The 47645-nt window shown below is 42.1% G+C and carries 41 protein-coding genes and 1 pseudogene; 17 read left to right on the top strand and 25 right to left on the bottom strand.

The window, feature by feature from the left end:
* Window positions 1–302: 302 nt before the first annotated feature.
* Window positions 303–1184 carry an alpha/beta fold hydrolase gene (locus V7K48_RS16165; protein ID WP_335074098.1) on the top strand — a complete coding sequence of 294 codons (882 nt, stop codon included), beginning with the start codon at window positions 303–305 and terminating at the stop codon, window positions 1182–1184.
* A gap of 293 nt (window positions 1185–1477) precedes the next feature.
* Window positions 1478–1933 carry a pentapeptide repeat-containing protein gene (locus V7K48_RS16160; RefSeq protein ID WP_334969180.1) on the top strand — a complete coding sequence of 152 codons (456 nt, stop codon included), beginning with the start codon at window positions 1478–1480 and terminating at the stop codon, window positions 1931–1933.
* A gap of 485 nt (window positions 1934–2418) precedes the next feature.
* Here V7K48_RS16160 and V7K48_RS16155 read toward each other — a convergent pair whose 3' ends face one another.
* Window positions 2419–4530, bottom strand: a complete 2112-nt coding sequence (locus V7K48_RS16155; protein WP_335074096.1) for a M3 family metallopeptidase — start codon at window positions 4528–4530, stop codon at window positions 2419–2421.
* A gap of 197 nt (window positions 4531–4727) precedes the next feature.
* On the opposite strand from V7K48_RS16155, the pseudogene V7K48_RS16150 reads away from it, so the two are divergent.
* Window positions 4728–4910: pseudogene (locus tag V7K48_RS16150) on the top strand (Uma2 family endonuclease); the annotation flags it as partial.
* 327 nt (window positions 4911–5237) lie between these two features.
* On the top strand, window positions 5238–6194 hold the full coding sequence (locus tag V7K48_RS16145; protein ID WP_335074094.1) for a hypothetical protein: 957 nt from the start codon (window positions 5238–5240) through the stop codon (window positions 6192–6194).
* A gap of 61 nt (window positions 6195–6255) precedes the next feature.
* Here V7K48_RS16145 and V7K48_RS16140 read toward each other — a convergent pair whose 3' ends face one another.
* From V7K48_RS16140 to V7K48_RS16110, 7 genes are all read right to left on the bottom strand, one after another.
* The gene (locus tag V7K48_RS16140) at window positions 6256–6903 is read right to left on the bottom strand and encodes a flagellar motor protein (RefSeq protein WP_335074093.1); all 648 of its coding nucleotides are present in this window, start codon (window positions 6901–6903) and stop codon (window positions 6256–6258) included.
* Window positions 6904–6944: 41 nt separating this feature from the next.
* Window positions 6945–8594: a hypothetical protein gene (locus V7K48_RS16135; protein ID WP_335074091.1), complete on the bottom strand. Its 1650-nt coding sequence runs from the start codon at window positions 8592–8594 to the stop codon at window positions 6945–6947.
* A 66-nt stretch (window positions 8595–8660) separates the two neighbouring features.
* Window positions 8661–9215, bottom strand: a complete 555-nt coding sequence (locus tag V7K48_RS16130; protein ID WP_335074088.1) for a hypothetical protein — start codon at window positions 9213–9215, stop codon at window positions 8661–8663.
* 3 nt (window positions 9216–9218) lie between these two features.
* Window positions 9219–11906 carry a tubulin-like doman-containing protein gene (locus V7K48_RS16125; protein WP_335074086.1) on the bottom strand — a complete coding sequence of 896 codons (2688 nt, stop codon included), beginning with the start codon at window positions 11904–11906 and terminating at the stop codon, window positions 9219–9221.
* A gap of 19 nt (window positions 11907–11925) precedes the next feature.
* Window positions 11926–13068 (bottom strand): VWA domain-containing protein, encoded by a 1143-nt coding sequence (locus V7K48_RS16120; RefSeq protein ID WP_335074084.1) that lies wholly within the window; start codon window positions 13066–13068, stop codon window positions 11926–11928.
* Window positions 13069–13695: 627 nt separating this feature from the next.
* A complete protein-coding gene (locus tag V7K48_RS16115) occupies window positions 13696–15516 on the bottom strand; it encodes an ABC transporter ATP-binding protein (RefSeq protein ID WP_335074082.1) in 1821 nt (606 codons plus the stop codon).
* Between the two features lie 96 nt (window positions 15517–15612).
* A complete protein-coding gene (locus V7K48_RS16110) occupies window positions 15613–16401 on the bottom strand; it encodes a DUF6816 family protein (RefSeq protein WP_442949442.1) in 789 nt (262 codons plus the stop codon).
* A gap of 314 nt (window positions 16402–16715) precedes the next feature.
* Between V7K48_RS16110 and V7K48_RS16105 the strand changes: the two genes are divergently transcribed.
* Window positions 16716–17054 carry a carbon dioxide-concentrating mechanism protein CcmK gene (locus V7K48_RS16105; protein WP_335074080.1) on the top strand — a complete coding sequence of 113 codons (339 nt, stop codon included), beginning with the start codon at window positions 16716–16718 and terminating at the stop codon, window positions 17052–17054.
* Between the two features lie 5 nt (window positions 17055–17059).
* On the opposite strand, the gene V7K48_RS16100 is transcribed toward V7K48_RS16105, so the two are convergent.
* The 8 genes from V7K48_RS16100 to V7K48_RS16065 form a co-directional block, all read right to left on the bottom strand.
* Window positions 17060–17464 (bottom strand): ChuX/HutX family heme-like substrate-binding protein, encoded by a 405-nt coding sequence (locus V7K48_RS16100; RefSeq protein ID WP_335074078.1) that lies wholly within the window; start codon window positions 17462–17464, stop codon window positions 17060–17062.
* 68 nt (window positions 17465–17532) lie between these two features.
* Entirely contained in the window at window positions 17533–18486 is a 954-nt protein-coding gene (locus tag V7K48_RS16095; RefSeq protein ID WP_335074076.1) for a PhoH family protein, read from the bottom strand.
* 967 nt (window positions 18487–19453) lie between these two features.
* Window positions 19454–19888: a KH domain-containing protein gene (locus V7K48_RS16090; RefSeq protein ID WP_335074074.1), complete on the bottom strand. Its 435-nt coding sequence runs from the start codon at window positions 19886–19888 to the stop codon at window positions 19454–19456.
* Complete coding sequence (rpsP, locus tag V7K48_RS16085) at window positions 19851–20111, bottom strand: 30S ribosomal protein S16 (protein ID WP_012409382.1); 261 nt, start codon at window positions 20109–20111, stop codon at window positions 19851–19853. The genes V7K48_RS16090 and rpsP overlap by 38 nt, the downstream gene beginning before the upstream one ends.
* Before the next feature lie 187 nt (window positions 20112–20298).
* A complete protein-coding gene (gene ffh, locus V7K48_RS16080; protein ID WP_335074072.1) occupies window positions 20299–21765 on the bottom strand; it encodes a signal recognition particle protein in 1467 nt (488 codons plus the stop codon).
* A gap of 465 nt (window positions 21766–22230) precedes the next feature.
* Window positions 22231–22716, bottom strand: a complete 486-nt coding sequence (locus V7K48_RS16075) for a hypothetical protein (RefSeq protein ID WP_335074070.1) — start codon at window positions 22714–22716, stop codon at window positions 22231–22233.
* Window positions 22717–22869: 153 nt separating this feature from the next.
* On the bottom strand, window positions 22870–24252 hold the full coding sequence (locus V7K48_RS16070) for an aminopeptidase P family protein (protein ID WP_335074068.1): 1383 nt from the start codon (window positions 24250–24252) through the stop codon (window positions 22870–22872).
* A 47-nt stretch (window positions 24253–24299) separates the two neighbouring features.
* Window positions 24300–24560, bottom strand: coding sequence for a hypothetical protein (locus V7K48_RS16065; protein ID WP_335074066.1), 261 nt, complete (start codon window positions 24558–24560; stop codon window positions 24300–24302).
* A gap of 192 nt (window positions 24561–24752) precedes the next feature.
* Here V7K48_RS16065 and V7K48_RS16060 point away from each other — a divergent pair, with 192 nt between their 5' ends.
* The 3 genes from V7K48_RS16060 to V7K48_RS16050 all read left to right on the top strand — a co-directional run bounded on the left by V7K48_RS16060 (window position 24753) and on the right by V7K48_RS16050 (window position 26990).
* Window positions 24753–25550: a PhzF family phenazine biosynthesis protein gene (locus tag V7K48_RS16060; protein ID WP_335074064.1), complete on the top strand. Its 798-nt coding sequence runs from the start codon at window positions 24753–24755 to the stop codon at window positions 25548–25550.
* A gap of 135 nt (window positions 25551–25685) precedes the next feature.
* On the top strand, window positions 25686–26048 hold the full coding sequence (locus V7K48_RS16055; protein ID WP_335074063.1) for a hypothetical protein: 363 nt from the start codon (window positions 25686–25688) through the stop codon (window positions 26046–26048).
* Between the two features lie 501 nt (window positions 26049–26549).
* On the top strand, window positions 26550–26990 hold the full coding sequence (locus V7K48_RS16050; RefSeq protein WP_335074061.1) for a DUF4332 domain-containing protein: 441 nt from the start codon (window positions 26550–26552) through the stop codon (window positions 26988–26990).
* 62 nt (window positions 26991–27052) lie between these two features.
* Here the strand turns inward: V7K48_RS16050 and V7K48_RS16045 are convergent, their stop codons facing one another.
* Entirely contained in the window at window positions 27053–27667 is a 615-nt protein-coding gene (locus V7K48_RS16045) for a TetR/AcrR family transcriptional regulator (protein ID WP_335074059.1), read from the bottom strand.
* Between the two features lie 149 nt (window positions 27668–27816).
* Here V7K48_RS16045 and V7K48_RS16040 point away from each other — a divergent pair, with 149 nt between their 5' ends.
* From V7K48_RS16040 to V7K48_RS16015, 6 genes are all read left to right on the top strand, one after another.
* A complete protein-coding gene (locus V7K48_RS16040) occupies window positions 27817–29460 on the top strand; it encodes a M16 family metallopeptidase (RefSeq protein ID WP_335074057.1) in 1644 nt (547 codons plus the stop codon).
* 38 nt (window positions 29461–29498) lie between these two features.
* Entirely contained in the window at window positions 29499–31037 is a 1539-nt protein-coding gene (locus tag V7K48_RS16035; protein WP_335074055.1) for a M16 family metallopeptidase, read from the top strand.
* 433 nt (window positions 31038–31470) lie between these two features.
* Window positions 31471–31854: a hypothetical protein gene (locus V7K48_RS16030; protein ID WP_335074053.1), complete on the top strand. Its 384-nt coding sequence runs from the start codon at window positions 31471–31473 to the stop codon at window positions 31852–31854.
* A gap of 4 nt (window positions 31855–31858) precedes the next feature.
* A complete protein-coding gene (locus tag V7K48_RS16025) occupies window positions 31859–32257 on the top strand; it encodes a hypothetical protein (RefSeq protein WP_335074051.1) in 399 nt (132 codons plus the stop codon).
* 508 nt (window positions 32258–32765) lie between these two features.
* Window positions 32766–33407, top strand: coding sequence for a Uma2 family endonuclease (locus tag V7K48_RS16020; protein ID WP_335074100.1), 642 nt, complete (start codon window positions 32766–32768; stop codon window positions 33405–33407).
* Window positions 33408–33651: 244 nt separating this feature from the next.
* Window positions 33652–33933, top strand: coding sequence for a hypothetical protein (locus V7K48_RS16015; RefSeq protein WP_335074049.1), 282 nt, complete (start codon window positions 33652–33654; stop codon window positions 33931–33933).
* 165 nt (window positions 33934–34098) lie between these two features.
* On the opposite strand, the gene rpmB is transcribed toward V7K48_RS16015, so the two are convergent.
* The 3 genes from rpmB to V7K48_RS16000 form a co-directional block, all read right to left on the bottom strand.
* On the bottom strand, window positions 34099–34335 hold the full coding sequence (gene rpmB, locus V7K48_RS16010; protein WP_335074047.1) for a 50S ribosomal protein L28: 237 nt from the start codon (window positions 34333–34335) through the stop codon (window positions 34099–34101).
* Window positions 34336–34536: 201 nt separating this feature from the next.
* Window positions 34537–36528, bottom strand: coding sequence for a molecular chaperone HtpG (gene htpG / locus V7K48_RS16005; protein ID WP_335074045.1), 1992 nt, complete (start codon window positions 36526–36528; stop codon window positions 34537–34539).
* 253 nt (window positions 36529–36781) lie between these two features.
* Window positions 36782–36904, bottom strand: a complete 123-nt coding sequence (locus V7K48_RS16000; RefSeq protein ID WP_335074043.1) for a hypothetical protein — start codon at window positions 36902–36904, stop codon at window positions 36782–36784.
* Window positions 36905–36924: 20 nt separating this feature from the next.
* Here V7K48_RS16000 and V7K48_RS35035 point away from each other — a divergent pair, with 20 nt between their 5' ends.
* Window positions 36925–37029: a TPR end-of-group domain-containing protein gene (locus V7K48_RS35035; protein WP_442949443.1), complete on the top strand. Its 105-nt coding sequence runs from the start codon at window positions 36925–36927 to the stop codon at window positions 37027–37029.
* Between the two features lie 137 nt (window positions 37030–37166).
* Here the strand turns inward: V7K48_RS35035 and V7K48_RS15995 are convergent, their stop codons facing one another.
* The 3 genes from V7K48_RS15995 to gloA form a co-directional block, all read right to left on the bottom strand.
* The gene (locus V7K48_RS15995; protein ID WP_335074041.1) at window positions 37167–37313 is read right to left on the bottom strand and encodes a hypothetical protein; all 147 of its coding nucleotides are present in this window, start codon (window positions 37311–37313) and stop codon (window positions 37167–37169) included.
* Window positions 37314–37656: 343 nt separating this feature from the next.
* Window positions 37657–40299 (bottom strand): ATP-dependent chaperone ClpB, encoded by a 2643-nt coding sequence (gene clpB, locus V7K48_RS15990; protein ID WP_335074039.1) that lies wholly within the window; start codon window positions 40297–40299, stop codon window positions 37657–37659.
* Window positions 40300–40998: 699 nt separating this feature from the next.
* Window positions 40999–41433 carry a lactoylglutathione lyase gene (gloA, locus tag V7K48_RS15985; RefSeq protein WP_335074037.1) on the bottom strand — a complete coding sequence of 145 codons (435 nt, stop codon included), beginning with the start codon at window positions 41431–41433 and terminating at the stop codon, window positions 40999–41001.
* 329 nt (window positions 41434–41762) lie between these two features.
* On the opposite strand from gloA, the gene eno reads away from it, so the two are divergent.
* Window positions 41763–43052, top strand: a complete 1290-nt coding sequence (gene eno / locus V7K48_RS15980; RefSeq protein WP_335074035.1) for a phosphopyruvate hydratase — start codon at window positions 41763–41765, stop codon at window positions 43050–43052.
* Window positions 43053–43246: 194 nt separating this feature from the next.
* Here the strand turns inward: eno and argC are convergent, their stop codons facing one another.
* Window positions 43247–44305 (bottom strand): N-acetyl-gamma-glutamyl-phosphate reductase, encoded by a 1059-nt coding sequence (gene argC, locus V7K48_RS15975; protein ID WP_335074033.1) that lies wholly within the window; start codon window positions 44303–44305, stop codon window positions 43247–43249.
* Between the two features lie 362 nt (window positions 44306–44667).
* Between argC and ribBA the strand changes: the two genes are divergently transcribed.
* Window positions 44668–46341, top strand: coding sequence for a bifunctional 3,4-dihydroxy-2-butanone-4-phosphate synthase/GTP cyclohydrolase II (gene ribBA, locus V7K48_RS15970; protein ID WP_335074031.1), 1674 nt, complete (start codon window positions 44668–44670; stop codon window positions 46339–46341).
* 146 nt (window positions 46342–46487) lie between these two features.
* Here the strand turns inward: ribBA and V7K48_RS15965 are convergent, their stop codons facing one another.
* Window positions 46488–47366: a peptidoglycan recognition protein family protein gene (locus V7K48_RS15965; RefSeq protein WP_335074029.1), complete on the bottom strand. Its 879-nt coding sequence runs from the start codon at window positions 47364–47366 to the stop codon at window positions 46488–46490.
* Window positions 47367–47645 lie beyond the last annotated feature (279 nt).

Below are 47645 nucleotides of genomic sequence, written 5' to 3'. Positions count from 1 at the left end.
TCGAAGAAACTTCCAAATATAATAAAGAATAGCAATTGGTTCGCGATAGACTATCGCGAACCACTCTTTCTTTTCCACATCCCGTGAAAAGTAAGGACTGAAGAAACTGCTAATAAATTTCATGAAGGGTATTTTGTTAATCCAGGTTGATATATTCTAGTACTTGTATGAAATATACAACTCTGCTGATTTATTACTAATATCTATCCAAAGGGGAATTGCAATTTCAAAACTATCTTTTAACAAATATTTTTACAAAAAACATTAAACATAATAACTATCACCAACAAAAAATACTACATATGTCTGTAATAGAACTGACTTGGAAACACGATTATATAACTACTAATGGGGTGAAACTACACTATGTTACCCAAGGAGAAGGCCCGTTAATGTTGATGTTGCATGGGTTTCCTGAGTTTTGGTACTCTTGGCGGCATCAAATACCAGAATTTGCCCAAGATTTTAAAGTCGTCGCCCTTGACTTACGTGGCTACAACGATAGTGATAAACCAAATGAGCAATCAGCTTATGTAATGAATAAGTTTATCAAAGATATTGAGGGAGTAATTAAGGGATTAGGATACCAAAAGTGTGTTTTAATTGGACATGATTGGGGTGGAGCGATCGCTTGGAATTTTGCCTATGCTTACCCCCAAATGCTAGAACGATTAATTATCCTTAACCTGCCTCATCCTGCTAAATTTGCCCAAGGTTTACGCACTCCCCAACAGTTGCTACGTAGTTACTACGTGTTTGTCTTTCAACTACCGTGGTTACCAGAATTACTTTTACAATCTTTAAACTACCAAGCAATTGAAACAGTTTTTAAAGGTACAGCAGTTAACAAGAGTGCTTTCACCAAAGCGGATATTGGCGCTTATAAAGATGCTGCTGCAAAACGTGGTGCCGTCACAGCAATGTTGAACTACTACCGCAATATTTTTCAGCAGAGAATGCTAAATCCAAATTGGGGCGTTCTGGAAGTGCCAACACTGATGATTTGGGGAGAAAATGACACTGCACTCGGTAAGGAACTAACCTACGACACCGTAGCCTATGTTAGGGACTTTCAAATCAAGTACATTCCCAATTCTGGCCATTGGGTACAGCAAGAACAGCCTGAGTTGGTCAATCAGTATATACGAGAATTTCTGAGGACTAAACTTAAGAGTCTTTGCTAATTTGTGATGAAATCAATTAATCAAGTATGAATACTTATCAAAGTAGCCAAATTATGGCAAGTTGTACAAACTTTTAAAAAGATTTAACATTGATTTAATACTGGCAGTTTTTTAGGGTTTATCGGGTAAAAATTGCCAAAAATCAGAATTAATTGGATTTGTGACATCACTTTTATCCCTGTTTCATATCACAACCAACTAGTGAGGGCATAGATTGACCTCACAAAGTTTAGTGAGATAATAGAGTTGTGAGGGACAGAACGGACGCAACTTGATTATTAAGGGGGAAAATTATGAAACTCCAGCTATTAGCGGCCATGGCCTTGGCAACTCCCCTATTTTTCGCTAGCTCTGTTAGAGCTGAGAATCCGCAGGACTTACAAAAGCTGCTTTCAACTGGGGAATGTATCCAGTGTGATCTATCGGGAGCTAACCTCAGTGGCGCTCATTTAATTGGTGCTGACTTGAGAGGCTCAAAGTTGCAAGGAGCCAACCTTGTAGGGGCTAATCTCGAAGGTGCTGACTTAACGGGTGCAAACTTGGCAGGTGCTAACCTAACATCAGCTTATGTAACCAATGTGAATTTGAAGCAAACCAATCTCAACAGAGTAAATTTTACTCGCGCTACAATTCACGATTCTAATGTGTATAAAGCATCAATGAATGATCTCAATCTTACTGATGCTGAAATATTTAACACTGGAATCGGGATTGGTGGAGAAGATGCTGAGATTCCTGATTGGAAATAGACCCAACTAAGTAGGCAGGTTAAAATAAACACAACATAGGTTTTTGCAGGCTTTAAATCAGAGAAACTGGTTTTTACCAGCATTATCCTTGAAATCTGCCTATACAAAAATAAAAAATGAACCCCCTCTGTCTTGTAATCACTTTACTATGACGAAAGCAGAGGGGGTTTCTTATTGAGATTGAGCCGCTATCCACGCAAAAACGATCCTCCCTAACCCTTCTTAAAAAGGAGGGAACTAGAGCAAGCTTTTTTAACACCTTGTCATTACCATTTGTCACAAGTTAAGGTTGTAAGACAGTTGTCAAGGGGATTTTAGAAGGTGCTTGAAAGAAAAATTGTACCATAACCCCGATCTCTCAAACTGGCTTTCATCTGCTACGGCATCATCTAATCATGTCCAAAACCATGTCCAGCTAAGGATTGTTTGCAAAAATTTGATGCGAGTAGGGACGTTGCAATGCAACGTCCCTACAGAGGTGTTGTTTAGTTTACACCAGCACTGACTAAACCATTGTGCCTAAGTAAAGCGATCGTACTTGGTTCACGACCCCGGAAAGTTTTAAACACCTCCATTGGATGCTGACCACCACCGAGTGCCAGCACCGTATCCCGATAACGCCGACCTGTAGCTTTTATAGCTTCTTCATCTTCTAGCCCAGCTTCTTCAAAAGCGGCAAAAGCATCGGCACTCAGTACCTCGGCCCACTTGTAACTGTAGTAGCCTGCTGCATAACCACCCTCAAAAATATGTCCAAAAGCACATAAAATTGAATCTTCTGGAAGTGGTGGTAAAACGGTAGTAGTCTTGGCTATGCGATGACGCACATCTGACGGAGTTTCATTACTACCAGAGTGATAGCGGTAGTGTAGTTCTAAATCAAGACTGCTCAGGTGGATCTGCCGCAACATGGCAGTACCACTCATATAATTACGTGCTGCTAGCAGCTTTTGATAATAATGCTCCGGTAGGGCTTCACCAGTTTCGTAATGCTTTGCCATGCCAAACAAAGTGGGTCGCTCATAGCACCAGTTTTCCATAAACTGACTAGGTAGTTCCACTGCATCCCACTCCACATTATTGATGCCTGCGGCTCCAGAATAGTCAACCTTGGTGAGCATATGGTGCAATCCATGACCAAACTCGTGGAATAAAGTCTCTACTTCATAGAAGGTCATCAAACTAGGTTTACCATCTACGGGAGGACTTTGATTACACACCAAATAAGCTACAGGTAAGCGGATGGCAGTAACACCATTTTCAGTGATTTTGCCCCGATTGATGCACACATCCATCCAAGCACCACCGCGTTTCTCCGCTGGACGGCTGTAGGGGTCTAAGTAGAAGTAGGCAATGGGAGAACCAGTTTCGTCAGCAATTTGGAAATAACGGACATCCTCATGCCATACTGGCGCTTGACCATCGGCAGAGGTGACAGTGACGCCAAACAGCCGCTTGACTAGTCCAAATAAGCCGTCTAACACTTGGGGAAGGGGGAAGTAGGGACGCAATTCTTCAGCGGTAAAGGCAAATTTTGCTTCTCGTTGGCGTTCTGCCCAAAAGCTGATATCCCAGTGTTTTAAATCCGTAGCTTCTGCTGCTAAGAGTGCCGCTGCAAAAGCTTTGAGTTCTGCCAAGTCTTTGACAGCAGCATCATAACTAGCGCGGCGTAGTTCTTCTAACAGGGCGTTGACTGCCTCAACGTTGGGAGCCATTTTACTAGCCAGGCTCAATTGGGCAAAACTTTTAAAGCCTAGTATATCTGCGAGTTCTTGGCGCAACTTCAAAATGCGCTCAATTAACGGGTTGTTATCCAAATCTCCACCAGAAGCACGGGTGATATGAGCTTTGTAGAGCTTTTGGCGCAAATCTCGACGGGTACTGTGCTGCATGAAAGGGCCATAGCTGGGGAAGTCCAAAGTAATCCGCCAGGGGCCATTTTCTGGTGTGGCGTTGCTTTCCCCAGCTGCACGAGCACCTTGGGCTGCTAAACTCACTAAGCTTGGTGGTAAACCGTCAATTTCCGCTTGTGTTGTTAGAGTTAAGCTGAAGGCTTTAGTGGCATCAAGTACATGGTTAGAGAATTTGGTAGAAAGTTCTGCTAACTCCATTTGTATGGCGTTGAAACGCTCTCTTACTTCTCCTTCTAAACCAACACCAGAAAGTTCTGCATCTCGAATGGCGGCTTCTACAATGCGCTGTTGGGCTAGTTCTAAAGTTGCCCAACGATCGCTAGCGCAAAGTGCCTTAAAGGCATTGTAGATCGGTTTGCTTTGACCGAGCTTGTTGATAAACTGTACGACTAGTGGCTGTACGATTTCATGAGCTTCGCGCAGTTCTGGGCTATTTTTAACACCCATTAAATGATTTACCGCCCCCCAACTCCAGGTAAGCTGTTCAGTCAGCTTTTCTAAGGGTTCTACTAAACCACTCCAAGTAGGCTCTACATTAGCCTCTAAGGTGGCAAGCTGCTGGTCAAGTTCTGCCAGCAACTGATTGAAGGCTGGTACTACTCGTTCTGGTTTAATCTCTGCAAAGGGAGGTAAACCAACACCTTGGAGTAGGGGATTGTCGGAAATAATAGTACTTGCACTCATGGTTTTGTGTGAACTGCGAATGAATAAAAATCATTGTTGATTTTTATTTATATATCTTCTAATGTAGCGATCGCTGTGCTAATTAGTCTTGTGATTCTGGCAAAAAGGCAAAATAAGCGAGAGTTACTCACAAAATTATCCTCATAAGCTATTTTGTTTGGTTTGTGAACGATACCTGACAGGCAACAGTTCCAGAATTGCAAATAGAGGGGCAACTGATTGGTTTTTATCGAGAAGACACTGGGGAAAAGTTGCTGATTCCAGAGGAGTTGGCAAAGGCGCTGAAACAGGAAAGATTAGCGAGGGAACAAGTACAGTTACAGGTGGAAAGGTTGAAAGAACATTTGCGCTCGCTTGGTGTTGACCCTGATACTATTTAGCCATAGATTTACGATCGCTCTTGGCGGGTGCTTCAGATCATCGCCGAAGCAAAGGCGAGCGCTAAAAGACATCATCATGTACTATGTCAAACAGGTAGCTCGTCTGCCAGCATGGGCGTTACCCTGAAAGTGCAATTTCAGCCCAAGAATCCCACGCTTTCAAGGCGTGAGAGTGTCCAATTAACGTCCAATTAACTTAGCGTCAGCGAACGTCCTTGCCGAACCGAGAGGGGAGGCTCTACTTTTATGATTTTATTTGGCAACTCATCTTTTTACTCGTAAAATCGAAGACAAGATCAAGGTCAGTAGAAAAGAGTCCCTAAATTAATGAGTACGTTAATCAGTCAGGGTGGAAGAGCTATCACTAAATTTCAGATGATAGACCGGATAAACGATATCGCTTGGCAAGCTCACCAAGGTAGCGTTGCTGCGATTATTCAGTTATTGAACGAAAAGCTAGCCAAGTCTGGTGTCAGAACTAGAGCCATTTTTTCTGATGGTGTCTTACAACTTCTGTGCGAGGCGGCTAGGGTAGAGCAACTTGAGCAATCTCCCCTCGTAGAACAAATCCAGCAAATTCTTGAGTTTATCGCTCCGCGTTACATTCGCCGAGTCAATATCAACAGTCGGATTGTTCGGGAACAACAATTACTGTGGTTAAAGGAAATAGATAGCGATCGCGAAAACCAATTGCTTTGGTCACAGGAAATTACATTAATTCAGCCTAATATTGTAAAGCAATTAATTAAAGATTTCACAGAAGCTCAAGCTGAACTAGGAAAGCCAAATTTTCCTAGAACTCAAGTCTCTCGTCCCTTAGTACTTATTAACAAAGAAAAACACAAAAATAAACCTCAAACAAAGATATTAGCAGCAGCTGGTTTCTGCTCACTGTTGTTGCTTAGTTGGCTTATTTATGCCCAGTTAGGTAATAAACTGAAAAATCCAATGCAACTAGAAACTTCTAAATCTTCAACTACAGAAAATACTAACGGTAAAAAAGCCCAAATACCATCCCGCGCTGCTAAAAATAGCCTTTCTGAGCCATCTGATGAGCCATTTGCAATATCTGTGCGAATTGCTAACCAAGCTTCTGCATCTGGAAAAACAGCCATAACCTCAACTCAGTGGTTAGAGATCGCTGCTAAGTGGCAACGGGCTTCAGATTTAATGAGTACGGTGCCACAAAAGCACAGCCGTTATCGGGAAGCTAAAATTCGGACTCAACTATATAAGAAATATAGTGAGGCGGCGCAGAAAGAAGCAGATAAGAATAAATCTTAGTTTTTTCTTATTGGAAGACTTCGATTACTGATTAGTATTCTAGCAGCGGTGAATGGATTATTTATTTTACTTCTCGCACTTCACCCAAGCGCGTAAAACGAATTTCAATGCGTCGCCGCTTCGATTCTGGCTGACGCTTTTCTTGGGGAATGGGAGCAAATTCCCCACTTGGTAATATTAATTGTGCCGCCGAATAGGCGCGAAATTGAACTCTTGGCATCTTATTTTGTTGCTGGATTTTCAGCAGTTCTTTAACCACTGCAAGGGAACGCATCAATCCTAAATCAGCATTAGAACCTGCTTTAAGTGTACTAACTGAACCCCCTTGACTAGCTGCTGCCTCTAAATTAAAGTCTAGATTACTGCTGATAATGCTAACAGGTTGTTCATCAGTATGCCCAATGATTTCAACTGTATTAATGTTATAAGATTTTGTGGTGTTTTCTATATCAGGTACGAGTTTATTTTTGATATAATCCAACATTGTTTTTGGAATTACTGCACTACCTGGGTCAAATCTGGAATTTTCATCTTTTATCAATAAAATTGGCGGCGTTCTTGGATTAGATATTTGCGATATGGTATAGTTGGTGCTGGCTATTAATAATAATAGCAGCAGAATCATAAAGGCATTGGACATTAAATCTGTAAAAGCAGGCCAAATATTTAAGTCTTCTTTGTAGTCATTATGCCGTGAACGACGAGCCATAATTGAATATTTGAATTTCAAATTAATATCAATATAATCAGCTAGAGTTTTTCCACTTGCTTTTCCATTCCCTGCCTCAGCCTAGAAATTTCATCTTTTATATTGTTCACATCTTTATTAAAATCTTGAACATTATTGATTAACATTTGTAATCCTTGTTTATTTATTTCTGTTTGCTGAATAATTCCTTTAACAATAAGAGCGCTGACACTTTTATATTCAGAAGTAAAATTTTCATTATTATTTTGCATTAAACCCATAAAATCTGATTTAGATATATCAAATTTAATGCCTAACTGATTAGTATATTCTTCAAAATTGGCAATGACAGCCTTAACTTGTTGGTTGTTAGAACCAATTTGTTGAGATAAGTTTAAAATCAAGCGATCGCCTAAAGCCTCGATTGCCAAATTAACTTGTTCTGTATAACTTTTAACAACTTCTAATAACTCTGTCAAACTATCAGCTTTATTCGCAATCCGTTGTTCTAATTTCTCAAGTTTGTTAATACTTTTTGAAAAACTAGTAGCTCCTTGCTTGAGTTGAGGAATAATTTCACCAAGGGAGTTTGGATTATTTTGATGTAACTCTAAAACTTGAATTGAAGTTTGATTAGCTTTTTTAATATCTCTTGCCAAATTAGCTAATTCTTGACTACAATGCTGAACTTCTATCAATGCTGTTTCAATAAATTTGGTTGTCTGGGCCAAACTTGCTGTAGATTGTGAAAATCTCTCTTGCATGGTAGTCAAATTGGCTGTAGCTGCTGATAATTTCTGAGGAAACTGACTATTAGCAAATATTTCAGCAGACTGTTTAAATATATGAGATTTTGTATTCAGTTCAGCAATAGCATGTTCAAAATCATTAGCAGCACCAGATATAGTACCAGCAGCTTGATAAAAGCCCTGATAAACTTGCTTGGCTAAATCAGCAGCTTCTTTATTCCCTTCAGCAATTTGTTTTGCCACACTTCCTATAGATTTCTCCACTGCATCCCGTACGGTATCACCAAAGCGAGTTAAAAACTCATCCTGCTGGGATACCATTTTATTCACGATTTTATCGAGGCGAGTATCACCCTGTATCTGGGGATGATAAATATTATCTAGGTAATCTTCAAGAGAACAAATAAGTCTGTATTTGGCAAAACTGGTATTTTTAAACCAGTTAAATAGTGTTAAAAAAGTACTAAAGAAAAGTCCTGTTAAACTGGTAGTGAAGGCAATACTCATCCCTTCTAGTGGTTTCTTTAATTCAGCGACTAAATTACTAACATTGCTGGTATTGGTTTGATTGATTGTTTGACTAAGTGTGGCTAAATTAAGCGTGATACCTAAAAAAGTACCAAGTAAGCCAAAGGCTAAGAGTAAATTAGGAAGAATCCGACAAAAGTAATCGATTTGTTCACAGGTAAATCCCCAAACTTTTTCTTGGCTGTAAACTTGGTCGATTAACGCTGTTGTATCAACCTGATCTAGATTTCTACTAGCCTCTCTAAACCTTCGTTCTAATTCTTCTAGGATTTTTGGCTGTTGTCCAGGTGATTGTCTATTAATTAACCTTCGTACTTTCTCTTCTAACAATAATATATGTTGATAGAGAGCCAAGCGGAGAAAAATCGTAGCTATAGATGGTAAAACGACGAGGACAAGAGTAATAAATATTAAATAACCTGGTATTGGTGGCATTAAAACACCTTGATAGTATGAAAACTTTTCCAAAAAAGGTAGATATTAACTAACCTGAAAAAGAGATTATAGCGGGTATTGAGCAAAGATTTTTTGTTTCTCGCGATCATACTCTTCTTGACTTATCAATTCGTCAGCTAAATCTTGTTTTAGTCGCTCCAATTCTAAGCGTCGTTTGGCTCGATTATCAGTAAAAACTATAGGAGAGTCAACAACTATTTCACCAACAATAGCTTTGTTATTTCCTAGATTTGTGATTTGAATTTGGGAATTTTTAAACTGCTCAGTCATCTTTCGGCGAAAGCGATTGATAATTCCCTCTTTAGCTATAGGATCAGTACTTGTAGGAGTTCCAACTACTGCTGCTTTGTAGGGATAATTAGCACTATCTTCTGGTAATTCATCCACTTCTTTGACAAATTGCCGCAGTTTAACTAGATAGTTATTATCCCAAAGTTCAGGTTGTCTTTCTATTACAGCAATCTCATTATCTAAAAGCTGTTGCAAAGCTTCAGTCATATCCTTACGATTAGCAAGTTCCTCCAAAGCTTGACTCCACTCTGTATTTAAAGAAGCAGTGGTATAACTATCACGTAATGGGTCATAATATTTAAATTCCAACTGTTAATTTTCTTGATTTTTTTCTAATAAACCCAATGCTAGGCAAGGATAAAAAACATCCTCTAATTCTTCCATTTTTCTAGCATCAGGCGGAATAATGTCAGGGAATGAAGCATTGTAGTCGTTATGAAGAAAAGATGTCGGAGAATGCTGTTCACGGAGGTAGGGGTTTCTCATTCTTGCTAGACTACTAATTAGTCTGAGAGGAAAACCAGCATACTCATTCACAATTAAAATTTCGTCTTCAGCTTGTGTTGCTTTTAAGACATTTGGTTCCACTCCTATATCCTGTGTAAGCAAAGTTTTAAACTGTCGTACTTCTAATTCATCTGTATCTTTAAAACCGACTAATTTACTACTTTTAGCAGGGTCTTCACGGAAATAGGGGTCGGTTAAATTCAAACGCAGCAGAGGTTCAGCTTCCTGTATAACTTGTGCTAAACGAGTTGAACGTACTGCTAAAGAGTAATTTTGCATAAAACGTTTAATCACAGAGTTGACAATATTAATACTCCGAGAAGCAAATAATTTATCAACTTTCAGATCAATTTCTTTTTGTAACTGGTCTGGAGTAGTGCGTTCTTTGTCTATAAAACTTACCAAAGATTGTCCTCTGCCAGTTTGTTCTGTAATTGTCGAACTGACTAACACAAACTGGCGACGTAAATCATCTTCTGGCAAAATATTTTGATAACAGCGGTCAATATCCTCACTATCAAATATTGCTTCACCGCTCATTTCATCAAAATTCAATTGTCTCAAGTCTCTATCTTGCTTTTCATAGAAACTTTGTAAATCTTCTACTAAGCTACTAAAGGCAGTAACTTGAGTTGTTCTCTCTTGAACATGCTTTTGCAGGTTATTAACAATTTTTAGCGACTCTTGAACGACGGTGACATCAAAGTTATGCTGAATAATTTTGCAGACTTCCTGTACTGATTTTTTGATTTCATCTTGGAATTGACTATTTTTATTATTCAGAAGGGGAATACTAGGTTTATGTTCAATATCCTCGATGGATTGTTCAGTGTCTCGCCATTTTCTTTCTAAATCTTCCAAGATTTTTATTCCACCGTTATCAGTGATTTTTTCTTGCAAGTTTAGTTGATAGTTATGCAATTCATGTTGCAAAGCATCTAGCCAGTCACGGACACTTTTAACGGAAAAAGTAGAATCCGTTGGCGTGAGTAACTGACTCAGATAATCATCAATATTAGTTTTTAGTTCCTTGGTAGTATTTGGAGAAATTTGTAGCAGTCTTGTCAGCCAAATTCCTCTAGTACTCTCTGTTTCACCAGGCTGAACTTTGCGAAATTGCTCTCTAAATTCCCTTGGTAACTGTCCGCGAATATCATTGCGATTCTCGCGTTTTTGACACTCAGAAATTTGCCGCTCTAATTTATTCCTCCAAGCGCTGATAGTGTTCCGAAAAGTCTTGTTATTCTCTTGAACCAATTCTGCTAACTTGGTAGTGAAATTATCCTTATTTTCTGGGTTGTTATGCCAATGATACTGAATGAGGAATTGCTCAATCAATTTTAGAGGATCTGGACTTTGACCTTTGCCATTTAACCAAAATTTTACTAGCTCTAAACTGATACGGTTTAAGGCAATTTGTACAATAGTATCGCGGGGAAAATAGATAGCCGCCAATCCAAATGTTAAATAACGCTGGCTATTGGGACGTGGGTGCTTATCACATTGGATCATGTGTTGCAGAAAATTGTCTCTACTGCCTTTAATTGCTGGTGCTAATTCACTAGAAAAATCCAGGGCAATCTTATGAGCAATAACATTACATAACTTACCTTGAACAAGAATTGAATATTCACCTCCTGTTTGACTTGATACTAAATAGGTGTAGTCAAATGGTGGACGCTGTTCTTGGATAAAAACTAAATTTTGAAGATCATAAAATGCTTCAAATTTTGTGCCTGGTGTGCTGTAATAATTTAATTCTTTGAGAGCAGCATAAGTATTAGCACTCATACTAGGAGCATTGCCATACAATTCTGGACTAATCACTAAATAACCAAAAATTTTGGCGCTTTGGTCTCCATAAAGATGCCTGAGACTATAAGCTATGTCCAGAAACATCCCGCTACCTGTACCGCCACAAAGAGAACCAACAACAAAAATACTTAGTCCTGGTTCAACTCTTAAACCAGCTTTCAGCAATAAAGAATCATGTCCTCTTGTGCGCCTTTCTGCGCTTTCAATTGCTGTTTTAACTTTTTGATAATTATGGAAAAAAGCTAGCATACCTACAGGTCTAATACCTTTTGCACCTTCTTCAACTGCTTTAATATTTCGCAATAATTGTGGTGGAAACCATCTGGCAATATGGTCATATGGGCCATGACGAGTGTATTCTGAACGCCGCTCCAATCCTTCGACAAACATGGTAACTTCGTTGGAGGACATTGTAGCGCTGACTTTTTCTGCCTCTTTAAAACTGAGGTCAACCCCATGATAGGTACTTCCTGTACAAATACCAGTGACTTGTGTCGCAGCTTTATCTGTATCGATGTGAACAAAACTCACAATTGGGAGATTGTTTAAATCTGCATAACGGTCAACAATTAACCGCCGGATTCGCATTAAAACATCATGTCCAGTACCACCTAAACCTATACAAATTGTGCGGTTGATTCCCCGATATTGAAGTTCATTTGTAGTTGATTGACTCATTCTATGCACCCTAGAGATACTACTTTTTTAGTTGAATAATGATCTCGTAGTCGCGGTTGCGAAAATCTGGGCAATTAAGCCGAAACTTAGATTTATCTATGAGAGTACGTGACGTAATTTCTTGATCATTATAATAAATTGGTGTCAAATTAGTTGGTACTAAATAAAGCTTTTCCCCTTTGCGTTCTAAATATGCCCTTACTTCTATACCTGGACAGTCAATAGAATCTACACAAGTAGAGTCATATTCACCAATTGCAATCCGTTTATTGTTTGGTAAGCTGCATTTTTGGTCTTCTGGTTTTGCTGTTGCTTCAAAATCAACTATCAACTCCCATTTTTTTTGCAGACGATATAATTTTAGTCCACCTAAAAATAGCCCTACTAATATTAATATTGAAATTAATCCAGGTATCCACAATTTTTTGATTAAATAAGGTGTGACTAAACAAGTTTCTTGATTACCTGGTGCTGGTGTACAAAATTCTTGTACTGTAGGAGCAACATCTACTACAGTGAGTTTATATTGTTGATTATTCAGCGTTTTAATTGACAGCGATCGCTTCTGAATCGGGAAATCTTTAATCCAAGCTTGTCGCTGTTGACTTTCTGGAGATTCGGCTATCCGAAAAGGGCTGCCAGCAGGCGTTTCTATCCAAATTTTGGAGGGAATTCCTGGTTGGGTAAATAGGGGCGCATCTGTAACCCAAACTACTGATTGTGGTTTTATATATTGGTTTTCTTGCAGGCGATTTTGATTAATCTGAGCCAGACCTTGATAAATAGTAAATTCAGCTTGCTGAATATCTGTACCAGAGAATTTTGGGTCTGGCGAAGGTATTTTTGCTAAAATTCTGTCAATATTTTCTTGATTATTACGAATAAAGTAAATGGGTGTTCCCAACGGATTCACATCCGATTTTACTTCACTTAAAACTATATCTTGAGCAAAAGGAATAATGTATACAGAATCTCCAGGTTTTAGGCTATCTTGAATGATCTGATGTAAGCGGATACGACCTTCATTATTCAATCCCACGCTTTCTGTCAGATCAATAGCCAAAACAACATCTCGTCCGCCACCCAAAACGGCAACTAAATCTAAGCCAACTTTTTGTGTATAAGTAAGTGTTTGTCCAGGAGTAATTTTGGTTATAGTCACAAATTATAAAGCTGAGTTAAATAATAGACATCTCCGGAAAAATATTTAGTTACCTTAAATTTACATCCAAATATTACGTAAATTAAGCCTCTCTCAGCTTCCGGGAGAGGTTTTGAGAGGGGTCTTAATTGATTTCCGGAGATGTCTAGTGGATGAGACTTCTTGCATAGATACCTAACGAATGTAATTTCTGCCAACCTGCTTTTCATTCTCACGTAAAAATAGCAATAATAAAGCTTCCACCTATATGCTTAGGCACATGTAAATTGCAAGTCTTGCTTCTTGCATTCCCCAGGCGGACAGAGTTCAGTACACCATAACTTTTACCTGAAATCTATATCACATATTGTATATATTATGACTGGTGGCTCCGAATTTCTATTATTGTACAAATATAGTGTTGGGGACAATTAGAAAAAAATCGACCTTATTGTCAATAAAGTCGATTTTATCAAGCGGATTGATTTGTGGGGTCAATCTAAAATTTAAAATCAGTCTTGGAAAGTTGAGCCACTCTGTTGGGCGGCTCTACCGACTTGAAGGAAGTGGCGTCTGTACGCCGGAAATCGGCCCACCCTGCGGGATATTGCTACAGACTTTCCGCAAAATCCAAAATGTTTATGTCCCCTAATTCAGCAGTTCTCCTGTTTTTTGCAGGGAGTGCAAGCGGCGGTAAATGCCCTCGTGACGCAAGAGTTCATTGTGGCTACCCACTTCTACAATCTTTCCTTGCTCCAGAACTACAATTTTATCAGCTTCCCGTACTGTACTTAAACGGTGAGCAATCACGATGGTGGTGCAAGTGCCCTGAATCGATCGCATCGCTAGCTGAATTGAACGCTCAGACTCATAATCTAAGCTAGAGGTGGCTTCGTCAAAAACTAGTACGTCTGGTTCCACTAGCAACGCCCTGGCAATTCCCAAGCGTTGTCTTTGTCCTCCAGATAACCTGACGCCTCGTTCCCCCACGACGGTGTAATAACCTTGGGGTAAGTGCTGCACTACTTCATCGACTCTGGCAATTTTACAGGCTTCTTGAACCTGCTCCAAGCTGGCATCCGGTCTACCGTAAGTGAGATTATCCAATATAGTACCGTTAAAAACGTCTACTTCTTGGTGAACAATCGCTAGCCTTCGTCTATACTTACCCACATCCAAAGTGCGAATATCTTGACCATCAATCAGAATTTGACCTTCTTGAGGTTCAAAATATCGCAACAGCAATTTCACTAAAGTAGACTTACCAGAACCGGAACGCCCCACTAATGCCACTGTTTGATATGGCTCAATCAACAAGTTGATATCTTGCAAAACTTGACGGTTAGCATCATATCCAAAACTGAGGTGTGATAACTCAACTTTTCCAGTAAATTTATAAGGTGATTCTGCCTGCTGGCTCTCTTCTAAAAGACCATCTGAATCAAATCCAGTTGGCTCTTGGAGAAATTCGTGAAACCGCAGCATGGAAGAGTAACGACGGGCGAAAACTTCTGCCAAGTTAGTAATCGGTTCTAATTCGGCATATGCCATGCTGGAAAGAGTTAAGGTCATCACAAAGTGACCAAGAGAAATTCTCCCATTTATTGTTGCTGCTAAAGTCAAACCCAGGATAGTAAACACGCATAACTGAATTATGGTTCTTTGCCAAGTAGCCAGTTTCACATAACCTTTGTGGATGCGATAATCAAGGATCATTAATTCACGATCTAAACGCTGCTTTTGCCGTTTCAGTTCTCTAGCTTCTGTAGCAAATGCTTTCACCGTTTTGATATTGGTGATCAGTTCAGAATTGCGGCTTTCGGTATTCTCTGCATATTTATTCAGACGACTTTCGTACCTAATCAATTGCTGTAAATCCTTCAAGCTGAAGCTGAGAATAATTACAAAGGAAATTAGATATAAAATCGCAATTCGCCACTCAATCACCAAAATAAACACAAAAATTCCCAGTACACGAACCAGTTTAGGAATCAACTGTCCAGCGATTTCGGGATACGCCCAAGTGTGGTTCTCAACACCTCTAGCTACTCTTCCAGCAATGCGTCCGGGGTTATTTTCATCATAAAATTCCAGTGGGAGAGTAAGAATTTTGGCGATGGCTGCTTCGGTTTTCTTTCGACGCGACCTAAAACTTATATCCCAGTGAAACCAATTAGTCAACCAGGACTGTGTTGGCGCTCTCACTACGGTGACAACGAAAATTAAACCCAGTAATACACCCAAAGATAGAAGTTTATTAACTGGGTAATTGGTGATGTCTGAGATAATTGCGATCGCACTTTGAAGTGGTTTATCCAAAGGTTGACCAGACAAAACATTTAAAATCTGTCCGATCGCATAAGGGACAACCAAATCAATGATTTCGTAAGTGCCGGATGTCGCAATACTAAAAAGACCCAGCTTCCAGTCAGAGCGAAAGTAATTGAGAATATCTCTAAATTTTGCCATGATGCACACTGCCCAAGGATGCGATTGGAAGCTTGGAACTTATATATTACAAGCGTAATACAGGATAGTCAAGAGTTAGGTTATAGGTTTAAATCACTACTTTGGAGTAGTAGGCATTTGTGCGGGGACAAATTCTAGGCGATAACGATAGAGAGCAACTGGTTGAGAACCAGCTTTAAAGTAATCTGGATCTTGGGGTGAAAGATAGACAGCAGTGACTTGATTTGCCTCAATCGCCGGATTAGCTGTTGGAAGTTTATGATAAGCAGTGGTAGATTCTACAGAGTTTAAATAGGGGCGTGAACCGCCTTTGAATAGCTGTTGAAACACTTCTGTGGTGATGAACTTGCCATCATGAGTAGTTTCTGTGGCTCGTGCAGTCACAATGGAAATTAGTTGGTGACTGCTACGCAAGAACGTAATCTGACGATTAGGTGAATCTGGATCTACTTTAACTAATAACACTGCTTCATCCCCTAAATAAGCTCGTGCCAAATTTAAGCTATTAAACGCTCTATCTGCTATTAAAATTGGGGACTTATTATCTATCTGAGGAAATATTTTTAACCCGGCAACATGTGGTTGCTCTTTCACAAATCTTACTACAAAACTCATAGGCTGATTTAATTGTCGGCGATTACCTTCAAACCCTGGTGTTACGATACCTGGTGCTAAAGGCGCAACTAAATCTACCAACGTACTCGTAACTTGCCAAGAACCAGCCATCCATTTAGGGTAAACCAAATCACCCGAAGCCGGTTGTACTGAAGTTAATTTTTCCCATTGGGGAAAATTTGCTAACCGTTCAGACAACTCTCCTGCAAGAGCTTCGCCACTCCACAATAGGAAAAAAACCAGTAAGCAAAAATTCCAAATTACCTTCATTATACGTATTAGCAGTTTTGTATTTATCAATTAAAAATTAAGTAAGTTTTTGTAAAAAATTAAAAGTTTATAGTAAATGGTTTAACACTCAAGCGCTTAGTACAAGTTAATCACAAAGTTTTACTTTTTTTTGTATAGTTCAGTTGATTTGCGCTAATTTACTTAATCTATGGGATAATAATTCACTTAAGCTATTGCGGATTGTTCTGCTAGCTATTCACCCACAGAATATTGTTTAGTCACTAATTTACCATCACAAAGAGCCGACATAGTTAAAGATACTTAACCCCACAATCCCAAATTATGGTAACAGCATGACATTGGCATTAGGTATGATTGAAGTTTATGGCGTTCCTACAGCAGTGGAAGTGGGAGATGCCATGTGTAAAGCTGCTCGTGTCACCCTTGTTGGTTATGAAAATACTGATTTGGGACGAATTACCGTGTTAATTCGGGGGGTTATAGGGGAGGTGAATGTGGCGGTGACAGCAGGATTAAAGGCGGTGCTGCGAGTTAAAGGTGGCGAGGTGCTTTCTTCTCATATTATTCCCCGCCCCCACGAAAATTTAGAATATGTTTTACCGATTCATCACAGTGTTAATGTAGAGCAGTTCAGTGCAGATATCCGATTTGCTCCACCCCTATCAGTTTAGCTGTATTAAATTTCTGCTGGTAAAGGTTGCCAAATATCCCCATACTGTTCTCGGAGAAACTGCCAAGCTTCCACCTGTCCTGGTTCATATTCTCCCGGTTTCCCCCATTGTAAAAATAGGCTTAAAACAGGCTCTTGTTTCTCATCTAAAAACCGGATGGCATAAGTTGTAAAATTACCCCTCTTCGCTTCACCTGTTTCAAATTTCACCTGAATAATTTTGTCCATATTCAAATGAAACTCAAAGCCTTCAGTGTGCATATTCGCGTACTTACCTTTGGGCAGTTCTGCATAAAATAACTTTTCTAGCTTACCCCTTGCTTCTAATACAGCAGCACTGCTAGTAACAATTAGACGCAAAGTTCCAAGAGTCTCGCAAGCTGCTAAAAATTCTTTCAAAGTAGTACTCATAAATTGTTATCCTTTGTTATTTATTAATGCCCAATACTTCGGCTTCGCTCAGTACAAGTGCCCAATGCTTATTTTTCGTATTGTTCATAAGCAGCAACAATCCGCTGAACTAAAGGATGGCGCACGACATCTTTTTGGGAAAATTCGCAAAAGGCAATGCCTTCAACGTGTTTTAAAATTTGTAAAGCCACTCCTAAACCTGATTGTTGGTGAAGTGGTAAATCTGTTTGTGTCATATCGCCTGTAATTACCATCCGAGAACGGAAGCCCAAACGAGTCAAAACCATTTTCATCTGAGCGGGTGTAGTATTTTGAGCTTCATCCACAATTACAAAGGCGTTATTCAGAGTGCGTCCCCGCATATAGGCGAGTGGTGCGACTTCAATCACACCACGTTCCATTAAACTGGGTACTTTTTCTGGATCGATGAATTCATAAATAGCATCATAAAGTGGGCGAAGATAAGGATTGACTTTCTGCTGTAAATCTCCAGGCAAAAAACCGAGTTTTTCACCGGCTTCGACAGCGGGGCGAGTTAAAATTAGCTTTTCAAACTGGTTAGCAAGGAGTGCTTGCACAGCGACAACAACAGCAAGATAAGTCTTGCCGGTACCAGCAGGCCCAATGCCAAAGGTGAGGTCATGCCTACGGAGTGCGTCGATATATTGACCTTGGCGAAAGGTTTTAGCACGGACTTCTTCACCCCGACGACTTTTGGCGAGGACATCTCGCTGTAAATCTTGCAGTTCCCCTTGCCGATCGCTATCTATGGCTTGACGGGCTGTTAAAATATCAGGACTGGAAATAGTATTGCCTTTAATCCAAAGGTCTTCAAGCGATCGCACTAATCGAGAAGCCAGATCAATTTGCCCTTGGGTACCAGAAATCAGTAATTCCTGCCCACGTAGCACTAAAGTGGCTCCTGTTTGTCGAGATAGGATTTTGAGATTTTCTTCTCCATCTCCGGCTAGAGCGATCGCACTGGGAATATTCGGCAGCTGAATTGTTAAGGCACCTGCCATAGTATTTCTTAATTGGTGAGGATCTGTTTTTGACAAAGGTTAATTTTTTATCACTAACGGTGAAATTACACTTTTATTACTTACATTTTGGAAAAATCTTTGCAACAAATAAATCGGCTGTAGGGGCGTACATCTGTACATTGGTGTCAACTTAGGCTTAAACACTCAATTTATCCTCGTTTTAGATCCCCCAACCCCCTTTTTAAGGGGGCACTCGATTCTAGTTCCCCCCTTTTTAAGGGGGGTTAGGGGGGATCTAAAATCTAGGTGGTACATCGAAAAACTTTCACTCTTTTTATCAAACTAGGTTTTCACGTTAAGTTGACACCAATGACATCTGTACGCGCCTACTATCAGCAGTATGGTACTGGTGAATCAATTTTGAATTTTGGACTTTGGCTACGCTCAGGCGAACGATTTTGGATTTTAGATTGACCCCATGCATGAATCCTCTTTCTCCCCTACCGGACGCTGCGTGAACGATTAAGAATTTTGGATTTTAGATTTTTTCCACGTAGCTTGCTTCTTGCAAAGCGAGTATAAATTCGGGGGCAACTCTACCAGACGCGCAAGGGATAGATATCTCTTACAAAGTTTAGAGACGCCCTGTACCAGACGCTACGCGTAGCTTGCTTCGACCTAGGAGTACGCGGACTCACTTTGTGTGGCATTAACGGCGGGAGCCGCCGCTCAACGCCAGTCGCCTGCAACGGGAAACCCGTCTACAGCGCTGGCTCGACTTTGCGCTTTTTAAATTTTGCGGAAAGTTGCTCTTGCGCTCTGCCGACTTGAGCAAACCTTCCAAGACGGATTTTGAATTATTCAATTCCATTTTTCAAAATTTAAAATCTAAAATTCGGTGAAGAGTTCAAAAAAAGATCCAAAAATCTTTTTGCTACTTCCCATCTTTACAAAAATTCTGAGCGGAGGTAACCACAACCGCTCAGACTTGCTCTCTAGTTTTAACCTAGCGCAGGCGAGGTTTAACAATGGGTTTAGGCCCATCATTTCCACGCGGTTCTCTTCTAGTCGGCGGTGGCGATCGCTCTTCTGTGTCTTCATCAAAAGACATACCCTCCCGGCCCGGCGTGGTGCTGCCGTAGATATCCAGATATACTGATTGCCCAACTGCGGCGGCGGCTGCGGCAATTACTGTACGAATCGCCTGAATATTGCGTCCCCCTCGACCAAACACTTTTCCTTTATCTGTGCTTTCAAAGGCGATGCGAACCCAAACCCGGTTGAGGACCTGGGAAATTTCACAATCGATGCTTAAAGTCTCTGGAGATTCCAAAAATGGCTGCACCAAAAACTGAACCAGCCCAACATAGTTGGGACTAGCTGTTGGGGATATTGTTCCGGAATTATGATGCGGCTGTGGCACTGACCTGTTCAAAAACATTGGCTTTTACTAAAATGCGACGGACGGTGTCAGTGGGTTGAGCGCCTTGTTGTAGTCGCTTGACGATGCCGGGAACGTCTAGTCGCACTTCATCAGTTCTAGGGTTATAAAATCCCAACTCTTCTAGGGGACGGCCATCGCGGCGAGCGAGGTTGTTAATGGCGACAATGCGGTAACTTGCTTCCCGCTTTTTACCGAATCGTTTCAAGCGCAGTTTGATCATGGTTGAAGAATCATTCTCCTGTTGTTAGATATTAATTAGCAACTAGTTGGTGAGGAAGTAACCTAAATCTGGCTGTTGCCGAGAAATTGAGGGTTAGTTTCCTCTGTTCATAAATTGTGAGGTCGAAATGCTAATTTTAGCACTGCCTAGCATTTGCTGCTATTAGTCCTTAATTAATGACCAATGACTAAAGATTGCCAAAGCCTTTTTTCTTTTTCTCTTTCTTTTTCTTTTTGGTGGCTGGAGCGTCACCACCATAACCCCGCCATCCGGGGGCTGCGGGACGATTGCCTGCACCTGCGAAGGCATTACCCATACCGCCACCACCGCCGAACATTCCCGGCATTCCAGGGAAGCCACCTTGACCCATTTGCTGCATGAGCGATCGCATTTTTTGGAAATCACCCACCAGTTTAGTCACATCTGACTCTCTATAGCCTGAGCCAGAAGCAATCCGTCGCCGCCGACTGGGAGAACTGGCTAATAGATCGGGGTCGTGGCGTTCTTGGCGAGTCATGGAGTTAATCATCGCCTCACAGCGCTTCAGTTGCGTTTCTCCCTGCTTGAGCTGATCATCTGAGAGCTTGTTCATCCCTGGAATCATCTTGATCAAGCCTCCCAGAGATCCCATGTTCTTCAGCATCCGCAATTGCTTGAGAAAGTCAGTAAAGTCAAACTTCGCTGACAAGATTTTCTCCTGCATTTTCTCAGCATCTGCTAAATCGAACTCTTCCTGGGCTTTTTCTACCAAGGTGAGAACATCGCCCATTCCCAGAATCCGCGATGCCATGCGATCGGGATAAAACGGTTGCAGTGCCTCGACTTTCTCACCCACGCCCACAAATTTAATTGGCGCTCCCGAAATCTTTCGCACGGAAAGCGCTGCACCACCACGGCTATCACCATCCAACTTAGTGAGAATCGCCCCAGTAATTCCTATCTGCTCATGGAAGGTACGGGTAAGATTAGCTGCCTCTTGACCAGTCATTGCGTCCACCACCAACAGAGTTTCATCGGGTTGGACAGTTGCTTTGATCCGGGCTAATTCCGCCATCATTTCTTCGTCAATTTGCAGGCGTCCAGCAGTATCAATAATTACTGTGTTTACACCTTCTGCCCTGCCGCGTTCTACACCCTGTCGGGCAATTTCTACTGGGTCTGCGTCGCTTCCTAGTTCAAATACTGGTACGTCAATTTGCTTACCCAACGTCACCAACTGGTCGATCGCTGCTGGGCGATATACGTCTGTCGCCACCAACAAACAGCTACGATCTAATTTTCTCAGATGTAAGGCTAACTTAGCGGTAGCCGTGGTTTTACCAGTACCTTGCAACCCAGCCATTAACACAATAGTAGGCTGTTCCTTAGCTTCTGCGATGGGAACATTCTCTTCTCCCATCACCTGCACCAGTTCATCGTGAACAATTTTGATGAACTGTTGGTCAGGTCGCACGCCGGTAATCACCTCGGCTCCCTGTGCTTTGGCTTCGACTTCGCTAATAAAATCTTTGACTACCTGGAGATTGACATCTGCTTCCAACAAGGCGCGGCGCACTTCGCGCAATGCATCTTGAATGTTGGATTGAGAAATTTTGTCCTGTCCCCGCAGTTTTTTCCAGGCGGATTCTAAACGGTCAGATAGAGCATCAAACATAATGTAATTACAGGTAGTTCGCCAATGGGGAATTCTAAACTGCCGATGAATGCGATTTGGAATTTCCGTTAAAGTTTAAACGTGCTATCTACCAGCTTAGTATTTTTCACCGCGACTGTAGCAACCAGATACTTACCTTTATTGGGCATGGGGACTCCCATACTTGAATACTTACTACTGCTACTGGCTCGCTGCAATCGGTAATTCGTAATATTATAAGTTAGGTAGCTACGGGAGCTAAGATGTCACAGCGAATCAAAGTGTACTCGTATTCGATATACCACTCGGCAAATTCATATATTGGTATTGCTCTTGCCGAAAAATCATTGCGGGGATTACCTATTGATGTTGAACTACACCTATCTACATACCGAACCAGCAGAGAACTTGGCCAGTACTCTCTATTCTCTGGTTCTTATACTTTGCACAAGAACAAGGAATTTAAAAACTGCTGTAATCGCACTCTTATAATTGAGTTGCTGCTGGTTTTGCACGCTGTTGTTGGTAAAAGCGGACAACTTTTTGCACATACTCAGCAGTGAAGCCTTTGTCACAACCTGTATAGTTACCAGTCATCCACCAACAAGCTGCACCACGCACAGATGCAATTTCATTATTGTTGGTGACACCCAACTGATTGCTTAACTCCCGGCGCGTGATACATGATACAACTTGGCGGGCGATCGCAGGGCTATTTTCAAACTGCGTCGGTGTTAGTTCTCGTTTGAGACAAGTTTTTGACCAACCTTTGAGGGTTTCTGGTTTAACTTGCCATTCACTGTCAAGTCCATCGTTGGGATTTTTTGTCTGCGGTGCAGCCTGTCGCAACGCCTCTAACATTGCTGCAACTTGGGTATCAGAAACTGGCTGCTGTGCTTGAGCTAATAATGGCAATAATCCGAAGGTGACAATAACTCCGTTGAGTAGTAATCCTATGGAGTTTCTGATCATGAATTTGGAATTATTTTAGATATCACAAGGTCAAATACTATATTTATCAGTATGAATTAGCAAGGCATGATGCACAGATTCAAGTGATTTCAAAACTCTTGTAGAGACGTTGCATTGCAACGTCTCTAATCTAATCAGCAACGCCGATATTTTTTAACAACTTACTAAATTTTCCACAGCACTGGCATCATTCGGTAATGCGGCTGTTAAAACTTCGCTACCTACTTGAGTGACTAATACATCATCTTCGATGCGGATTCCGCGGACATCAGCAAACTCGGATAAACGCTGCCAATTCACCACATTCTGATATTTTGAGCGAACATTGGCATCATTGAAAATTGCTGGTACTTGATAAAAACCAGGTTCAATTGTGACTAGCATTCCTGGACGCAAAGGACGATTTAAACGCAGGTAGCCTAAGCCAAAGCGATCGCTCCTTTGGCGCCCCTCTTCATACCCTGCTAAATCACCCAAATCTTCCATATCATGGACATCTAAACCTAATAGATGACCGATACCATGAGGGAAAAACAGGGCGTGGGCATCCATTTCTACTAAATCTTGGGGATTTCCTTGTAAAATGCCTAACTCTACTAAACCTTCAGCTATCACCGTGGCAGCTAGCAAATGAATATCCCCATACTCTACACCAGGGTGTATTTTAGCAATGCAAGCATCATGGGCTGCCAGTACGACATTATAAATATCTTTCTGGGTCGATGAAAACTTACCGGAAACTGGCCATGTGCGAGTGACATCACCTGCCCAACCCATCTCAGTTTCAGCGCCAACATCGGCAAGCAATAAGTCACCTGGTTGTAAAGGGTAGTGATAGTGTTCGTTATGCAAAACTTCACCGTGAACGGTAACAATACTGTTGTACGAGGTGGTCATATTGTAGGCAATAATTACCCCTTCCATCGCTGCCCGAACTTCTGCTTCCAGCTTCGCTTTTGGTGTTGCTGCCATACCAACTTTGTGCGCTTCTACAGTGACAGCCGCCGCTTTTCGCAACTGGGTTAATGCAGCATCATCATGAGTGAGGCGGAGAGAAATGATCGCCTTAGCTAACTCCAAGTCAATTCCTTGGGGAGGACTTTGTGGTAACACCCATCTATTTAATAGCTGCGATTGTTGCGTCCAAGTCGCTGCATCTTGTACAGCAAGTGTGGCGGCATCTTCTACCCAAGACTCTAATTCTGCCATTGGTCGAGCCACATCTGCCCCAATCTTCTGGGCTATTTCCTCGCGCGTTGGCGTTTCTCCATGCCAAAGGGCGCTGCTGGGTGATGGATCGTCGATGAATAGTTCTAGCTTACCCGCTTCTAGACGAATTACCGCCTTTGATAATGGCAGTCCGGCAAAATAGAGGAAATGACTGCTAGCGCGAAACGGAAGAAGATTTGCTGGAAAGTTACGCGGATTGTTGCTACCTGACCACAGAACTACTGGAAAATCAATCAGGTTGGTTAGTTGTTGCCGTCGGAGGCGTAAAGTATCAATTAGGGAAGTAGAAGTTTGTTGGATAAGCATAAATGGAAACTTAAAGAAAAGGATAAAGGTGATAGTTTGGCCTTTATTTAGTCGTTGTCTTCTTTATCATCATCGTTTTTATCATTCTTGCGATCGCGATGTTTGTCGTCGTCATTTTTGTGATTCTGGTTAGTCTGCTTAGGCTGTTGGGTAGGTTGTACGACTGGTTTTTGTTGCTCAGTGGGAGCAGTTGGCTGCGGTACTTCAACAGCACAACTACCTAATCCTCCAGAAATTAGCGCTAAGTTGACAGCAGCAAAGATGCTTCTGAAGATTTTTATCCTCATGTTTCCGTTTTGCTTTAACATTGAGCCTAGTTTTTGGAGATTGTATTCCTAATTTATAAGATACTGTATTGTCTATGGCGGTTCTCAAGTTCGTAGTCAGGACTAAAGTGCTTATTAGAAACCCTCAAAACTAGCTTGACAAAGTACTAGAGGCATAAATCCTTAACACACTCCTGAGAAATATATTGCTGTCTAACTTTCAAGGTGACTCTAATGAGACAAATCATTACTCAGGTTGATGCTTTCACCAATACACCTTTCGCAGGTAATCCTGCTGCTGTTTGTGTTTTGCCTACTCCCCAAGACGAACGCTGGATGCAGAACGTGGCGCAGGAGATGAATTTATCTGAGACGGCTTTTCTAGTTAGACAGGATGATGGCTTCAATCTGCGTTGGTTTACGCCGACGGTGGAAGTACCTCTTTGTGGTCATGCAACCTTAGCTAGTGCCCATGTACTTTGGTCAGATGGGCATTCACCTGATGAAGTGGCGCGTTTTTACACCAAAAGCGGAGTGCTGATTGCTAAGTTGCAAGGTGAGTGGATTGAATTAGATTTTCCCGTGAATCACTCACAAGAAACACTTGCCCCGCGAGAACTCAGGGAGGCTTTGGGTGTACCATACAAATCTGTCTTGCAGAATTCACTAGGTTATTTAGTGGAATTGGAATCGGAAGACTTGGTGCGGCAAATGCAGCCTAATTTTCAACTACTAAAAACGTTGCCTGTTTCTAATGTTATAGTCACCAGCCTTACACACTCTGATGCAAATTATGATTTCGTCTCTCGCTTCTTTGCACCAGCTTTAGGTATTAATGAAGACCCCGTTACTGGGGCTGCCCATTGTTGCCTTGCTGCGTTCTGGCGCGATCGCTTGCACAAAGATGAGTTTTTAGCTTATCAGGCATCCAGTCGCGGTGGGGTGGTAAAAGTACGCTATACAGGAGGCGATCGCGTCTTTCTTGCTGGACAAGCCGTAACTATTATGCGAGGTGAATTATTTACTGCATAAATTGACCCCAGCAATCAAGTCATAGGACTAGCTCTTTCAAGGTGACTCATAAAATAAGATTGTTTTTCTCAGCGCTCTCTGTGCCTGGAGCGGTTTAAAAGTAATTTATTTCACCGCAGAGGCACAGAGAAGCCAGTGCACCCTTCTCCCAAGGGCGATGCGGCCTTTGAGAGTAAACCACTGATGTTTCTCCATGCTCACTCTAGTGCAGAAGCGAAGTATTTAATCCAAGCACATCCAGATATGGCATTAATTTTGCTAGATGTCGTTATGGAAACACATGATACTGGATTGAAGTTTGTTCAGTATATTCGGGCAGAATTGTATAATTATAAAGTACGAATTATTTTACGTACAGGTCAGCCTAGAGAAGCGCCGGAAGCCTTGGTTATTCTGGACTACGATCTTAACGACTATCGGCTGAAGACAGAACTGACACGGCAAAAGCTGATTACAGTGGCACAGGTTTGGGATTATGGATTAGCTACTCGATTGTAGTGGAACAGCATGGAGGTCATTTAACCTGCTACTTTTGCACTAGGGGAAGGTACAGAGTTTGTCATCGAGATTTTAATTTGGAGTTTAGACTAAGTAATGCAAAACTACCCAGCACTGCTGAATTAATAAGAGACTCACTAGATCAAAAACTCCATGAGCAATAATTTAACTTCGCCGCAAGTCGGCGCTCAAACTTTTCGCTCTCCAAACTTCTAAAGAAGTGCGGTGGAAAATACTAGCCATCAACTTTACTTAATTTTTGCAAGTCGATGCGATCGCATTGTCAGTCGATACAATCACATTGTCAGTCGATGCAATCGCATTGTCAGTCGATACAATTGCATTGCAAGTCGATACAATCACATTGCAAGTCGATGCAATCGCATTGCAAGAGGTTGGGTTAAAATGACAGGGCAATACAAATACTAAACTGCAAGAGCGTACTTTTGCAAAGAAGCGACTGTCACAATATTTAAACAAGCCTATATTTTAATTTCAAAAATGTCTGCTAAATACAAAGATAGTAAAAGTCCTATCCAATCTCGTGACTGGCCAATCGAGCAATTACCTGGACTGAGCCACGAGGAACAATCTCAACTGCAAAATTGTGGAATTACTAGCACTACTGTGCTAGTCAAACAAGGGAAGACTCTAGAAGAAAGACTAGCGTTAGCCAATAAACTACAGATTCATCTTCAGTATGTAAATAAATGGATAGCTTTGGCTGACTTGGCGCGTATTCCCAGTGTCGGGACACAATATTGTGGTTTATTGCTCCATGCGGGTATTGGTTCTGTAACGCAGTTAGCTCAAACTCCAACTCACAGATTGCACCAACAAATTATGCGCTTGCAGGTAGCAACAATGCAGCGACGAGATTTGTGTCCAGCAATTGAACTAGTACAACAGTGGAGTCAGCAAGCGCAAGCAATCATTAGTTAGGAGTTAGAAGTTAAAACTCATAACTCATAACTCATAACTCATAACTCATAACTCATAACTCCTCACTCTTTAGCTAAAACTCCATTAAGGAAGATATCAGCAAGTCCTTCTGCCATTTCCTGCATTTGTTGGGGGGAGGCGTCAGGTTCTATGAGAGTGTTGTTGGAAAAACCTGCGATCGCAAACATTCCCAAGAAAACTTTGGCAACCAGCTTGGCATCCATTTGGCGATAAATGCCTTTATCCATCGCTGTTTGAAAAAATGCTTCGCCCACATCGGTCATTTTGGTAATAACTTCTAATTGAATGCGATCGCGCAAATCGGGGTGAAACTGCACCTCCATAAAACAAACACGCATCAAATCAGCATTTTTTTGGAAATTCCACATCCGGCGGCGCATCACCTGAGCTATAGCTTTATAGCTACCCATTTCACTTAATTCTGTTAGTAAATCTGTCAGAATCTCTACCCAGCCACTCGTGGCTACTTCCACCAAAATCGCTTTTTTATTGGGAAAATGACGAAATAGAGTGCCTTCAGCTACACCTGCTGCCTGTGCTAAATCGCGGGTAGTAGTGCCGTCAAATCCCTGAGAGCCAAACAATCGTTGTGCTGTCTGTAGAATCCGGGTTCGCGTCTGAGCCTCTGAGGGTGGGGAAGAATTAAAAACTCGCATAGCAGTTATGGTGAGATTTGCGGAACACGATTTGTAGCATTATTGTCTAACATCAAGTAAAAAAGCCCAACAAACTTAATACAAGATTAACGCCCTTTTGCTAAGTATCCTGTTTATTAGGTAGTGTAACTTTATCTTAATTTTCGCTTATGAACCAGATCAGTCGGTCAATTTTGGATTTGAGATTAGGGATTTTGGATTGGTCAGATAAAGTATCTGTCATATTGCAGCGGTTATTTATCACTTTATTAGCTTTGATCATCCTCTGGTGGGGATTGCTGCCAGAAATTGCTCTAGCTCAAACTCAGATGGCACCTTCTCTTCAAGGAGCCAAAATTCAAAAGGAGCCTGTTCAAAGTTCGATCCAACCTTATCTGGATCGAGTAATCAAGCAATTAACGGAGTTTCGCCTCGACAATGGTCTAAAATTCATTGTCTTGGAACGACATCAAGCGCCTGTGATTTCTTTTCTTACCTATGCGAATGTCGGTGGCGTGGATGAGTCAGATGGCAAAACTGGTGTAGCTCACTTTCTGGAGCATTTGGCGTTTAAAGGCACGACACGCATTGGTACACAAGATTACAAGGCAGAAAAACCTCTATTAGAAACCTTAGAGCGGTTGGATGCCCAAATTAAAACAGCGAAAGCCGATGGCAAAAAAGATGAGGTTACCCGGTTACAAGCTGAGTTTAAGCAAGTGGAATCACAAGCAGGTAAGTTAGTCAAGCAAAACGAACTGGGGCGAATTGTAGAACAAGCGGGAGGCGTGGGTTTAAATGCCAATACTTCTACTGAAGCCACCCGTTATCTTTACAGTTTTCCTGCCAATAAGCTGGAACTTTGGATGTCGCTGGAGTCGGAGCGATTTCTCGATCCTGTAATTCGGCGTGAGTTTTATAAAGAGAAAGATGTAATTTTAGAAGAGCGACGGATGCGGGTGGAGAATTCACCCATTGGATTGATGGTGGAGAAATTTATTGATACTGCTTACAAAGTCCATCCCTACAGGCGTCCGGTGATTGGTTATGACGAAGATATCCGCAATCTGACACCAGAAGATGTCCAGAATTTTTTTGATACTCACTACGTACCAAGTAATTTAGCGATCGCCATTGTCGGAGATGTTAAGCCGACTGAGGTAAAAAAACTGGCGCAAACTTATTTTGGCCGCTATCAAGCAAAAACCAAAGCTGTTGAACAAATCCCGGCGGAACCACCACAACAACAAACACGGGAAGTCACTTTAAAGCTACCTTCTCAACCCTGGTATTTAGAAGGTTATCATCGTCCGGCAATTACCCATCCAGATAATGCAGTCTATGAAATCATTGGCAGTTTATTAAGTGATGGGCGCACGTCGCGGTTATATAAGTCTTTGGTAGAAAAACAGCGTTTGGCACTAAATGCCCAAGGTTACAGTGGATTTCCTGGAGATAAGTACCCAAACCTGATATTTTTCTATGCTCTCACGGCTCCTGGTCATACAGTTGATGAATTAGCGGTGGCTTTGCGCCAAGAAATTGAGAAATTAAAAACTGAGCCTGTAGCGGCGGCTGATTTGGAACGGGTAAAAACCCAAGCACGGGCGGGTTTGTTACGTACCCTCGATTCAAATATGGGGATGGCTGAACAATTGTTGGAATATGAGGTCAAAACTGGCTCATGGCGGAATTTGTTTAAGCACTTGGATGAGATTGCGGCGGTGACGACGGTTGATATTCAACGGGTGGCAAAGGAGACGTTTACAGCTGAAAATCGCTCGATTGGTAAGTTGTTGTCGAAAGAAACTTAAGAGAAACGTAGACGCAAAGGACGCAAAGGAACAGAGATATGCAGAGGTACAAGGTGAAGGGTAAAAGGCAGATAGTGTTCAAAATCCAAAATCTAAAATCTAAAATCCAAAATTTGAAGGGGTTTATTTATGCTTTGGTTGCTGTTTTTGCGTGTTTACTTTTAACTTGTAATTTTTCTCTGGCGGCGACGGCACAAGCAAAGCATTACACAGAATTGCAGTTGCCACCGCTACCTGAGATTAAGATACCCAAGTATGAGCGGTTTGTTCTCCAAAACGGCTTGGTTGTCTATTTAATGGAGGATCACGAGTTACCGTTGGTGAATGGGACGGCGTTTGTGCGAACAGGGAATCGCTTGGAACCACAACAGAAAATCGGCTTGGCTGGTTTTACAGGCGCAGTGATGCGAACTGGGGGAACTAAGAAGCATTCGGCTGATGAACTCAACGAGATATTGGAACAACGGGCGGCATCTGTAGAAGCTAGTATTGGTGAAGCTTCTGGTGGTGCTAGCTTTGACGCACTCAGTGAAGATTTAGAAACGGTGTTTGGACTGTTTGCTGAGGTACTGCGATCGCCAGTATTTGCTCAAGAAAAGCTAGACTTGGCTAAGACACAAGCTAAAGGTGGCATTGCCCGTCGCAATGACAATCCAGATGGGATTGCTAGTCGAGAATTTAAGAAACTGATCTATGGGAAAGATAGTCCCTATGCCCGCACGATAGAGTATGCAACGGTGGATCAGGTTTCTCGTGAGGATTTACTCAAGTTTTATCAGCAATATTTCCACCCTAATAATATGATTTTGGGGATTGTGGGGGATTTTAATGCTAAGAAAATGCGATCGCTCGTTCAAACTAAGTTTGGCGACTGGAACCGCAACCCAGGTATTGCTAAACCCAAATTACCATCGGTTTTATCAGCGAATACAGGTGGAGTCTTTTTTGTGAATCAGCCACAACTAACACAAAGTAGTGTGCTTATCGGGCATTTAGGTGGACGGTTCGACAATCCTGATTATGCAGCGCTGGATGTATTAAATGGGGTGTTAAATGGGTTTGGTGGACGCTTATTTAATGAAGTGCGATCGCGTCAAGGTTTAGCTTACTCTGTGTATGGCCAGTGGAGTCCCCGCTATGATTATCCTGGCATGTTTATTGCTGGTGGACAAACGCGATCGGATGCTACCGTGCAGTTTGTCAAAGCCTTACAAGATGAAATCAAGCGCACCCAAACTCAAAGAGTAACAGCAAAAGAACTGGCTTTTGCCAAAGAGTCTACACTCAACTCCTTTGTATTCAACTTTGAAGACCCCAGCCAAACCTTATCACGGTTGATGCGATACGAATATTATGGCTATCCAGCTGATTTTCTCTTTCGCTATCAAAAAGCCGTCGCCGCCACCACAGCCGCTGATGTGCAACGGGTAGCACGAGAATACCTCAAGCCAGAAAAGATTGTGACTCTAGTAGTGGGGAATCAAACCGCGATTCAACCGCCATTGACGCAGCTAGCAGCACAGGTGACACCAATAGATGTAACGATTCCTGGTTCGCAGCCACAGGTGAAGAATTAATCACAAATTGTGAGCAATAAATTCAGCCTGCTTTTAGATAGTGAATGTGGATGATGAATTTGATAGTGTTTCGTTACTTGATGCCAAAATAACAAATGCGTTTGCCAAAATCATAAATGCGTTGGCTAGTAAGAACCGTAGGCATCGCCATGATTGCAACAATTTTGTTTCTCTATCGCTTCTCACCTTCACTATCTGAGCTAATATTTGAAACCATAGTTCCTTATTCAGAAATTTTTAACTCATACAAAAGTTGGATATCCAAAGTGAAAAAATCAAACGCCAAATTGTCAACTAACTTGTAGCAATTAGTAAGTTGACATTATAATATACCAATAAAAAATTAAATTTATTCTCACAAAACTGGTACTCATTATCCCAGATTTACTTCGTCTTTAGAATTAAGAAGCAATCATAAAAACTTTTATTGTTCATGCCCAATGTCCCAGTAAAAACAACAATGATTTACCAAGAAATCAACTCAGATAATACATCTGTATTTGAGCAGTTATGGACTATTACAAACCAATTACGACAAAAGCTAGAGAATCGTTTTAAACTAAATCCAGCAGATTTTACAAATGATTTAAATAGCTACAGCAGCATTGATGGTAATTTTCAGGGTTCACTCAAGGCTTTTTCTGGTACGGAAATTGATTGGCTAGTGCATGTGTTGTCGCATAATGAAAAGTCAAATTTTAGTGTCATACGTCTGACTGTTTGGTTAGGGTCGCACATACGTGTACCCCATCTAACGTTTGAGTTTGGTACGCTTCCAGATATTTTCTTTTATTTTAGATTACATTCCTCGAACTGATTTATTGACAGACCTGGACTATCTGGAACGCTACTATGAGCCTGTTAATCAGTTATTCCTGAATTTGCAGGAGGAACCAAGTCTTTCAATGTACACCAGCAAGAGCGTGTATATTCGTCAATTTATGTCACCTATCGGGTTATGCTATACAAGTCCAGCCACAAATGATACAGTCAACCTGGTTCGGACATTTGCAAACGAAATGCTCGAACGCTGGATAAACTGGGTAGACGAAGCGGAGCCTGTGCCAGAAGATATACGGTCTGCTTTGGCAGAACGTGACTTGTTTTTGCGCCGTAGTAGTGCTGAACGAGATCCAGGGAATAAGTTAGCAGAGCAGATGTTTGGTAAAGAATTGACTGATCAAGTAATGCAGGCATTATGGGGAGGAGATAGGAATTAATCGCTGGCGGATTGCAATATTTGTCATTTAGAGCCGGACATGACCAAAGAGGCAGGGGGGCACAAAGCAGGGAACAGGGGAGAAAGATTCTGAAATTCCACTGCCAACTGTCTTTTCAAGCCCCTAAATTTATTTATGCATTGGCGTTGTCCACTAGATAGCATACCCCCACCTTTGAGTACTTGACTAACTACTCAAATCAAATAATTTTCTTCATTATCGGGAAATGACTGGGGACAAGTTGGAGTAACAAGTAGAAACTAAATCAGGAACCAAAACCTCTGGGAACTCCAGAGGTTTTTTCTTCAAACTACGCTTTTCTATATAGGAGCGATCGCCCCTATATACACTTCTATGAGGAGTTTTTTAAGCAGCCGATGTCAGACGACAAACTGCTGTGTGTCCAAGCGTCCGACAATTTTAGTGATGAAGCAGCAAAAATTGTCGCAGCGCATTAGTAAACTGAAGTAAGCTAAATATTAGGTTTGAGCTACTGGGAGTGGAGATGATGTTGTTGGAATTAAAGCGCATCCATGTTCCACCAGGACAAAGAGTGCTACTGCGAGATGTAACCTGGCAGGAATTGGAAGCAATTATAGAGGATTTAGGGGAACATCGTGCTGCACGAATTGCTTATAACAGGGGAATACTGGAGATTATGGCACCACTGCCAGAACATGAATATGACAAAGAAATTATTGGTGATTTAGTCAAAGCCCTTCTGGAAGAATTAGATATTGAGTTTAGATGTCTTGGTTCTACCACTTTCAAAAACCAAGCAATAGCTCAAGGTATAGAACCTGACCAGTGTTTATACATAAAAAATGAATCTAAGATTCGCGGCAAAAAGCGACTAGATTTAACAGTAGACCCCCCTCCGGATTTAGCTCTAGAAGTTGATATTACTTCTCGCACTCATTCTAATATTTATGAAGCTTTAAAAGTACCTGAGCTTTGGCGTTTTGATAAAGGAAAGCTCCAAATTAGCGTTCTGCGAGATGGGCATTATATAGAGTCTCAGCAAAGCCTAAATTTTCCTCTATTCCCACTAATTGAAACGATTCCCCAATATCTGGAGCAAAGTACAACAGCAGGCAGAAATGCAACGCTCAAGGCTTTTCGTCTTTGGGTACAAAAGCAGATCCAATAGCAATGACTTATTTCTCTCTTGCTACCATCAACATTAAAACCTACATTCTGCTGGTAAGTGAAGAGATTGATGGTATTTTTTTACTAAATTAATTCCTTGAGAAACTATTATCAATAATGAACATGAGTTTGAGCAGTTTTTAGCTAATTGGATAACAACCATATCAGACAACAAATAGAAAGAGCAAATAAATCGTTGGTTGTGTTCAGGAGGAAAAGTTTTTTTAATTACGGACACTCCTTACATGAAACATTTAAAATCATTTTTCTATCTCTATAAAGAAAGAAAAAAGCAGGGTGAACTTTGTCCAGGGATAATTGTAAACTATCCTCAGTATTTCCCGGCACAAATTGGTTTCAATCTACCTAATCTTTTTCATACTCTAGAAACTGATATTTTAAGGCGTGTTTGTACAGAGGCAGGTCTGATCGTTGAACAAGCCGACTTTTTTGCACGCATTGATTACTCACCTGATTGGCAGGATAATGGGCGGGAGGGCGTTGGTATTATTGCCTACAAACCTTAATAGACCTATAGATCATGGATCTGTAATCGACTATATAGTCTAGTTGAATGTTTATGCTTCTAGATTTTGATATTTAAGCAGTAGGGTAGCACATCTAGCTGTGCTACCCTACTAATCACCTGTATTCCACCTTACAAAAGTCTCAGGTTATGAAATCTACATTACTTAGTAATGATTCAGGTTAATGCCAGCTTCTTTTGCCATTGCTTCTAACCCTTTACTATCTAGGGTTTTAATTGCTTTGGTAGACAGCTTTAATCTCACCCAGCGATTTCCACCTGGCCACCAAACACGCTTGCTTTGCAGATTGGCGTGCTGAAGGCGTTTAGTACGGCGGTGAGAGTGGGATACAGCAAAGGCGTTATTTGCCTTCTTACCAGTTAGTTCACAGCGACGGGACATAACAAGTATCTCCAGATTCTTATTTTAATACAGCCTTTCCATTTTAGGTCTTAGGCAACAGAAGTAGAAGAAGAGATAGGGAGCAGGGGGAGCAGGGGGAGAAATAACTCCTAACAGACGCGATTAATCGCGTCTCTACTCCTAACTCCTGTACAGACGCAATTAATCGCGTCTCTCCTAACTCCAAACTCAGCCTCAGCACTATTTACTTGCTTGTTCTGTCAGCTTGGTGAGCACCTCATTTGATCGCTCAACAAATGATTTCATTCCCTCAGCGTCAAACCCTTTCTGAGACATCAGCGCTAAATCGTAGACGTGTTGGCAAATCAAGTTTACTAACTGATCTGTAGGCGATTCACTGTCACCTAGAATAATACTACCTTGGCTAAGATTTGCCAGATTTTGAATCAACGGGTGAGCAGTATTCACCAGCAAAACGTGATCTTCAGGAAAATCTACTGTCTGCTGCTGCATCATGGCGTTCATTTCTCGCATCCGGCGGAGAATCTCTGGTAGAAGCACGATCGCAGGTGGTGTCCCTTGGGGATCGTCTGATTTCAAAGCTTCGGTACGGATGTTGAGTTTCGGTTTGTTGAGAGATTTCTCAAATAACTCTTTGATGCTCTCACTCCGGGTTTTGTTCGTCTTGGGATCAACAATTTCCGTAGCTTTGTCTTGTTCCAGCAGGGTATTATCTAAATCTGAGTCCACCCGCGTAAATTTAACATCCTGATATTCCCGCTCTAGGAAGTTGATAAAGTGGGTGTCGATGAAGGAGTCCATAAACAGGACTTCCAAGCCTTGATTTTTGTGTAGTTCTATATAGGTAGCTTGGGTTGCTGCATCGGTGCTGTAGAAAACCCGGTTTTCGTGACGTTCTTTGTTACGTTCTAGATACTCTTTGAGCGTAGTATAGGGAGCATTGGGTGCTGAAAAATCAGGACTGGCTGAAGGAGGAGTGACATCTTGCCAAGCATCTCCCTCTGAAGACTGGACTTCAACCACTGAAGTTTCAGCAGCAGGTTTTTCTGTCAGCTTAGCGGTAGTGCGGAAGACGATGATATCTTCGATTTGTTTTTTGAATTTCTCGTCGTTGAGAACGCCGAATTTTACAAAAGTACCAAGATCCTTCCAGGCGCTAATGTATTGTTCACGGTTATCGCGGAAAAGTTCTTTGAGGCGATCGCCTACTTTTTTAGCAATGTAATCACCAATTCGTCGCACGGTGCGATCGCCTTGCAAGGCACTGCGCGATACGTTCAGAGGAATATCGGTGCTATCAATCACACCCCGCATTGGAGTCAGAAATTGTGGAATAATTTCTTCGCAGTTGTCGCTAACAAAAACTTGATTACTAAATAGCTTGATCTGCCCCTTAGTAACATCTACATCCGGCTTCATTTTCGGGAAATACAGAATCCCGTTGATGATAAAGGGATAGTCAGTATTTAAATGTACCCACAACAGCGGTTCTTCCTGAAAAGGATACAAATAGCGGTAAAACTCTAAATAATCTTCTTGACTCAGATTACTCGGAGACTCTCGCCACGGTGCTATTTGCTTATTTAATACTTCACCTTCTAGTTTTATCGGTACTGGCAAGAAATCGCAGTAGGTCTTGACAAGATTCTTAATTCGTGCATCTTCTAGAAATTCTTCCTCTTCTCCTTGCAGGCTGAGAGTAATAGTAGTGCCGCGAGTTGTCCGGGGCGATTCTTCTAGGGTGAATGCTGGGGAACCATCACAAGTCCAGTGAACTGCCTGTGCCCCTTCTTGGTAGGATAGAGTATCAATTTCTACCTTTTGCGCCACCATGAATGAGGAGTAGAAGCCAAGACCAAAGTGACCAATAATCGGTTGATCTGATTTGCCTTCATACTTATGAATAAATTCTTCAGCACTAGAGAAGGCAACCTGATTGATATATTTCTTAACTTCTTCTGCGGTCATCCCGATACCGTTATCGGAGATGGATAGGGTTTTGTTATCTTTGTCAATGGCAATTTCAATTTCTGGTTCACCGATATCTCCAGCATAATCTCCGGCGCGGGATACCATTTTCAGCTTTTGGATGGCGTCTACAGCGTTGGATACCAGTTCCCGCAAGAAGATTTGGTGATCTGAGTAGAGCGACTTCTTAATGATCGGGAAAATATTCTCAGTATGAATACTGATAGTGCCTTGTTCTAGCATAATTGGTGATCTTCGATGTTAGTATCTTCAATGATGATAGTGGCTAATATAGCCTAGCCCTCTGTTTTCCAGGATAAACCCGGAGAACATAGAAGGGCATCAAGCAATTAGAATTTTAAAAGCATAACTTAGGCGATGTCTACGACAGGCTGCGCCTACGCTCATTTTTTGAGCTTTGTTTGCCCCCATTTTCTGATTGGGATTTCCTTACTCCCGACTCCCGACTCCCGATTTTCACCGCAGGTCTATTAACCTAGTTGAGACTGCTATCTAAGTATTGCTGTATTTTTTCCAACACCAAAAAATAGTGGTACGGATAAGTAGGATCGATAAATTCTTGTTTGACAGTTAACCCAGCTTTGGCATTATGCTTCACAGAGCAATGTCGAATTAGCGATTAAAAATCTACAGCAGGCTATCAACCTAAATCCTGACGAATATCGTGAGATGGCAAAAAATGACTCGGATTTTGATGATATTCGGAAAGATGAGTGCTTTTAAGCTTTAATTTAACAAAAGATATAGTGATAGTTATTAAACAGATGAAATTAAAAGTCATGTCCTCTTGTTTCCCAATTCCAAACGGAATTCTCGGTTTTGGATGGTGAAGACTGGGAAACTAAGAATGACAACATAATTCATGTAGAAGCTGTAAACTGATGTAGCGATCGCTTTGTGACTTTACGGCTTCTGCGATCGCACAGCATCTTGTAGAGAATAAAAAATAAACCCACGAAGGTGGGTTTTATCCGCGTAGCCACGATTTCTAAGATACTGTTGGTCAATTCTCTCTCTTGTTTAACCCCTCATATCATGTCCGCTTGATTACTTATTAAACCCGAAGAACCCCACCCCGCCAAAGCTACGCTATGTCTCCCCTCCCCGCAAGCGGGGAGGGGATTAAGGGGTGGGGTGCAACGACCGTGGAAATCATAACTAATTACCCGGACTTGATATCACCCCTAAAACCCTAGTTTAGTGTCGCTTTCCCACCCTGCAATAAATTGCAGGCTAATAGCTAAAGTGCGTTTCAACGCACTGAAATTCCAGAAATTAAGATGGATTGGGGTTGATGGGTTAGACCCCCGATCAATTCGCCAACAGTATCTTTCTAATCGCCTTCTCAGACTATGTAGCAATCTGTGCTACTGACACCTTCACTGGCACTTTTTTGCTAAAAGACAGACCGTTTTCATTTTTGTCAATGATAATCGTGTCTCCAGAGATAAAAGTATTTTCCAATAACTTGGTGGCGAGGGGGTTTTCTACTTCTCGCTGAATTGCCCGTTTCAGTGGGCGGGCACCGTAAACTGGGTCATAGCCTGATTCTACAAGGTGATCACAGGCTGATTGGGATATCTCAAAGAAGATTTTTTGCTCGCCCAGGAGATTTTCTACCCGCTTGAGCTGAATGCGGATGATATGCCGCATTTCCGTGCGATTTAAGGTATGGAAGAGAATAATATCATCAACGCGGTTGAGAAATTCCGGGCGGAAATGCGATCGCAAGGCTTCCATTACCCTGACCCGCATTGTTTCATACTTGGAATCATCACCAGATATATCCAAGATATGTTCGCTACCAATGTTACTGGTCATCACAATAACGCTGTTGCGAAAATCTACCGTCCTTCCCTGAGAGTCAGTAATTCTCCCATCATCTAACACCTGTAATAAAATATTGAACACATCGGGGTGGGCCTTTTCCACTTCATCCAACAGCACTACTGAGTAGGGACGGCGGCGAATCGCCTCGGAAAGTTGACCGCCTTCTTCATATCCTACATATCCTGGAGGCGCTCCCACAAGGCGAGAAACTGAGTGTTTTTCCATATACTCAGACATATCCAAGCGCACCAATGCATCATCAGAATCAAAGAGAAACTGAGCTAAAGCCCGTGCAAGTTCGGTTTTACCCACACCTGTGGGGCCCATGAACAAAAATGAACCAATGGGACGAGAGGGGTCTTTCATTCCTGCACGGGCGCGACGAATTGCCGCTGCTACCGCTTCTACAGCCTCCTCTTGCCCAATGACTCGTTGATGTAAATGACTTTCTAGTTGCAGTAATTTTTGCCGTTCTGATTCCAACAGACGATTGACGGGGATTCCTGTCCACTTGGCAACGATTTCGGCAATATCGGCTTCAGTGACTTGTTCTCGCAGCAACGTGGAACCTTGGTTTTGAATTTCTAAAAGGTTCGCTTCTTTGGCTTCGCGATCGTGTTGTACTCCTTCCAATTTGCCATACTTCAGTTGGGCAGCTTTATTTAGGTCATAGGCACGTTCTGCCTGTTCAATTTGCACTCGCAAGGCATCTTCTTCTTTCTTTAAGGCGCTGATCGCCTCCAATAGCTGCTTTTCACCTTGCCATTGCTCATTAAATGTTTGCTGTTTTTCAGTTAAATTGGCGATTTCTTGCTCAATTCGCTGCAAACGTTCTCTAGTTTGGGGAATACCCTTTTCTTCACCAGCTAATGACAGCTTTTCCATTTCTAACTGCATCAGGCGGCGATCAATGGTTTCCAATTCCTCTGGTTTGGAGGTAATCTCCATTTTCAACTGTGCTGCTGCTTCATCCACCAAATCAATAGCTTTATCTGGTAAGAAGCGATCGCTAATGTAACGTGCTGACAGGGTTGCTGCTGCTACCAAAGCCGAATCAGAAATTTTGACATTGTGATGGACTTCATAGCGTTCTTTCAATCCCCGGAGAATGGAAATAGTATTTTCTACACTTGGCTGATCCACAAAAACTTGTTGAAAGCGGCGTTCTAGGGCAGCATCTTTCTCTATGTGTTTGCGGAACTCGTCGAGGGTAGTAGCGCCAATACAACGCAGTTCTCCCCGCGCTAGCATTGGTTTGAGCAAATTTCCGGCATCCATCGCCCCTTGTTGATTGGAACCTGTACCAACTACGGTATGCAGTTCATCAATAAATAGGACGATTTGCCCGTTAGATTCCGTAACTTCCCGGAGAACAGATTTCAGACGGTCTTCAAATTCACCTCGATATTTTGCCCCAGCAATCAAACTGCCCATATCTAAAGAGATCAGTTGGCGGTTTTTCAGAGATTCAGGAACATCACCGTTTACCATCCGCTGTGCCAAAGCTTCGGCGATCGCTGTTTTACCTACCCCGGGTTCACCAATCAAGACTGGGTTATTTTTGCTACGACGAGACAAGACTTGAATTACCCGACGAATTTCGTCATCCCGCCCAATCACCGGGTCTAGTTTTCCAGCTTTTGCCTGTTCTGTCAAGTCTATACCAAATTTTTGTAAGGCTTCATAGCGGGATTCTGGGCTTTGATCTGTTACCTTTTGGCTACCGCGAATGGTTTTGATCGCAGCTTCTAGTTTGGCTGCATCCGCACTAAAGCCTTTGAGTATCTTTCGTCCAACGCGATCGTCTTCAGCAAAAGCCAAGAGTATGTGTTCCACAGAAATATAGGAGTCTTTCATCCTGGCTCTAGCTTCCTCAGCTCGGTCTAGTAAAACATCTAAACTGCGGCTAAGGTAAAGCTGATCGCTTTTACCAACTTTCGGCTGACGTTGGGTAAAGGCTTCTAGCTGCTGTTGGAAGCGGATTGGATCGACCTCAGATCGAGCCAAGATACGTATTGCTAGACTAGTGGGTTCTTCTAACAGGGCAATAATTAAATGTTCAACATCTAGTTGCTGTTGTTGATAAGCACGGACTATATCCTGAGATTTAACAATTCCTTCCCAGGCTTTATCAGTAAATTTATTGGGATCTGTCGGTTGCATTTTTAGAATTTTGGATTTTGAATTTTTAGTTTAGGGATTGGGGATTATTAAAGAGAGTGGGAAGTAGGGAGTGGTTGTAACCCTACTTCTTAGTACCCAGATAATTATCCAAACATTCTCAGCTGATATCCGCGTGTATCTCCAGTGGCAATTTTGGATTGGTAATTGGTGATAGTTTAATCGATTACCTATTTCCTAATTTAAAACGAAAACACTGTTCTGAGCGGACTTTGCCAGATGGTGCTATTGGAGCGATGTCTACGATGGGCTATTCGGCGTCGCTATTAGTGTTGCTCATCAACCACAGTATGGGCGTAATACTAATAAAATTTACGCACAGGAGATACCCTAACCCGCCTAAAAAGGGGAGGCAAAAAGCGAAAAGTCTCGCGCGTCTGGGTTTATCAGCACGTGATGCCAGTGTGCAGGAATAATCAATTTCTCCGTATCTAGCTCAACTTTTCAAGACATCGGTGTGGATTTTCCTATCACTTTATTGCCTTCGATAGAGTTTTACTCCGCACTCAGGGAAAAGGAGGAGCGGCGGAAACCGTCGCTTTGAACTTCACCCTTGGCGCTAGCATCTCCCTTTGGAAGAAGGGGAGCCACTACGACCGCAGTGAAGTGAGACGTCAAGGGCGAACGGTGATCAGCACTAGTGAAGCTCAACTCCATCACCTATATTCTTAATTATAAGAATTACTGACTCACAAGTTGCTCTTGTGATTCCTGTTTGACTGCTGACCCTTGAGTTTCCAGTTGAATAAGTTCAATTTTATACCCATCTGGATCTTCCACAAAAGCAATTACTGTCGAACCATGTTTCATCGGCCCTGGTTCACGCACGACTTTACCGCCATGATTGCGGATTTCCTTACACGTAGCGTAAATATTATCAACACCAAGGGCGACGTGACCGTAAGCATTACCTAATTCGTACTTTTCCACCCCCCAGTTGTAGGTTAGTTCGATCACCGTGTTGTCGCTTTCATCGCCATAGCCAACAAAAGCCAGGGTAAATTCTCCCCCTGGATAGTCTTTTCGGCGCAGTAATTTCATTCCTAGAACTTCACAGTAGAACTTTAAGGACTCTTCAAGGTTGCCCACCCGCAGCATTGTGTGTAGTAATCGCATATTGACTTGTTCTCTGTAATTGATTTAGTGTTACTCTCTGCCAACAATATTTTAAAGGAGTTCAGGAATTCAAAAGTTCAATAGCTCAGATGTTGCATTTATTAACAGATAAACCAGAAATAAACCTATTTAATTCGTTGCTACATAAATAAATCCCGTGTAGGCGGGTTCCAGAATCTGATCAATCCTGTTAGTTGACTCCAACTCTGGAAATCTTCTTTAATCTCAGCCGACAAAGTCACTTAAACGCCTATGCTAGCGATTGGGTTAGCTAGTGGACTGTGGGCGATAAAGGCTAAGAACGCACTCGAATAAAGGACAAAACACAGATGACTAACATTTTAGATACTGCCATTGAGGCGATCGCATCTCGCGAAATTCTCGATTCACGGGGTAGACCGACAATTGAAGCCGAAGTGCATTTAGCCAACGGTGTTGTAGGACTGGCGCAGGTTCCGAGTGGTGCCTCTACTGGCACTTTTGAGGCTCACGAACTGCGTGATGGCGATAAAAGCCGTTACGGGGGCAAAGGTGTACTCAAGGCAGTACAAAACGTCAAAGAAGCACTTGCGCCGCAATTGTTAGGCTTGGATGCTCTCAACCAAGAACTGCTAGACCGCACGATGATCGCTATAGATGGTTCTGCTAACAAATCCAATTTGGGGGCTAATGCGATTTTGGCGGTTTCCTTAGCAGCAGCCAAAGCTGGTGCCCAGTCTTTAGCAATTCCCCTATATCGCTATTTGGGTGGCCCTTTAGCAAATTTGTTGCCAGTGCCTTTGATGAACGTTATTAACGGTGGGGCACACGCATCAAACAACGTGGATTTTCAAGAGTTTATGATTGTCCCAATTGGCGCAACTTCCTTCCGGGAAGCGTTGCGCTGGGGTGCAGAGGTGTTTGCTACTCTCAGTCAGGTGTTGGATGAGAAAGGGTTGCTTACTGGTGTAGGCGATGAAGGTGGCTTTGCCCCTAACTTAGAATCCAATCAGGTGGCTTTGGAATTGCTGGTTGCTGCCATTAAGAAAGCTGGTTATAAACCAGGGGAAGAAGTAGCTTTAGCATTGGATGTGGCGGCTAGCGAGTTTTACAAGAATGGGCAGTATGTTTACGATGGTAAACCTCACGCTCCGGCTGAGTTTATTGATTACCTTGCTCAACTGGTTGATCAATACCCAATTGTGTCAATTGAAGATGGCTTGCACGAAGAAGACTGGCAAAGTTGGCAATTGCTCACCCAGAAGTTAGGTTCGCGGGTGCAGTTGGTAGGAGATGACTTGTTTGTGACTAACGCCACGCGCTTGCAAAGAGGCATCCAGGAAAAAGCCGCTAATGCCATTTTGATTAAACTCAATCAAATTGGTTCTCTCACCGAAACCTTGGAAACGATTGATTTGGCAACTCGTAACGGTATCCGTTCAGTAATTAGCCATCGTTCTGGTGAAACAGAAGACACAACGATCGCCGATTTAGCCGTAGCAACTCGTGCCGGTCAAATCAAAACAGGTTCCCTCTGTCGTAGCGAACGGGTAGCAAAATATAATCGCTTGCTGCGAATTGAAGATGAACTAGGCGATCGCGCCGTTTATGCTGGTGCTGTGGGGTTAGGGCCGAAGTAGAGTTAGAAGTTAGGAGTTAGGAGTCATTCAATTTTGGATTTTAGACTTTCTTGCAGAACGCCACCTCAGTCGAACGATTTTAGATTTTAGATTTTTTCTTCAATTCCATTTTCCAAAATTCAAAATCTAAAATTGACAGGTTAGGAGTTGGGAGTTTTTAATTCATAACTTATCACTCCTAACTCCTAACTGATTTAAGGATAAAACCCCAACTTGGGCAACCCCAAGGTTTCATCCCAGCCCATCATCAAGTTTAGACACTGAATCGCTTGACCCGCCTGTCCTTTAATTAGATTGTCAATTGCTGACATGACAATCACACGACCTGTGCGCGGGTCAACTTCTACACCGATATAACAAAGATTGTTACCGTTAGCCCACTTGGTTTGGGGGTAAACGCCGCTACCGCAAATTTTCACCCAAGGAGAGTTGCGGTAGAAGGCGGAGAAAATTGTGATTAAGTCATCTCGCACTAGACCAGGATCACGCAGTGTGGCATATACCGTTGCCAAAATACCGCGTACCATTGGGATAAGGTGCGGTGTAAATTGGATCACGAGTTCGTGACCTGCTAAGTCACTGCAAATTTGCTCAATTTCTGGGGTATGACGGTGACAGCCGACATTGAAAGCTGCTATGGAGTTGTCGGCTTCAGCTAGTAATAAGTTGGTTTGAGCTTGCCGTCCACTGCTAGATGTGCCAGATTTGGCATCGATAATAGCTGTTTCTGGGACGATTAAACCTTGCTTTAAGAGTGGCGAAAGTGCAAGGAGACTAGCAGTGGGATAGGAACCAGGACAGCCAATGAGTTGAGCTTCAGCAATGCGATCGCGATAAAGTTCTGGTAATCCATAAACTGCTGTAGCTGCTATTGAGCGATCGCTTCTCTCAGTGCCATACCAATTTGTATAAGTTGTCAAATTACTGAACCGATAATCTGCACTCAAATCTAGTACTTTACATCCTTTTTCCAACAGTTTGGGCGCGATTTGGCAAGCCAGACCATTTGGTAAAGACAGGAAAACTACTTCACAGCGATGAGCAATTATTTCTGGTTCTACCGCTTCTATTAGCAGGTTAGTTGCATGAGCCAGATGCGGGTAGAAATCCCCGAAGGATTTCCCGATACTGCTCTCACCGCCTAAATAAACCAGTTCGACTTCTGGATGATCCATCAGTAGTCGTACTAACTGTACTCCGCCATAGCCCGACGCGCCAACAATCCCAACGGGTACGCGTCTAAATTTGCCCATGATCTGAAATCCTTATCCCATGAATGATTAATTCGTTCTCAGCTATCAACAATATCAGCGACTAGACGCGCAGCGCACAAAATACCCCAAACCCCTCTACTTTGTTTTGGGGAGTCAAAAGTCCAACAGTTTTTGATACTTGACCTTTGACAGGAGGCAAAGCTTTCCTTGCTTTGCTCTTGACTTTACACAGTGAGTGTTTAACTCTCGCTGCACTCTATTACTAAACCCCAATTTTAGGGGCAAAAATTTTTGCCACGTTATCAAATCATTGCTAGTCTACTTCTCTGCCTTATAAAGAAGCTACAATCTAAAAGAAGAAATTGTTAAAAAAATTTACGTTGGTAGCTGGAAATCTTTCTGTGTCACAGCCTAATACTACCCAAGCTTTTAAATTTGATTCAATTGATGCTGCTTTAGCAGACCTAAAATCTGGTCGCGTCATTGTAGTGGTAGATGATGAAAATAGAGAAAATGAAGGCGACTTAATCTGTGCTGCCCAATTTGCCACACCGGACATAATTAATTTCATGGCGGTGGAAGCTAGAGGGCTGATTTGTTTGGCAATGACAGGCGATCGCCTAGACGAACTAGACTTACCCTTGATGGTAAGCAACATTACAGATACTAACCAAACAGCCTTCACTGTTAGTATTGATGCTGGCCCAGAATTGGGTGTAACCACTGGCATCTCAGCGGAAGACCGCGCCCGCACTATCCAGGTTACTCTCAACCCAGCCACAAAACCTACTGATTTACGTCGTCCTGGTCATATTTTTCCGATTCGGGCTAAGGCTGGAGGCGTACTTAAACGGGCAGGACATACGGAAGCGGCTGTAGACTTATCTCGACTAGCAGGGCTATACCCAGCGGGTGTAATTTGTGAAATTCAAAACTCCGATGGTTCAATGGCACGGTTGCAGCAGTTAGTTGAATACGCTAGACGTCACAATTTAAAAATTATTAGTATTGCGGATTTAATCAGTTATCGCCTACAGCACGATCGCCTCGTGTATCGTGAGGTGATTACCAAGCTGCCTAGTCAATTCGGTCAGTTTGAAATTTACGCCTACCGCCACACTCTGGATAACACAGAACACGTTGCAATTGTCAAGGGTGATCCAGCTAACTTCCAAGATGAGCCAGTGATGGTGCGGATGCACTCAGAATGCTTAACTGGCGATGCTTTGGGTTCTTTGCGCTGCGACTGTCGGATGCAGTTAGAAGCTGCACTGAAAATGATTCAGGCTGCTGGTCAAGGTGTAGTTGTATACCTGCGGCAAGAAGGACGGGGAATCGGTTTGATTAACAAGCTGAAAGCCTACTCGTTGCAGGATATGGGGCTGGATACAGTAGAGGCGAATGAGCGTTTGGGATTTCCTGCTGACTTGCGAGACTACGGAATGGGGGCACAAATGCTGATGGACTTGGGGATCAAAAAGATTCGCCTGATTACCAATAATCCCCGCAAAATTGCTGGAGTCAAGGGCTATGGGTTGGAAGTAGTTGATCGCTTGCCATTGTTAATTGAGGCTAATGACTACAATTCTTATTATTTGGCGACAAAGGCGAAAAAGCTAGGTCATATGCTGTTACAGACTTATCTGGTAACAGTAGCAATCCACTGGCAAGATGACCCAGAAGCTGTAACGGAACGTTATGAACGCTTAGAGAAACTGCGACACTTAGCGAGAAGTAATGATTTATTGTTACAGGAAGAAGCGCGTCCTTTAGCGATCGCTATATTTGACGAGCCATCTTTAACAGTACACTTGGGTTTTGATCAGGCAAAAGTTGCTAGCTGTGATTGGTATCAACAAAGTAGTCATCCTTATATCCAGGCTATCTTCCAAATTCTAGACAACCTAGCAACTTTGCCTTACATCCAGAAAATAGAATTTCTGATTTCTTCTGGTTGCGATCCTTTGAGTAATTTACAAGTCCAACTAGATCGACAGACATTCCCAGATGGTACACTGCCTTCATCGATTAGCGATCGCCTGGAGACACAGCAAATTTATAGCTTTAGCAAATAGCTTCGATAATTTTCCTTTCAAGAAATGTCGGGGAGCCAGTGCGTTGCGGTGAGTCCATCGCTGTAGGTGACTGGCAAACCCGAAGCGAGGTTTCCTCCGTTGTAGCACTTGGCGTTGTGTTATCGCGTAACGTAACGCCCCACTTTTTATTTACTTACTCTATAGATTGGTCTAACCTGACGATAAGTATTAAGTAAGTTCAGAAATTTATTCCCATCAAAATTTATCGGGTCAACTTTTTTACCGGAACGGTCTACAAGATGGTGGGTAGTAATGCGATCGTCTGGAACTTGACTTTGAGCAATTAACCAAGCAAGAGAATTATATTGAGCTTCCGTGTAGCCGCTATGGGTTTGTTGGCTGCTACTGTCATAACTATCTGGCGGTGTTTCTAAAGAAGCGTGATAAGCAAAATTATTCACAGACGCTGGCAAATTCGGATTAGTCTGCACAGTTTCCACTCCCTCGGAACTCTCAAATACTGAGTTAGCCGCACCAAAAGCTCGCTTTTCTGGCGGTACTAGATAAACTACTGTTCCGTCTAGCTTGATTAAAGCGTGGTAACTTGCTTGCACACTTTCATCGTTATGAGCTACTTGAAAGAAATTAACTGCGCTGGAAGCAGAATAACCAGTTTCATGGAGGACGATAATCGGTTGGTTGTTGAGAGTTACGCCGTTAACATCTTGGGTGTAACGTTCTCCATAGTTACTTGGGTCAACCGAAGCAACTTGATAATTAGGTCTGTACTGTGCAAAAGCTTGAGTGGTTACGTATCTTGCTAAAGGCTTGCTAATCTTGATTGGGGACTTGATAACACGTTGAAATTTCTTTTCAGGCTCTTTAGCTGATTGGAATTGCGCCTGGGGATATTGACTCCAGGCTGTAACCTGTGGATTGGATGTATGGTATGTTATCGGATTATTGTGTAATTGTGTCGCTCGTCCAATTAGCAGCACTGCAATTAGAGTGGCAAACATCAGCCAGATTAGTAGCACCCTAGTCGCCCAGTCTGTAAACTTCATTTTTCTAATACCCGGAAAACGGTAGATATTAACTTATAGCTAAACTGATGTATCTTTTGTAGGGGCGCACTTCTGTACGCCCCTAACGCCTATGGTATCCAAACAAGAATTGCTATAATACTTTAATTCTAGTTAAATATACGTTTATAATCCCTGCAATAATGCTGTTACGAGCCAACGATTAGCAGCTTATACCAATTTTATATGAAGCTGCATATAATGGAGAAAAGAAACTCGATAAATTAAAATAGCCATGAGCCGCCCTTTTAAGATTGAAAT

The sequence above is a fragment of the Nostoc sp. genome (assembly GCF_036919615.1).
In the GTDB taxonomy this organism is placed as follows: domain Bacteria; phylum Cyanobacteriota; class Cyanobacteriia; order Cyanobacteriales; family Nostocaceae; genus Nostoc.
This window is presented reverse-complemented; position numbering and strand designations above follow the sequence as displayed.

Coding starts and splice junctions, on each gene's coding strand:
- V7K48_RS16020 (WP_335074100.1), top strand. CDS start 32,766: ATGTTGTTGGAATTAAAGCGCATCCATGTTCCACCAGGACAAAGAGTG.
- V7K48_RS16110 (WP_442949442.1), bottom strand. CDS start 16,401: ATGAAGGTAATTTGGAATTTTTGCTTACTGGTTTTTTTCCTATTGTGG.
- V7K48_RS16060 (WP_335074064.1), top strand. CDS start 24,753: ATGAGACAAATCATTACTCAGGTTGATGCTTTCACCAATACACCTTTC.
- V7K48_RS15965 (WP_335074029.1), bottom strand. CDS start 47,366: ATGAAGTTTACAGACTGGGCGACTAGGGTGCTACTAATCTGGCTGATG.
- V7K48_RS16075 (WP_335074070.1), bottom strand. CDS start 22,716: ATGATCAGAAACTCCATAGGATTACTACTCAACGGAGTTATTGTCACC.
- V7K48_RS16050 (WP_335074061.1), top strand. CDS start 26,550: ATGTCTGCTAAATACAAAGATAGTAAAAGTCCTATCCAATCTCGTGAC.
- V7K48_RS16125 (WP_335074086.1), bottom strand. CDS start 11,906: ATGAGTCAATCAACTACAAATGAACTTCAATATCGGGGAATCAACCGC.
- V7K48_RS16135 (WP_335074091.1), bottom strand. CDS start 8,594: ATGCCACCAATACCAGGTTATTTAATATTTATTACTCTTGTCCTCGTC.
- gloA (WP_335074037.1), bottom strand. CDS start 41,433: ATGCGATTACTACACACAATGCTGCGGGTGGGCAACCTTGAAGAGTCC.
- clpB (WP_335074039.1), bottom strand. CDS start 40,299: ATGCAACCGACAGATCCCAATAAATTTACTGATAAAGCCTGGGAAGGA.
- V7K48_RS16115 (WP_335074082.1), bottom strand. CDS start 15,516: ATGGCAAAATTTAGAGATATTCTCAATTACTTTCGCTCTGACTGGAAG.
- V7K48_RS16155 (WP_335074096.1), bottom strand. CDS start 4,530: ATGAGTGCAAGTACTATTATTTCCGACAATCCCCTACTCCAAGGTGTT.
- V7K48_RS16040 (WP_335074057.1), top strand. CDS start 27,817: ATGAACCAGATCAGTCGGTCAATTTTGGATTTGAGATTAGGGATTTTG.
- argC (WP_335074033.1), bottom strand. CDS start 44,305: ATGGGCAAATTTAGACGCGTACCCGTTGGGATTGTTGGCGCGTCGGGC.
- eno (WP_335074035.1), top strand. CDS start 41,763: ATGACTAACATTTTAGATACTGCCATTGAGGCGATCGCATCTCGCGAA.
- V7K48_RS16070 (WP_335074068.1), bottom strand. CDS start 24,252: ATGCTTATCCAACAAACTTCTACTTCCCTAATTGATACTTTACGCCTC.
- V7K48_RS16095 (WP_335074076.1), bottom strand. CDS start 18,486: ATGGCAGGTGCCTTAACAATTCAGCTGCCGAATATTCCCAGTGCGATC.
- V7K48_RS16030 (WP_335074053.1), top strand. CDS start 31,471: ATGCCCAATGTCCCAGTAAAAACAACAATGATTTACCAAGAAATCAAC.
- V7K48_RS16105 (WP_335074080.1), top strand. CDS start 16,716: ATGACATTGGCATTAGGTATGATTGAAGTTTATGGCGTTCCTACAGCA.
- ffh (WP_335074072.1), bottom strand. CDS start 21,765: ATGTTTGATGCTCTATCTGACCGTTTAGAATCCGCCTGGAAAAAACTG.
- htpG (WP_335074045.1), bottom strand. CDS start 36,528: ATGCTAGAACAAGGCACTATCAGTATTCATACTGAGAATATTTTCCCG.
- V7K48_RS16160 (WP_334969180.1), top strand. CDS start 1,478: ATGAAACTCCAGCTATTAGCGGCCATGGCCTTGGCAACTCCCCTATTT.
- V7K48_RS16090 (WP_335074074.1), bottom strand. CDS start 19,888: ATGTTTTTGAACAGGTCAGTGCCACAGCCGCATCATAATTCCGGAACA.
- V7K48_RS16065 (WP_335074066.1), bottom strand. CDS start 24,560: ATGTTAAAGCAAAACGGAAACATGAGGATAAAAATCTTCAGAAGCATC.
- V7K48_RS16015 (WP_335074049.1), top strand. CDS start 33,652: ATGAAACATTTAAAATCATTTTTCTATCTCTATAAAGAAAGAAAAAAG.
- rpmB (WP_335074047.1), bottom strand. CDS start 34,335: ATGTCCCGTCGCTGTGAACTAACTGGTAAGAAGGCAAATAACGCCTTT.
- V7K48_RS16145 (WP_335074094.1), top strand. CDS start 5,238: ATGAGTACGTTAATCAGTCAGGGTGGAAGAGCTATCACTAAATTTCAG.
- rpsP (WP_012409382.1), bottom strand. CDS start 20,111: ATGATCAAACTGCGCTTGAAACGATTCGGTAAAAAGCGGGAAGCAAGT.
- V7K48_RS16140 (WP_335074093.1), bottom strand. CDS start 6,903: ATGGCTCGTCGTTCACGGCATAATGACTACAAAGAAGACTTAAATATT.
- V7K48_RS16100 (WP_335074078.1), bottom strand. CDS start 17,464: ATGAGTACTACTTTGAAAGAATTTTTAGCAGCTTGCGAGACTCTTGGA.
- V7K48_RS16165 (WP_335074098.1), top strand. CDS start 303: ATGTCTGTAATAGAACTGACTTGGAAACACGATTATATAACTACTAAT.
- V7K48_RS16045 (WP_335074059.1), bottom strand. CDS start 27,667: ATGCGAGTTTTTAATTCTTCCCCACCCTCAGAGGCTCAGACGCGAACC.
- V7K48_RS16035 (WP_335074055.1), top strand. CDS start 29,499: ATGCAGAGGTACAAGGTGAAGGGTAAAAGGCAGATAGTGTTCAAAATC.